The 57,671-nt window shown below is 37.9% G+C and carries 55 protein-coding genes and 2 pseudogenes (1 of these 57 running past the window's edge); 50 read left to right on the top strand and 7 right to left on the bottom strand.

Translation table 11 applies throughout. The features are described from left to right. The 32 genes and pseudogenes from AAFM34_RS01855 to rffA all read left to right on the top strand — a co-directional run. Positions 1-938, top strand: partial view of a DegT/DnrJ/EryC1/StrS family aminotransferase gene (locus AAFM34_RS01855; protein ID WP_341659387.1) — the 3' portion only. The gene continues 217 nt to the left of window position 1, outside the view; only the last 938 of its 1,155 coding nucleotides appear in the window; its start codon lies off the left edge, out of view; the stop codon is at positions 936-938. Further along, positions 931-1,101 carry a hypothetical protein gene (locus tag AAFM34_RS01850; RefSeq protein WP_341659385.1) on the top strand — a complete coding sequence of 57 codons (171 nt, stop codon included), beginning with the start codon at positions 931-933 and terminating at the stop codon, positions 1,099-1,101. Before AAFM34_RS01855 ends, AAFM34_RS01850 begins: the two co-directional genes overlap by 8 nt. Positions 1,102-1,199: 98 nt before the next feature. Then, entirely contained in the window at positions 1,200-2,105 is a 906-nt protein-coding gene (locus AAFM34_RS01845) for a DapH/DapD/GlmU-related protein (protein ID WP_341659383.1), read from the top strand. 21 nt (positions 2,106-2,126) lie between these two features. Further along, the gene (gene asnB / locus AAFM34_RS01840) at positions 2,127-4,004 is read left to right on the top strand and encodes an asparagine synthase (glutamine-hydrolyzing) (RefSeq protein ID WP_341659380.1); all 1,878 of its coding nucleotides are present in this window, start codon (positions 2,127-2,129) and stop codon (positions 4,002-4,004) included. A gap of 69 nt (positions 4,005-4,073) precedes the next feature. Further along, positions 4,074-4,865 carry a formyltransferase family protein gene (locus AAFM34_RS01835; protein ID WP_341659378.1) on the top strand — a complete coding sequence of 264 codons (792 nt, stop codon included), beginning with the start codon at positions 4,074-4,076 and terminating at the stop codon, positions 4,863-4,865. A gap of 53 nt (positions 4,866-4,918) precedes the next feature. Then, on the top strand, positions 4,919-5,155 hold the full coding sequence (locus AAFM34_RS01830) for a hypothetical protein (RefSeq protein WP_341659376.1): 237 nt from the start codon (positions 4,919-4,921) through the stop codon (positions 5,153-5,155). After that, positions 5,110-5,565 (top strand): annotated as a pseudogene (locus tag AAFM34_RS01825) (IS5 family transposase); the annotation flags it as partial. The gene AAFM34_RS01830 and the pseudogene AAFM34_RS01825, both read left to right, overlap by 46 nt. 198 nt (positions 5,566-5,763) lie before the next feature. Further along, complete coding sequence (locus AAFM34_RS01820) at positions 5,764-6,063, top strand: hypothetical protein (RefSeq protein ID WP_341659374.1); 300 nt, start codon at positions 5,764-5,766, stop codon at positions 6,061-6,063. Positions 6,064-6,073: 10 nt separating this feature from the next. Further along, on the top strand, positions 6,074-7,045 hold the full coding sequence (locus tag AAFM34_RS01815) for a hypothetical protein (protein ID WP_341659372.1): 972 nt from the start codon (positions 6,074-6,076) through the stop codon (positions 7,043-7,045). Positions 7,046-7,051: 6 nt separating this feature from the next. After that, the gene (locus tag AAFM34_RS01810) at positions 7,052-7,921 is read left to right on the top strand and encodes a DegT/DnrJ/EryC1/StrS family aminotransferase (protein WP_341659370.1); all 870 of its coding nucleotides are present in this window, start codon (positions 7,052-7,054) and stop codon (positions 7,919-7,921) included. Continuing rightward, complete coding sequence (locus AAFM34_RS01805; RefSeq protein ID WP_341659368.1) at positions 7,911-8,444, top strand: formyltransferase family protein; 534 nt, start codon at positions 7,911-7,913, stop codon at positions 8,442-8,444. The genes AAFM34_RS01810 and AAFM34_RS01805 overlap by 11 nt, the downstream gene beginning before the upstream one ends. Continuing rightward, a complete protein-coding gene (locus AAFM34_RS01800; protein ID WP_341659366.1) occupies positions 8,419-9,591 on the top strand; it encodes a glycosyltransferase in 1,173 nt (390 codons plus the stop codon). The genes AAFM34_RS01805 and AAFM34_RS01800 overlap by 26 nt, the downstream gene beginning before the upstream one ends. A gap of 1 nt (position 9,592) precedes the next feature. Then, positions 9,593-11,038 (top strand): oligosaccharide flippase family protein, encoded by a 1,446-nt coding sequence (locus tag AAFM34_RS01795; protein WP_341659364.1) that lies wholly within the window; start codon positions 9,593-9,595, stop codon positions 11,036-11,038. Further along, entirely contained in the window at positions 11,028-12,011 is a 984-nt protein-coding gene (locus tag AAFM34_RS01790; protein ID WP_341659362.1) for an EpsG family protein, read from the top strand. Before AAFM34_RS01795 ends, AAFM34_RS01790 begins: the two co-directional genes overlap by 11 nt. 13 nt (positions 12,012-12,024) lie before the next feature. Further along, complete coding sequence (locus tag AAFM34_RS01785) at positions 12,025-13,107, top strand: glycosyltransferase (RefSeq protein WP_341659360.1); 1,083 nt, start codon at positions 12,025-12,027, stop codon at positions 13,105-13,107. A 1-nt stretch (position 13,108) separates the two neighbouring features. Next, positions 13,109-13,630 (top strand): acyltransferase, encoded by a 522-nt coding sequence (locus tag AAFM34_RS01780; protein ID WP_341659358.1) that lies wholly within the window; start codon positions 13,109-13,111, stop codon positions 13,628-13,630. Then, the gene (locus AAFM34_RS01775) at positions 13,620-14,732 is read left to right on the top strand and encodes a glycosyltransferase (RefSeq protein WP_341659356.1); all 1,113 of its coding nucleotides are present in this window, start codon (positions 13,620-13,622) and stop codon (positions 14,730-14,732) included. The genes AAFM34_RS01780 and AAFM34_RS01775 overlap by 11 nt, the downstream gene beginning before the upstream one ends. Then, positions 14,720-16,648, top strand: a complete 1,929-nt coding sequence (gene asnB, locus AAFM34_RS01770) for an asparagine synthase (glutamine-hydrolyzing) (RefSeq protein ID WP_341659354.1) — start codon at positions 14,720-14,722, stop codon at positions 16,646-16,648. Before AAFM34_RS01775 ends, asnB (AAFM34_RS01770) begins: the two co-directional genes overlap by 13 nt. Continuing rightward, positions 16,645-17,796: a glycosyltransferase family 4 protein gene (locus AAFM34_RS01765; protein ID WP_341659352.1), complete on the top strand. Its 1,152-nt coding sequence runs from the start codon at positions 16,645-16,647 to the stop codon at positions 17,794-17,796. Before asnB (AAFM34_RS01770) ends, AAFM34_RS01765 begins: the two co-directional genes overlap by 4 nt. Then, the gene (locus AAFM34_RS01760) at positions 17,780-18,376 is read left to right on the top strand and encodes a sugar transferase (protein WP_341659350.1); all 597 of its coding nucleotides are present in this window, start codon (positions 17,780-17,782) and stop codon (positions 18,374-18,376) included. Before AAFM34_RS01765 ends, AAFM34_RS01760 begins: the two co-directional genes overlap by 17 nt. Next, a complete protein-coding gene (locus AAFM34_RS01755) occupies positions 18,369-18,998 on the top strand; it encodes an acetyltransferase (protein WP_341659347.1) in 630 nt (209 codons plus the stop codon). Before AAFM34_RS01760 ends, AAFM34_RS01755 begins: the two co-directional genes overlap by 8 nt. Before the next feature lie 4 nt (positions 18,999-19,002). After that, a complete protein-coding gene (locus tag AAFM34_RS01750; protein WP_341659345.1) occupies positions 19,003-20,178 on the top strand; it encodes a DegT/DnrJ/EryC1/StrS aminotransferase family protein in 1,176 nt (391 codons plus the stop codon). Between the two features lie 63 nt (positions 20,179-20,241). Continuing rightward, positions 20,242-22,158, top strand: a complete 1,917-nt coding sequence (locus AAFM34_RS01745; RefSeq protein WP_341659343.1) for a nucleoside-diphosphate sugar epimerase/dehydratase — start codon at positions 20,242-20,244, stop codon at positions 22,156-22,158. A gap of 130 nt (positions 22,159-22,288) precedes the next feature. Next, a complete protein-coding gene (locus AAFM34_RS01740; protein ID WP_341659340.1) occupies positions 22,289-23,668 on the top strand; it encodes a hypothetical protein in 1,380 nt (459 codons plus the stop codon). Between the two features lie 436 nt (positions 23,669-24,104). Next, entirely contained in the window at positions 24,105-25,136 is a 1,032-nt protein-coding gene (gene rfbB, locus AAFM34_RS01735) for a dTDP-glucose 4,6-dehydratase (RefSeq protein WP_341659338.1), read from the top strand. Continuing rightward, complete coding sequence (gene rfbA / locus AAFM34_RS01730; protein ID WP_341659336.1) at positions 25,133-26,008, top strand: glucose-1-phosphate thymidylyltransferase RfbA; 876 nt, start codon at positions 25,133-25,135, stop codon at positions 26,006-26,008. The genes rfbB and rfbA overlap by 4 nt, the downstream gene beginning before the upstream one ends. After that, the gene (locus AAFM34_RS01725) at positions 26,005-26,709 is read left to right on the top strand and encodes a WbqC family protein (protein ID WP_341659334.1); all 705 of its coding nucleotides are present in this window, start codon (positions 26,005-26,007) and stop codon (positions 26,707-26,709) included. Before rfbA ends, AAFM34_RS01725 begins: the two co-directional genes overlap by 4 nt. A 2-nt stretch (positions 26,710-26,711) precedes the next feature. After that, positions 26,712-27,695, top strand: a complete 984-nt coding sequence (locus AAFM34_RS01720) for a radical SAM/SPASM domain-containing protein (RefSeq protein WP_341659332.1) — start codon at positions 26,712-26,714, stop codon at positions 27,693-27,695. A gap of 1 nt (position 27,696) precedes the next feature. Next, positions 27,697-28,659, top strand: coding sequence for a glycosyltransferase family 2 protein (locus tag AAFM34_RS01715; RefSeq protein ID WP_341659330.1), 963 nt, complete (start codon positions 27,697-27,699; stop codon positions 28,657-28,659). Further along, positions 28,649-29,041: a hypothetical protein gene (locus AAFM34_RS01710; protein WP_341659328.1), complete on the top strand. Its 393-nt coding sequence runs from the start codon at positions 28,649-28,651 to the stop codon at positions 29,039-29,041. Before AAFM34_RS01715 ends, AAFM34_RS01710 begins: the two co-directional genes overlap by 11 nt. Further along, positions 29,038-29,775 carry a class I SAM-dependent methyltransferase gene (locus tag AAFM34_RS01705; RefSeq protein WP_341659326.1) on the top strand — a complete coding sequence of 246 codons (738 nt, stop codon included), beginning with the start codon at positions 29,038-29,040 and terminating at the stop codon, positions 29,773-29,775. The genes AAFM34_RS01710 and AAFM34_RS01705 overlap by 4 nt, the downstream gene beginning before the upstream one ends. A gap of 59 nt (positions 29,776-29,834) precedes the next feature. Next, positions 29,835-30,967: pseudogene (gene rffA / locus AAFM34_RS01700) on the top strand (dTDP-4-amino-4,6-dideoxygalactose transaminase). 90 nt (positions 30,968-31,057) lie between these two features. Here the strand turns inward: rffA and pssA are convergent. The 3 genes from pssA to murB form a co-directional block, all read right to left on the bottom strand. Further along, positions 31,058-32,398: a CDP-diacylglycerol--serine O-phosphatidyltransferase gene (gene pssA / locus AAFM34_RS01695; protein ID WP_341659324.1), complete on the bottom strand. Its 1,341-nt coding sequence runs from the start codon at positions 32,396-32,398 to the stop codon at positions 31,058-31,060. 107 nt (positions 32,399-32,505) lie between these two features. Next, entirely contained in the window at positions 32,506-33,468 is a 963-nt protein-coding gene (birA, locus tag AAFM34_RS01690) for a bifunctional biotin--[acetyl-CoA-carboxylase] ligase/biotin operon repressor BirA (protein ID WP_341659322.1), read from the bottom strand. After that, positions 33,468-34,511 (bottom strand): UDP-N-acetylmuramate dehydrogenase, encoded by a 1,044-nt coding sequence (gene murB / locus AAFM34_RS01685; RefSeq protein ID WP_341659320.1) that lies wholly within the window; start codon positions 34,509-34,511, stop codon positions 33,468-33,470. Before murB ends, birA begins: the two co-directional genes overlap by 1 nt. Positions 34,512-34,570: 59 nt before the next feature. Between murB and AAFM34_RS01680 the strand changes: the two genes are divergently transcribed. Together AAFM34_RS01680 and AAFM34_RS01675 are read left to right on the top strand one after the other, a co-directional pair. Further along, the gene (locus AAFM34_RS01680; protein WP_341659318.1) at positions 34,571-35,005 is read left to right on the top strand and encodes a GNAT family N-acetyltransferase; all 435 of its coding nucleotides are present in this window, start codon (positions 34,571-34,573) and stop codon (positions 35,003-35,005) included. 268 nt (positions 35,006-35,273) lie between these two features. Continuing rightward, entirely contained in the window at positions 35,274-36,041 is a 768-nt protein-coding gene (locus AAFM34_RS01675; protein ID WP_341659316.1) for a Wzz/FepE/Etk N-terminal domain-containing protein, read from the top strand. A 54-nt stretch (positions 36,042-36,095) separates the two neighbouring features. Here the strand turns inward: AAFM34_RS01675 and AAFM34_RS01670 are convergent, their stop codons facing one another. From AAFM34_RS01670 to AAFM34_RS01655, 4 genes are all read right to left on the bottom strand, one after another. Continuing rightward, positions 36,096-38,303 carry a YjbH domain-containing protein gene (locus AAFM34_RS01670; protein ID WP_341659314.1) on the bottom strand — a complete coding sequence of 736 codons (2,208 nt, stop codon included), beginning with the start codon at positions 38,301-38,303 and terminating at the stop codon, positions 36,096-36,098. After that, positions 38,303-39,031, bottom strand: a complete 729-nt coding sequence (locus AAFM34_RS01665) for a capsule biosynthesis GfcC D2 domain-containing protein (protein WP_341659313.1) — start codon at positions 39,029-39,031, stop codon at positions 38,303-38,305. The genes AAFM34_RS01670 and AAFM34_RS01665 overlap by 1 nt, the downstream gene beginning before the upstream one ends. A gap of 6 nt (positions 39,032-39,037) precedes the next feature. After that, positions 39,038-39,694: a YjbF family lipoprotein gene (locus AAFM34_RS01660; protein WP_341659311.1), complete on the bottom strand. Its 657-nt coding sequence runs from the start codon at positions 39,692-39,694 to the stop codon at positions 39,038-39,040. 97 nt (positions 39,695-39,791) lie between these two features. Next, positions 39,792-40,049, bottom strand: coding sequence for a hypothetical protein (locus tag AAFM34_RS01655; RefSeq protein WP_341659309.1), 258 nt, complete (start codon positions 40,047-40,049; stop codon positions 39,792-39,794). Between the two features lie 653 nt (positions 40,050-40,702). Between AAFM34_RS01655 and AAFM34_RS01650 the strand changes: the two genes are divergently transcribed. The 16 genes from AAFM34_RS01650 (at position 40,703) to groL (ending at position 57,578) form a co-directional block, all read left to right on the top strand. Next, complete coding sequence (locus AAFM34_RS01650) at positions 40,703-41,839, top strand: polysaccharide export protein (RefSeq protein ID WP_341659307.1); 1,137 nt, start codon at positions 40,703-40,705, stop codon at positions 41,837-41,839. A 62-nt stretch (positions 41,840-41,901) separates the two neighbouring features. Beyond that, entirely contained in the window at positions 41,902-42,342 is a 441-nt protein-coding gene (locus AAFM34_RS01645) for a low molecular weight protein-tyrosine-phosphatase (RefSeq protein ID WP_341659305.1), read from the top strand. Between the two features lie 38 nt (positions 42,343-42,380). Further along, on the top strand, positions 42,381-44,543 hold the full coding sequence (locus AAFM34_RS01640; protein ID WP_341659303.1) for a polysaccharide biosynthesis tyrosine autokinase: 2,163 nt from the start codon (positions 42,381-42,383) through the stop codon (positions 44,541-44,543). 211 nt (positions 44,544-44,754) lie between these two features. Continuing rightward, complete coding sequence (gene rfaH, locus AAFM34_RS01635; RefSeq protein WP_341659301.1) at positions 44,755-45,273, top strand: transcription/translation regulatory transformer protein RfaH; 519 nt, start codon at positions 44,755-44,757, stop codon at positions 45,271-45,273. Positions 45,274-45,432: 159 nt separating this feature from the next. Continuing rightward, positions 45,433-46,128 (top strand): acylneuraminate cytidylyltransferase family protein, encoded by a 696-nt coding sequence (locus AAFM34_RS01630; protein WP_341659299.1) that lies wholly within the window; start codon positions 45,433-45,435, stop codon positions 46,126-46,128. Next, positions 46,125-47,168: an N-acetylneuraminate synthase family protein gene (locus tag AAFM34_RS01625; protein WP_341659297.1), complete on the top strand. Its 1,044-nt coding sequence runs from the start codon at positions 46,125-46,127 to the stop codon at positions 47,166-47,168. Before AAFM34_RS01630 ends, AAFM34_RS01625 begins: the two co-directional genes overlap by 4 nt. 2 nt (positions 47,169-47,170) lie before the next feature. Beyond that, positions 47,171-48,292: a UDP-N-acetylglucosamine 2-epimerase gene (gene neuC, locus AAFM34_RS01620; protein WP_341659295.1), complete on the top strand. Its 1,122-nt coding sequence runs from the start codon at positions 47,171-47,173 to the stop codon at positions 48,290-48,292. Beyond that, positions 48,289-49,365 carry a glycosyltransferase family 4 protein gene (locus AAFM34_RS01615; RefSeq protein ID WP_341659293.1) on the top strand — a complete coding sequence of 359 codons (1,077 nt, stop codon included), beginning with the start codon at positions 48,289-48,291 and terminating at the stop codon, positions 49,363-49,365. The genes neuC and AAFM34_RS01615 overlap by 4 nt, the downstream gene beginning before the upstream one ends. A gap of 4 nt (positions 49,366-49,369) precedes the next feature. Further along, positions 49,370-50,365, top strand: coding sequence for a glycosyltransferase family 52 (locus AAFM34_RS01610; protein WP_341659291.1), 996 nt, complete (start codon positions 49,370-49,372; stop codon positions 50,363-50,365). 53 nt (positions 50,366-50,418) lie between these two features. Beyond that, positions 50,419-51,426, top strand: a complete 1,008-nt coding sequence (locus AAFM34_RS01605; protein ID WP_341659289.1) for an EpsG family protein — start codon at positions 50,419-50,421, stop codon at positions 51,424-51,426. Continuing rightward, positions 51,413-52,600: an oligosaccharide flippase family protein gene (locus AAFM34_RS01600; protein WP_341659287.1), complete on the top strand. Its 1,188-nt coding sequence runs from the start codon at positions 51,413-51,415 to the stop codon at positions 52,598-52,600. Before AAFM34_RS01605 ends, AAFM34_RS01600 begins: the two co-directional genes overlap by 14 nt. A 189-nt stretch (positions 52,601-52,789) precedes the next feature. Then, positions 52,790-53,539, top strand: a complete 750-nt coding sequence (locus AAFM34_RS01595; protein WP_341659285.1) for a glycosyltransferase family 2 protein — start codon at positions 52,790-52,792, stop codon at positions 53,537-53,539. 210 nt (positions 53,540-53,749) lie between these two features. Beyond that, positions 53,750-54,751 (top strand): sugar transferase, encoded by a 1,002-nt coding sequence (locus AAFM34_RS01590; protein ID WP_341659283.1) that lies wholly within the window; start codon positions 53,750-53,752, stop codon positions 54,749-54,751. Between the two features lie 273 nt (positions 54,752-55,024). Next, positions 55,025-55,360: a DUF3135 domain-containing protein gene (locus AAFM34_RS01585; RefSeq protein ID WP_341659281.1), complete on the top strand. Its 336-nt coding sequence runs from the start codon at positions 55,025-55,027 to the stop codon at positions 55,358-55,360. 194 nt (positions 55,361-55,554) lie between these two features. Further along, positions 55,555-55,848, top strand: coding sequence for a co-chaperone GroES (locus AAFM34_RS01580; RefSeq protein ID WP_114785960.1), 294 nt, complete (start codon positions 55,555-55,557; stop codon positions 55,846-55,848). An 83-nt stretch (positions 55,849-55,931) separates the two neighbouring features. After that, entirely contained in the window at positions 55,932-57,578 is a 1,647-nt protein-coding gene (gene groL / locus AAFM34_RS01575; RefSeq protein ID WP_160931567.1) for a chaperonin GroEL, read from the top strand. Positions 57,579-57,671: the final 93 nt, after the last annotated feature.

Raw genomic sequence — 57,671 nt, 5'->3', positions numbered from 1 at the left:
CTGGTGATGAGGTGATTGTTCCTGCTTTTACTTGGGTTGCAACAGCCAATGTGGTTCTTTATTGTGGCGCAATACCGGTCTTTGTGGATGTCTCTCCGGTTACTTTTAACATGGATCCAACCCAAGTGGCCGAAAAGGTTACAGACAAAACCAAGGCCATTATCCCAGTTCACCTATTTGGTCTATGTGCGAATATTACGGCGATTAAAGCTGCAATACCAAGTCATGTGAGAGTTTTGGAAGATGCTGCTTGTGCTGCTGGGGCACAATTTGAGGGTAAATATGCGGGTGGACTAGGTGATGCTGCAGCATTTTCTTTCCATCCCAGAAAGTCAATTACGACAGGGGAAGGAGGGATGGTGACGACGAATGACGATAAGTTGTTTGAAGTTATGTCTCAAATGCGTAACCATGGTGCGACTATTTCAGAAGAACAGCGTCATCATGGCCCTAAACCTTATATTCTTCCTGATTTCAATTTATTAGGCTTTAATTACCGCATGACTGACCTTCAGGGATCTGTTGGACTTGCTCAACTTCCAAAACTAGAGGGCTTTATTGAGGAAAGAGCCAAATGGGCTAATTACTACCGTCAGGAGCTTTCTTCTGTCGAGTGGTTAACTCTTCCGGAAGAACCTGGTGATGGCAAACATGGTTGGCAAAGTTTTGTTACTTTTGTCGACACTAAAAGTTCTCCAATGTCGAGAAACGAACTAATGGAAAAGTTGCAGGCTGACGGCATATCAACTCGTCCGGGCACACATGCCATACATATGCTTGACTTGTATCGAGAAAAGTTTGGTTTTGAAGCTGATGATTTTCCGGGCGCTAAGGCCTGCAATAATCATACTATGGCGATACCACTGCATAATAGAATGACAGTGGAAGACTATCAGTATGTAGTAGAAAGATTAAAAGAGGTGGCAAGAAATGGTTAGTATAGATAGTGTTCTTTCTAGTCAGTTTACTAAAGTGGATCATGTGTTTTTAATTGAAGATGATTCTGATAAACAAAACCAACAGCAAACGAATTATGTATTTAGTCATAAATGGACAAAGTACAGTGAAGAAGCTGCACATAGTGGTCGCTTTAAAAAATGAAGATAAGATAGGAAATGTATTTTTTGGTACTATTATAGATGCCTTAAAATAATACCTTGGCTTAGGATGATTCTACGAAGATAACGAAAGTATATAACATGATCTCTTTCTCTAGTAGTGTTTATATTAATAGCATAGATTACTATGAAAGCATTCCAGGGGTTTATAGATATGACCCTAAAATTGAGGCTGGTAATCACGACTTGGTGACAGAGATTAAAGTTTCAGGTGTTTCGCCATTTAAGCTTCTAGAACGAGGTGCTATTAATAAATGTGAACGCAAGGGATTGTATCTGACTTTTTTTTCGAGTGAAAGTATATCTTTAGAAAATATTGATAATATTGTTTTGATAACTACTAAAAAAGTAATCTCTCAAATTAAACCAATAGATTGCATGAATAATAATATAAAACTTATTATTTCTAATAACCCCAGGTTAGATTTTATTAGAATATTAACTGATATTGAAAGAAAATTGACAAATAATACATACGAAACCGTACCATTTCAAAATGGAACAATTATTAGAGGAAGTGTTGAAATTGCACCTGGATGTGTAATGAAACACGGCTCCATTGTTGGTCAGGGTGGTTTTGGTTTTGAGCGAGATGAGAAAGAAAGGCCCGTTCGCTTCCCACATTTGGGAAAAGTTATTCTTGGTGAAAATGTAGAAATAGGCTCAAATACTGTCGTATCACGTGGTGGTATAGAAAATACAATCATAGGTCATAATACTAAAATTGATGATCTTGTGTATATTGCTCACAATTGTAGAATAGGTTCAAACGTAATGATAGCGGGCAATGCCACCTTATGTGGTAGTGTAGTTGTTGGTGATAATGCTTGGATCGGGGCAGGAGCGCTGGTAAAACAACATATATCTATCGGGAAAAATGCCGTAGTTGGCTTAGGGGCTGTAGTGGTTAAAGATGTTCCACCTGGAGTGACAGTATTTGGCAACCCTGCTATTGAGTATTCCGATTCGGAATTAAATGATAAATAAGAACGTCTTAGAGAGAATAGTATGTGTGGTTTGGCTGGTGTAATAAACCTTAATGGTGAGTCTGTATCTCCTGTATTGATAAAAAAGATGACAGATGCCATCGAGCATCGTGGTCCTGACGATGAAGGGCATTGGGTTGAAGGCAATATTGGACTTGGGCATCGAAGGTTGTCAATAATAGACTTATCACCAGCAGGACACCAGCCTATGGCTTCCGCTAATCACAGGTATGTATTTGTATATAATGGCGAAGTATATAATTTCAAAGAATTACGTACAGAGCTAGAATCTATCGGCTATTGGTTTCGATCAAAGACAGACTCTGAAGTGGTCCTCAATGCACTCGATGCATGGGGCGTCAAAGCGTTGGAGCGATTTAATGGAATGTTTGCCTTTGCGCTTTGGGACCGTAGGGCTAAAAAGTTAACACTTGCCAGAGATCGATACGGCATTAAGCCACTCTACTATGTCAATCAAAATGGTATTTTTTCATTTGGTTCTGAACAAAAAGCGATCCTAGCGGACTTGCGTATACAGCGTAACGTAGATAAAAGTGCACTCCTAGAATATTTTACATTTCAAAATATTTTCACTGACAAAACATTACTTGAAGATGTCAAACTGTTGCCAGCAGGGTGTTATGCAGAGCTGGATCTTCAGTCAAGCTCCCCGACATTAAAGAAAACAAGATATTGGGACTACGATTTTCAGGAGCCAAAAGATAAAGCGGATAGGCAAGAATACGTTGAAGAGCTACAACGTTTGTTTAGGCAGGCTGTAAATCGTCAGTTGGTTACAGATGTAGAACTAGGTAGCTATTTAAGTGGAGGCATAGATTCTGGCTCAATTACGGCAATAGCAGCGCAAAGCTATCCATATATGAAAACCTTTACGTGCGGCTTTGACCTACATTCTGCATCAGGTCTAGAACTGGGTTTTGATGAACGTGCCAAGTCAGAATTTATGTCTTACCACTTTAAGACAGAACACTATGAGATGGTTTTAAAAGCAGGGGATATGGAGCGCTGCTTACCCAAATTAGCATGGCATCTAGAGGAGCCTAGAGTCGGACAAAGTTACCCTAATTATTATGCTGCACAGCTAGCTAGCAAGTTTGTCAAGGTAGTGTTGAGTGGTGCTGGTGGAGACGAGCTATTTGGAGGTTATCCTTGGCGCTATTACAGGGCGGTAAATAATGGTAATTTTAATGATTATATTAAAAAGTACTATCAGTTCTGGCAACGTTTGATACCGAATAAAGAAATTCAGAAGGTATTTAGCCCAATATGGGATGAAGTACGAGACATATGGACTAGAGATATATTTGAAAGTGTTTTCAAGCATCATGCCGAAAATCTATACACTCCCGAAGACTATATTAACCATTCTTTGTACTTTGAAGCTAAAACCTTCATGCACGGCTTATTAGTCGTAGAAGACAAGCTAAGTATGGCTCATAGCATAGAGACACGTCTTCCATTCCTTGATAATGACCTAGTAGACTTTGCAATGAGGTGTCCAGTCTCACTTAAGCTAAACAACTTATCTGAGGTTATGAAAATTAATGAAAACGACCCTGAAGCGGCAGGATCTAGGCATTTTCAAAAAACGAAAGATGGAAAACAAATTCTTCGAGACGCGATGGCAACAACGCTTCCGAAAGATATTTCAAAGGCAGAAAAGCAAGGTTTTTCGTCTCCTGATGCTTCATGGTTTAAAGGTGACTCCATTGATTTTTTGAAACGTAGACTTCTTGGCTCTGGCCATCGATACGAAAGGTATTTAGATTCTAAAAGTATACAGTCGTTGGTTAATGAACATGTCTCAGGTGAACAAAATAGACGTCTTCTAGTGTGGTCATTGCTTAACTTGGAAGAGTGGTTAGAGCAATATGTTTGACGTTGTGATAGCAAATGAATGCTCTTGTATGATTGCCTGCAATATTCGTAATGATGATTTGAGGAACTGATGTCTACATTTAAATACGCTTTTCTTGGTTGCACAAATTATAGCGCTCAATTACTAGAGTTCTTAATTTTTAAGGGCTATAGACCTAGTGCAATCTTTAGTATTCCTCGAAAATTTGGCATATCTTACAGTGAGGAGCTTGTAACAAATACTAATTTTAGTGATTTGTCTACCTATGCAGAAGAGCTAGAAATACCTTACTTTGAGGTTGAGTCCGGTCGTGGAAAAACGTTACCCGAATATTCGAAAGAAATATCAACAATGGACTTGGATCTACTACTAGTTCTTGGCTGGTATTACATGATACTAAGAAAAATACGTCAGTTGACTCGATATGGGGCTTGGGGGATTCATGCGTCAAAGCTGCCTAAGTATGCTGGTGGAGCTCCGTTGAATTGGGCGATGATTAATGGTGAATCAGAAACAGGTGTAACTCTTTTTAGAATGGAGGATGGGGTAGACAATGGAGATATTATTAGCCAAAAAGTCTTCCCTATTGATTATGAAGATACTATTGCGGATGTCTACCAAAAGGCTACCGAAAAATCTAAAGAAATTTTGCTAGAGTGTTTTTCTAATCCGTTAAATGTGTCATTTACAGCACAAGATGAAAAGAAGATAGAAGTGTATCCTCAAAGATCAGCAAAGGACGGAGAGCTAGACCTTAGCATGTCTTCTCTAGATATGTATAATTTCATTCGTGCCCAAGCACCCCCATACCCAGGAGCTTATATAAGAACCACCGATGGAAAAAAACTAATCATAGAAAAGTGTAGGGTAGAGGATTTGTGAAGCTAGGAAAAATTTCAGAAATAACAACGGAGTTAGAATCCTATGAAGGTCGAATGTTTATTTCATTTGATATTGATTGGTGTCATGACGATGTCCTCCAAGATAGTATAGCGCTCATTAAGAGCTATGGAGCGCCATCTACGTGGTTTGTTACACATGATACTCCTATGTTAGATGCTATCCGTGATATACAAAATTCAGAGCTAGGTATTCATCCAAATTTTAATAAACTGTTAGCAGGCTCAAAAAAACAGGCAAGAACCCAACAGACCGTGCGAAACAAGGCGTAAAACGTAGTTTGCTGACGGATGCGAATGGATTGCCACTGGCTGTTGTTAGCGATGGCGCGAACGTCCACGACATTAAACTGGTACTTCAAACATTAGATGCACTAGAGTGTTATCGACCGCCGCTGAAAGTGCCTTTGTACCTAGACAAAGGTTATACAGGTCAATGGTTACATGATGAACTGGTTGATTTGAACTACATTCCCCATGTTCAGTCACGAGCAGAAGAGGCAGCGAACTTAAAACAATCGGATGATTTTAAGGCTCATCGTTGGGTTGTGGAGCGAACCCATAGCTGGTTAAACCGTTATCGTAGATTGCTTGTTCGTTGGGAGAAGAAAATAGAAAACTACGAGGCCATGTTGCATTTTGCTTGCGGCCTCATTGTTTGGAATAAGTCCCTTTTGGGATAGATTCTAAACAAAGGTGTTCTCCTAGGTATTCATACATAGCAGCCTTGCTAAGCTTTTTGTGATTCTTATAGGGAGCATAAAGCTTAAAGATTGTTTACGGTTAATCACAATTATGAGGTATGTACGTCTGCAGGCGTAGAAGGCCAGTTAACAGTGCAACTGAATTTTGGTAATTTTTCATAACTTTGACAAAGCCTGTTGTTTTGGACTGTATGGAAAACGACGATTAGGTATAATGTAGAGTCTGATGATGACGGAATATTAAGTGTACCTGATATTACCATGTTAAGCCTAGGAATTGGTGTGGTTCATTCAAGCTATGGCATAAGCTCAGGTGTCGATATTTACCCTAGGAGAAATGGTTTTTCAGAAACGATGACAGAAACCCTTTCTTATCTTGGCCATGAACCAGTTATTTCTCTTACGATATCAGGATTTAAAGTGGCAGAACATACAATAAAACAGAATAAAGATGATCTGTGTCAGCCAATAGTTTAGGAGGCACCACTTGTTAACAATAACCAATGCAACTCAGACGCAGCTAGTATTGTGGGATTCGTTAGTAACAAAATCAGATGAAGGAACTATTTTCCATTCCCGTAAGTTTCTTTCTTACCATCAAGAACGATTTGTTAAATCAGAAAAACAACTAGTTTGGTTGAAAGGGGAGCAGTTGTTTGGGGTCATGCCTACTGTTGTCTGTGAGTTGAACGGTAAGAATACGTTGCTTTCTCCCTATGGTGCAAGCTTTGGTGGGCCTATTTTTAGAAAAACACTCAAACTGAAAGAGGGTGATGAGGCGATAAGGGCTTTAATTAACTATTTGGATTCCAATGAAATAGCAAACTGCAGCCTAACTCTATCACCAGCGATATACAATGAAAAAAACTCAGAGGTTATTGGCTATTGTTTGGAAAAATACGGATTTAAATTAGTATCACGGGATATTTTTAGTGTGATCGGTCTTAAAGGCAAGAGCTATGAAGATGTTTGGCAAGGCTATGAAGGCAGGGCGAGAACGTCAATTAGAAAAAGCAAAGAACAGTTTGAAATAAAGACTGATGCTATAATTGATGAGTTTTACAATATCCTTGTTGAAGACAAAAATCGGTTAAACTCCACACCAACCCATAGCTTAGAGCAGCTTAAGCAGCTCAAGTCTCTATTTCCTAAACAGGTTTGGGTTGATATAGCAACTCATAAAGAAAGTGGGACTAAGGCAGGTATTTGTTACTTTATGCCTTCGACCAATACTGTGTTGACTTTCTATATGGCTCAAGAAACTCGAGCCTTAAAACTCAATGGTGTTAGTGTTTTAGTAGACTTTGGGATTCACAATGCAGTAAAAAATGGCTGCACTTATTTTGATTTTGGTGGTTCATCGATAGGTTATGATATAGAGAATATTGGAGTTGCGAATTTTAAAGAAAGCTTTGGGGCCTACTCTGTTTCTCGGCCTAGTTATGTGCGACAAAGGTAAAGGTTCATGAACAGCCGTCTCAAACCATTAAAAATTTTACCCTTTGAGCAATATAAAAAGAAAGCTGTTGACCATACAGAGAGTAAAACCATAGAAACAAATTTGGCACATCAAGAACTCAATTTCACTGAAACTGCTAAAGACGCGATTTCACAAATTATGAAATTCCATAAGTTAAGAAGAGAAGATGAGACATACATTGTTACTACTTCAGATTCTCCATTTGTTTCTTCATGCGTTACCAGCACTTTGTTTAACTTTTGCAAAGTCTCTAGAGTATTGACAGAAAAAACCAAACTTATATTTGTTATACATGAGTTTGGAATTCCGTGTGAAAAGGTAGAATCATTATATGAAATCGCACAAGAAAGAAATATACCATTAGTAGAAGATTCTGCTCATTCATTAACTTCAAAGTATAAGGGAGAGCATCTAGGAAAGCATGGGGATTATCTCATTCACTCTCTTCCTAAGACCTTGCCGATTAAAACTGGCGGACTTGTAATTAAAACATCCGATAGGTTTAAATGTGAGTTTGTTCAGTCTGAAAAAGTAAAAAAAGATTTTTACAATAATTTAAATTATTTGAGTTTTTCTCATCAAGAACGAATCAGACAATATAAAATGTATGAGAGTTTAATTAATAAAGATTTAATTTATGATAAGTCTGATGAAGTCTGTCCATTTTGTTTTGGTTATATTGACACTATTGATAATGTAAATAAGGTTTATAGGATTGCGCAAAAAAAGCATATTGAAATCTTAAAGACTTATAATAAAAACTGGGTAACGATACCGCTTAACCCTTGGTATTCTGAAAATGATATAAATCGTATCTTAAAACTAATTGGGGATATTGAAATAAATGAGAGTTAATAAGGGAATTGTAATTCTAGGCGAAGGTGATGAAATTGATTACCTTGTTAAAAATATAGAAAAAAAAGGTATCCCATTAATCGCTTATGGTCCCAGTACGAACTCAAGCTCAGAGGCATACCGATATTGTAAGGAAAATACGATACGGATTATAGATGGTTATGAAGAGGCTGTAGACCTAGAGCCAGAATTTATTTTTATGATGTCTTATGCACCACTAATTCCGCAAAAAATGATAGAGAAAGTGAAGTTCATTAATGTCCATGGAGCATTGCTACCTAGATATAGAGGTATGCATGGCGGTACTTGGGCATTAATTAATGGAGAAGAAAAGGCTGGTTATACTATTCACTTAGTCGACCAAGGTATAGATTCTGGGCCAATTTATTTTCAATCCTCAGTAGATGTTGGTATTTCTGAGACGATTATCTCGGTGAGAGAAAAAATAAAAACAGCCTTTGAAAAAAATATATTATCTCAATTGGAGGAGATCTACAATGAAAATATTAGTTATAGATTGTAATGTATTATACTTTAACCCAACTAGGCTATTTACACCTTACGTTATGAGCCGATTGGGAGATGTTACTTTTTACGGGCCTGGTTATTCAAGTGAAGATACGCTTCGACATGGTATAGAAAAGTTTATCGAAAAAACGGGTCCTTATGATGCTATAATTCGAACGGAGCATGGTATGAGTGAACAGATCGTTAACGAGAACTCCGTTCGCTTATGCAAAGATAAGTTTGAATTTTATCAAAAAAACTATGTACTAACCTGTCCAGTAAGCCACTTGGATATATTTTGGAAAGATAGAGGTGTTGAGAAGCAATATGGTTGTACTAATATTGTTTCTATGTTGCAGTTTGACTACCAAGCGTTAGGTGAAAATTATTATCAGTATCTTGTTGATGAAGCAGACCTTATTATTGGTGTGAATAAAGATTTTTGGGAAAAAAGGGATTATGGAAAATTATCCGTTTCCAAGAGTTACGAACATAGTAATCGATGGCATGAGTTGGTGACTGAGCATGATGAGCGAATAATAGGTGTTCCTCATTTTGTTGTGCCTAATGAGTTTAACTACATGAGTTTATGTGGCAGGAAAACAGATTGGTCTATTCTAGGTGCTTCTTATCCCAGAAGGCGAGAAGCAAAAGCAATTCTAAAATCCAACAATATTAGTTTTGATCAAGGTAGAAACTTTTCTGTCTATTCAATGATATTTCAGCAAAAGTTAGGACTTAAACCTTATTCAAAGGAAAGTAATGTTAGAAAATTAAATAAACTCTTCTTCGATAAACTTGCTAGGTCAAAGTTCAGTTATACTTGCGGTTCAGATATGAGGATGCCGATTAGAAAGTTCTTGGAAATCCCGGCATCTGGATCTTTATTAGTGTGTGACCCTTGTATCGGATTTGACAAGTTAGGCTATGAAGCTGATGTTAGTGCGATTGTTGCAACTCCAGATGACCTACCAAGATTGAATAAAGAGCTTCTTGGAGATATTGAGGTCGCGCAATCAATTGCACTCAGAGGACAACAAGTGGTACTGGATAATCATACTGCTGACATAAGAGCTGAGCAGTTAAGAGCTACTATCGAAAGAGTAATTAAGAAAACGTATTCCGGCTCTTATTGGTCTAAAGGAAAGTTAAAGTTTCGTTAAGATGAAATTTGATGTTATATCAAACTATATAAACCAATTAGTGAATATAAGCATTCGCTTTGTGATGATACCGATTTATGTTAATAGCTTTGGTGTGTCATCATATGGGCTAATTGGTTTTTACTTAAGCCTAACCTCTATTATGGTCTTATTTGACTTCGGTATGGGGTATGCTGCAAACAAAACAATAGCGGAATGTGAATCGGATAATCAGCTAATGTTGGTTACTCCTAATCTTCTATTTGTTGAGAGAATATATCTTTCTATTTCAGTTTTACTAGGGCTATTAGTTTTCCTTACTTCTGGGGTTATTTCTGAGAAGTGGTTAACAATTGATGATTTGTCAGTTGATGGCTCATATATTATAACTTTGATGGGGCTGCTAATAATAGTTTCATGGCCGCAAAGCTTATATCAGTCCATATTGAGTGGCCAAAAAAAATTTTTGCAGATGAACATTGTACTTTGTGTTATGAATATCATAACAAATCTAGTTATGTTCGTTATTTTAATGAGCATTGAAGCAAAGATACAGAGCTATTTCTACGTGATGATAGTGGCAATGTTTGTGCAAACTATACTTTTAAGATGGACTTCATGGAAAACCTTGCCTAGAGTGAGGTGCCAGTTTAGCAAGCCAGAACTTAAGCGTTTCTTTTCTTTTGCTGCCAATATAACGGTATTTACTGTAGCTTCTCTCTTTTACTTTCAAGGGCCTATACTGCTTCTTACTATTTTTTCGACCACCGGAGACCTTGGGATTTATAATTTATCTTTAACTTTTCCTATGGCGATTTTAACACTTATATACCCTATAACTTCTACAGCCTTTCCAAGACTTGTTGGTGCACTGCCAGATGGAAATGATAACGCTTATAAAACGTTTTATTCCACCATGTCTATCGTCACAATAATGGCTGGTGTGATATTAGTCGTTGTAGGGTTAAATATGGAGTTTATCTATGACCTTTGGCTGAGTGGTAACGAGAATGTCGTTACTATGATAGATATCTCAAGGTACCTGTTATTATCGGTATTTATCCATGCATTGTACATTATTATAGCTAATGTACTTTTAGCAAATGGTCATGCAAGGATACTGTCTTTTGGTTATGCCCTTAGTACTATAGTTCTCTGTATCAGTGTGTCGGTTATGGATACGGTTGACGCTCTCCTCATTTCTAAGCTGTGGGCCATATGCGCAGCCATAGTGTTGGCTTGGTCTTTAATATTGCTACTGAAAATCAATACTAATTATTTGCTGTTATGGCTTAGGTCACTCACTGTAAATATAATCCCATGTATAGTTCTAGCCTGTGTTACCTTGTACTTAAATAGTCATATAGAAGATTTAGGAAGTGTGCTTTTGTCTTCGGTTTTTCTTGCTGTGATTTTGAATATTTTCTTATTAAAAAAAGTCTATATAGGGCTTTCAAATGTCAAGTAGAAAAGTAGAGCAGCACGCTATCATTAATTTTTTTATTTATTTTGGCGTTTCTTGTTTTATTGTATTGATACCTTGGCAGGTGATTAGAGACTATCCTTTCGTAGATATTATAAATTATGTTGCTAGATATAATTTAATGATAGAAAACGATTCTGCCTTTGGCTTTGCTCAGGTAGGATCTATTAAAGGTTATATATTTTCCGAAGCTTTATGGGCATATTTCCTTTACATTGCTGGAAAGTTTAATTTATCTCCATATTTATTCTTATATTCAGTGTCTTTTCTTTGTTGTTTTCTTATTTCATGGTTTACTATATCTCGAATAAAGAGTTTGGTATATGCGATTCTTCTGATAAATCCATTACTGATAGACTTGGTTATGTCTCAACAAAGAAGTGCTTTGATGTTTGTTATGGTACTAGCAGCTATTGCTTGTTATGAGAGACACAAAATTATTTTTTTCCTTCTTTTTTGTGTTTCTTTTTCAGTACATATGTCATCTATAATATTGTTTTCTTTCCTTACTTTATCTATGCTATTTGGCAAGTTCACCTTCCACAAAAATGAAAATGTCAACACCTTGATTATATTCCAAATAATCATGTTTGGCTCTCTCGTCGTTATTGTTGGACAAGATGCTGTACTCGCTATTATTGGTGACCGTAGGGCATATAGTAACTCTGGCTCTCAGTCTTTAATTTATGCTTCAGCTTGGGGAGCGCTGCTTGTATTATTCATTGTGTTTTCTAAGCATGAAAGAAATGGATTATTTTTCTTTACTGTATCCTTGATGTCTTTATTTGTAATTTCCACTCTTTTTAATGCCTATAGTTCTAGATATTTAGCCTTTGCCTTCCCTTTTATTTTGATTTATCTAAGTCACCTAAGGGATGAAATACGCTTACCGTTTTTATCTATAATTCTTTCTTATATTTTGTTTCAATGGGCCTTATGGCTTCAGTTGTTTAGCTGATGAGGATAGATTAGTGAGTAGAAAAGTGCTGTTTGTTTTACCAACCGATACTTTAGCGGGATCTGAGCTGAACTTGTATCGTATGGCCAAGGAGCTTTCTGAGCGGGGGCTGCATGTGATTGTCATCTTCATGTGTGGGGGGAACAATAACACATGGTCAGATGTTAATGCAGAAAAAATATACCTTGCAGCAAACAAAGAACGATTGGGCGTGATTCTGTTGTTTTTTGAATTTTATAAATTTTTTCTGCGCAAAGAAAAGTTTGATTATTCTTTTAGCTCTCATGTTCATTGTAACGCATTTATCAGTCTCGCTAGAGCCATAAGAATATTGATAGTTAATAAGCAAATTCTAAGGGAATCCACAAATATTTTCTCTTGGTTTTCTGGAGTAAGACTTTTGGCATTCAAAATGTTTTATCGTATGTACTCTAAAGACTCTTTGCTCATATGTCAGACTCAAAGCATGTATAATGAGTTGATTCAACATGTGCCATGTTTGGAGCAAAACCGAAGCTTAGTACTGGGTAACCCAATCGACTATAAGAATGTGGAAATGCGTTCTTTGGTGCCGGTTAACGAGGACCTAGAACAATCAATCGTATTTGTGGGTCGCTTGGTGGGTGAAAAGGGAGTCGATATTCTTATTGAAGCATTTAAACTCTTAGGCTTAGATTTAAAACTTGTGATTTTAGGTGATGGTCCCCTCTTAAATGACTTAAAGTCGATGTCACGGTCATTAGGCCTGTCTAATAGAATTCGTTTTATTGGTCATTGTAATAATCCGCTTCCCTATATGAAACGCGCGAAGCTTACTGTTACTTCTTCGATTCACGAAGGGTTTCCTAATGTATTATTGGAACAAATGGCTGTCTCTAGTAAGGTTGTTTGTACAGAATGTGCTGAAGGTATTTCAAACCTCCCAGGCATAACTGTATGCAGGCCGAACTCTGCAACATCTTTAATGTTGGCAATGCAGAAAGCGCTAGGAGAATCTCAAGAAAATCAAGCTGAAAACATAAGTCTTATGAGAGAACATGTTAAACAACGTTCAGTTAAGAATTATGTTAATAAAATCATCGAAGCGTTGAGTTAATATGAAAGTAATCTGGTTGTTAATCTATTATCTATTCGGAATTCATCTTCCCTCTTCATCATATAGTCGTATTGGCGTTAGAATAAGAGCATACTTAGTAAGCAAGATATTTTCTGACGTCGGTGTTAATGTGAATGTGGCTCAAGGAGTCTACTTTGGTCGTGGAAGTCTCATTTCAATCGGAAACAACTCAGGGATAGGAGAAAAATCTCGATTCGTTGCAATGGGTAAGATAACTGTAGGGAACGATGTTATGATTGCCCCAGAAGTGCTCATTTTAACAGGAGGGCATGACTATAGCGATCCAAAGCTTTTGCTTAGAGAGCAAGTTAGTACCACCGCCCCTGTTCATATTGGAAATGATTGCTGGATCGGAGCAAGAGCGATTATATTGCCGGGTGTTAGTATTACGGATCGAGTCATTGTTGGTGCGGGCAGTGTGGTTACTAAGAGTATTAGTGAGAGTGGTATCTACGCAGGCAATCCGGCTAAAAAAATCAAGGAACTAGATAGTGGTTCGTAACTATGTTCATGTTATTACTAACTTTACAGAGTTGGGTGGTGCTGAAAACACATTGATAAAACTGATTAACGCCTCTGATAATGATAGTAAGCATACAATCATCTCCTTGATGGATGTCTCTCCTGCGTTGATTTCTAAGATAAATCGTTTTATTGAGGTTGTTGCTTTAAGGGCATCCAACCCCCTTAAAATGGCATGGTCGGTACTTAAGGTTAAAAAGTATTTATCAAAATGTGAGTATGTTACATATGTATATTCATGGATGTATCACGCAAATTTAGTTGTAGCACTGTCTTATGTTATATCATCGGTGAAATTCCCACTTGTTTGGGGAGTACGGCACTCCTTGGATGATTATGATGGTGAAAAATTCACTACAAAGCTTGTGATTCGCTTGAGTTTGATGGTCAGCCGTATTCCTCATTACACTGCACATTGTTCAAAAAATTCTATGCAACAACACTTGGCGATTGGGTATGGTCAAGCTAGCACATCTATCTATATTCCAAACGGTTATGAGTTTAAAAAATTTAAACGTCGGAGCTTTAACCCAGATGCATTTGTTTTTGGTGCTGCTGGAAGGTTTCACGATTCAAAAGACTATCGTACTTTGTTTGAAGCAACCGCTCCTATCCTTATAAGCAATAAGGAGTACAAATTGAGGTTGGCTGGCAGGGGAATGACACCTTGCAATACAGTGGTTAATCAATATATGAAAGAATTTTTAGTCCCGAGTGAACAGGTGGAATTGCTTGGGGAAGTGTTTGATATGCCGTCATTTTATCAGTCTATTGACTTCTTTATATTATCCTCCAAAACAGAGGGGTTCCCCAATGTTCTTGCGGAAGCGTCAGGGTACGGGTGCATCTCATTTTCAACGGATGTAGGGGATGCTAAATTGATTATTGGTAGTGAACGTATTGTCGAAATTAAAAATAGTCGAGGGTTAACTTTGCTTTTAGAAGAATATATTTCAAAAGAACCGAGAGAGCTGATGCAAATTTCACAAAAGACATCAAAGACTATACAGAATACGTACGATATTAATATTATTTCCAGCAAGTTCTTTTCTTTAGGTGAGGAAAATAAATGTGTGGTATAGCTGGTATTTATAATTCATCTTTGAGTTATTCATATTCTGATGAGCAACTGATGAAAATGCTTACTTGTATTACACATAGAGGCCCAGATAGTTTCGGTGTCAAGCAAGTTGATGGTGTTAATCTTGGACATCGAAGGTTGGCTATACACGACTTAACTAGTGCTGGTCATCAACCAATGAGCAGCCACACTGGACGATTTGAGGTTGTATTTAATGGCGAAATCTATAACTTTAACGAGATTAGAGAGTTGTTACCAAACGTCATTTGGAGTGGAAGTTCTGACACAGAAGTCATGTTGGCAGCGTTTGAGTATTTTGGTGTAGAGAAGTCGTTGTGTTTGTTTAATGGTATGTTTGCTTTTGCAGTGTGGGATAGAAAGGATTCTTCTCTAATCCTAGCTCGAGACAAATTTGGTGAAAAGCCACTTTATTATTACCACGAGAATAATGTGTTTGCATTTGCTTCGGAGCTTACTTCAATTGAAGCATTAGATGATGTGAAATTGACCATTGACAGAAATGCTGTTTGTAGGCAACTGCAGTGCTCATACATACCCGCACCATTGACTATCTATAAAGAGGTAAGAAAGCTTCCCCCGGGCCATATTATGATAGTTAAGCTCGGTAAAAAAATGACAATTAGACCTTATTGGACTTTATCCTCAGAAATTAAAAAGTCAAAAGGGAATATTATCAGTAGTGAAGATGAAGCTGTCGAGTTACTTGAGCAAGAACTATTACATTCTGTGAAGCTGAGAATGGCAGCAGATGTACCGTTAGGAGCTTTCTTATCCGGTGGTATAGACTCTTCTCTTGTAGTCTCTTTAATGCAAGCGCAGTCTAGTGAACCAATAAATACTTTTTCTATTGGATTTAATGTAGACGGATATAACGAGGCTGAATTCGCCAAACAAGTTGCTGATTACCTCGGCACGAGTCACACAGAACATTACTTTGATTCGAGTGATGTTATAAATCTTGTTCCTCAAATGCCAAAAGTATTTGATGAGCCGTTTTCTGACTCCTCACAACTGCCTACATTGCTAGTGAGCAAAATGGCGAAGGAAAAGGTTACCGTTTGTTTGAGTGGTGATGGCGGAGACGAGTTATTCTCTGGTTATAAACGATATCAAGCTATCCCTGATATTTGGAGTAAAATTAGTAAGTTTCCGTGTAGAAAGGCTTTTGCTAACATTATAAAAAGTACTCCGACCCCCTTGTTGAGTAAGTTATTCTTTTTCTTATCCCCATTCGCAAACAAGTATGGAAGGAAAGGTGATGTCGGTCAGAAACTAAAAATACTAGTGAATTGGTTGCAAGCTCAAGACGTGAACGATTTGTATAACTTAAGTTTACAACATTGGAAGCATGTGAATCAGCTCGTTTTACTATCTGGCTATTCTGATGTTTGGGAGCCTGATTGCACAGACCTTGAGCATGAGATAGAAAAAATGATGTATCAAGATTCGATAGCATATTTGCCGGGAGACATTCTTACTAAGGTAGATAGAACAGCTATGTCTGTTAGCCTCGAGGGAAGAATACCGTTATTAGATCCTAACGTAGCAAGTATCGCATGGCGGCTACCGATGCACATGAAGCAGCGTGGTGACACAGGAAAGTGGGCTTTAAAACAGGTTCTTTATAAGTATGTTCCTCAGAAGATTATGGACAGGCCTAAAATGGGTTTTGGTGTTCCTATGAACGCATGGTTGAGAAATGAATTACAGCCATGGATGCGTGATGTATTAGCTTTTGACAAGCTCCAAAATCAAGAGTTGTTGAATGTAGATATTTTGGAAACATCGATTAAAAATCATGTAAGTGGTAGTGAGAATAATGCTGCACAATTATGGGATGTTTTGATGCTACAAAGTTGGTTGGATGAGAATTCGAAAAGGTCTAAAAGGCTATGACATTCAGCAACAAAGATCAATTTAAAAGGCCAGTCATTGTTTTGGGGGCATTGCCTGCATCTCTTTATAATTTTAGGGGAGAGCTTGTTAGAACCATCTCAAAAGATAACAAAGTTGTATGTATGGCATCTTTTGCAGAAAAATCTGAGCGAGCAATAATTGAATCTTTGGGGGCATCATTTATTGACTATCCCATAAAGCGGAATAGCCTAAGTGTTGGTTCAGATCTTCATACACTCTACAGTTTGATTAAAGCATTTAGATTAAACTCACCTAAATTAGTATTGGCTTATACAATTAAGCCCGTGATTTGGGGGGGGATTGCGGCTCGATTTACCAATGTTTCCAGCTTTTACGCCATGATTACTGGGCTGGGCTATGCATTTCAAGAGAAAGGGATTGTCAAAAGGGCTTTGACAGCACTTGTGAAGCAGCTTTACAGGTTTGCTCTTGGAAATGTAAAAGCGGTCATGTTTCAAAACAAAGATGACATGTCAATGTTTATAGCGCAAGGAATTGTAAATAAAAACAAGTGTTTTTTGGTTAATGGATCGGGCGTAGATCTCAAGTATTATGCTAAAAAGCCGATCCCTCAAGGAACAAGCTTTCTTCTGGTTGCTAGGTTATTAGGTGATAAGGGGATTCGGGAATACACGAAAGCGGCAGCCGTTGTTAAAAAACGTTACCCTGATTCTCAGTTTCATTTAGTTGGGCCAGAAGATTCATCGCCAGACGCTATAAATATAGAAGAAGTTCAAAGTTGGCAGCGTGCTGGCTGGATCCAATACCATGGTTCAACATCTGATGTTCGTCCTTTCCTAGAGCGATGTAGTGTTTTTGTATTACCTTCTTATCATGAAGGCATGCCTAGGACCGTTCTTGAAGCGATGGCGATTGGTCGACCCATTTTAACAACAGATGTTCCAGGATGCCGTGAAACTGTCTGTAATGGCGTAAATGGATGGCTTGTTAAAAAAGGTAGTATAGAAGAATTAGCTGAAAGAATGATTTGGTTTATTGAAAATCCAGAGCATTGGGAATCAATGGCAGAAAAAAGTCATGATTTAGCAAAGGATAAGTTTGATGTACACAAAGTGAATGCGGATATAATGAAGGTCTTGGAGTTAAATCGTGAAGAGATTGTTTGATTCTATTATTGCACTTATGGGCTTAATTATTCTCGCTCCGTTGCTGATAGCGATTGCTTTCAAAATTCGAAGCAATCTAGGTTCTCCAATACTATACAAACAGGTCAGGCCAGGGTTGAATGGAAAACCTTTTCGGATGTACAAGTTTCGAACAATGAGAGATGCCATTGATCGAAATGGAAAAATGTTACCGGACTCGGAGAGGATAACACCACTAGGTAGTAAATTGCGTAACTCTAGCTTAGATGAACTACCAGAGTTATGGAATATTTTGAAAGGAGAAATGAGCCTAGTGGGGCCACGTCCTTTATTAATGCAATATTTACCTTTGTATAACTCTGAACAAAGAAGACGACATGAAGCTATGCCTGGGATCACAGGTTGGGCTCAAATTAACGGACGGAATGCTATAAGTTGGGAGGAAAAATTCAAGTTGGACGTTTGGTATGTGGAGAATCGTACATTCTGGCTCGATATTAAAATTATTTTCTTAACCATCAAAAAGGTGTTTGTGAAAGAAGGTATTTCAGCAGATGACCATGTGACCATTGAACCATTTCGGGGTAATTCAAGTGAGTAAATGTGCAATCTTGGGTGCTAGTGGACATGGTAAAGTTATAGCAGAAATTGCTGAGCTTAATGGCTTTAACGATATTCGTTTCTTTGATGACCGTTGGCCTAAATTGTCTCATATTGAGCATTGGCATGTTATAGGAACGACAGAGCGATTATTAGAAAGTTGTTCAAGCTTTGATGCTGTGATTGTTGCTATTGGTCACAATCAGACTCGAATTGAAAAGCAGACCCTACTTTACCAAAAAGGAGCTATTTTCCCCGTTCTTATTCACCCCGCTGCGACAGTAAGTAAATATGCTCTAGTTGGCGATGGAACTGTGGTAATGGCAGGTGCCGTTGTGAACCCATTTTCGAATATAGGGTCTAGCTGTATATTAAATACTTCAGCGACAGTCGATCATGATTGTATACTGGGTGATGGAGTTCATATTAGCCCCGGCGCTAATCTTGCCGGAGGGGTTCAGATTGGCGTTGGAAGTTGGGTTGGCATAGGTGCTAGCGTGAAGGAATTAATAAACATAGGATGTAATGTGACCATAGCAGCAGGTGCTGTTGTAATACGTGATGTTCTTAATGAGCAAGTGGTTGCTGGGACTCCCGCCCAGCCACTCGATAACAAGGATTAGAAAAGTGTTAAACACCCCCTTTTCACCGTGGCCTTCGTTCTCTCAAGAAGAGGCGGATATGGTTAGCAAAGTGCTACTTTCAAATAAAGTTAATTACTGGACAGGCCAACAAGGGCGAAAGTTTGAAAAAGAATTCGCTGCCTGGGTTGGTTGTGACTATGCAATAGCTCTGGCTAACGGAACTCTGGCATTAGACGCCGCCTTAAAAGCTCTAGGGATCGGGAAAGGTGATGATGTAATTACGACGCCAAGAACTTTTTTAGCTACAGTATCCTCTATTGTTACTGTTGGAGCCAAACCTATTTTCGCAGATGTAGATATAAATAGCCAAAATATCACCGCTGAAACAATTGAAGCCGCATTAACTGAGACCACTAAAGCCGTAATAGTTGTGCACCTCGCAGGTATGCCTGCTGAGATGGATGAAATTATGGAGCTATCTGATAAGTATGGCTTCAAGGTGATAGAGGATTGCGCACAAGCTCATGGGGCTAAATATAAAGGACGAAGCGTTGGAACTATTGGTCACATAGGCGCTTGGTCTTTTTGCCAAGACAAAATCATGACGACTGGTGGTGAGGGTGGCATGGTAACGACGAACGATAAAAGCTTATGGTCTTCAATGTGGTCATATAAAGATCATGGTAAAAGTTTTGATGCTATTTATAATCGAGAGCATCCTCCGGGCTTTCGATGGGTCCACGAAAGTTTTGGTACTAATTGGCGCATGACAGAAATGCAAGCCGCGATAGGCTGTATTCAATTGCAGCGAATGCCGGAATGGACAGCGATGCGCCAGAAAAATGCTTCAACCATAGATGCAGCAATCGCAGAGTTACCAATCGCTCGTAGTGTAAGAGTCCCCGACTACATCGAGCATGCAGAGTACAAACATTATATATTTATCCGGCCAGAGTACCTCAAATCTGGGTGGACACGAGATAAGGTCATAGAGGCAATTGTTGAGAAAGGTGTCCCTGCATACCAAGGTAGCTGCTCGGAAGTTTATAAAGAGAAGGCTTTTGACGGAACGGACTTTCGACCTCGAGAACCTTTAAAAAATGCATTGCTCTTAGGTGAAACGAGCATTATGTTCCTTGTTCATCCTACACTGACTCAGGACGAAGTATACGTAATGGCTGAGGTAATTAGGAAGGTTCTTATCGAGGTGCAAGCTTAGTAGCTGTAATCAACATCTTAATACACGTATGATTCTAAGGATTGCATTTTATTAGAGAGTGGTATGGATAGACTTAACTATATATGGAACTTGCCAAGGCTTTATAAGCGACTGATTAGTGTGTTAGTAGATTCAGTATTTATTGTGGGGTCGTTCTACATAGCCTATTGGACACGCATAGGATCAGTTACCGCTATTGATAGTATTTCTGTAAAGTATATTATTTTTGGCACTCTAATTATTACCGTTATTGCATTTACACAACTTGGTTTATACCGAGCGGTTCTGCGATACCTTACATTTCATGCCTTAGCAGTGATTAGTGTCGGCACCATAATATCCGCCTTGTCTGTTGCTGTATTAGCTTTCTATTTTGACGCCCCTGTTCCACGTTCAGTTCCGATAATTTATGGTGCATTTCTATGTCTCATGTGTGGAGGCTCTCGGCTAGTCGTGAGAGTTTTAGTTACTCAGGCCAACAGTAAAGGAAGCAAACGTGTACTAATTTATGGCGCTGGATCTGCTGGACGTCAATTGGCGTTGGCTATGAAAAACTCTGAGACTCATAAAGTTGTCGGTTTCATTGACCAAGATAAAACTCTTGAAAATACAATGATTCTAGGTCTTAATGTTTGTGATATTGATAAAGTTACTTATTTTATCCGTAAACATAACGTTAGCCAGATTCTTCTTGCTATGCCCAGTGCTTCTAGGGCTCGCAGGCGAGAGATTCTCGACTCCTTAGTGCCTTTGTCAGCAGAAGTACTGACTGTTCCCAATATGCAAGATATCGTAGAAGGTAAGGCTAAAATTGATGAACTAAAAGATGTAGACATCGAAGATTTGTTAGGTCGAGATTCTGTGGCCCCACAGCAAGCTTTAATTGAAGCGAATATAAAGGGCAAGGTCGTAATGGTTACTGGAGCTGGCGGCTCAATCGGTTCAGAGCTTTGTAGACAGATAATTTTTCAGCAGCCCAAGGCTCTCGTTTTATTTGAACTATCTGAGTTTGCTCTATACCAGATAGACAGAGAGCTTAAAGGATTACTAGTTAACCATGATATAGATATACAAATAATCCCTCTACTCGGTTCTGTTCAGGCTGTTAATCGACTGAGTACAGTGATGAAAAGCTTCTGTGTTAACACTGTATATCACGCTGCAGCATACAAGCACGTTCCCTTGGTGGAATATAATGTGGTCGAAGGGGTACGCAATAATGTTTTTGGGACGCACTATACTGCTAAGGCCGCGATTGAGTCCGGTGTTGAATCATTTGTCTTAATTTCAACGGATAAGGCGGTCAGACCTACCAATATCATGGGAGCGACCAAGAGAATGGCGGAACTGGGTTTGCAAGCTTTAGCTGAGCAAGAGGGTAATAAAGAAAATGGCACTCGCTTCTGTATGGTTCGTTTTGGTAATGTTTTGGGCTCATCTGGCTCAGTGATCCCTTTATTTAAAAAGCAAATTGTATGCGGTGGGCCTGTGACAGTCACTCACCCGGAAATTATTCGCTACTTTATGACCATTCCTGAAGCTGCGCAGTTAGTTATTCAAGCTGGTGCCATGGGTAAAGGGGGAGATGTTTTTGTGCTTGATATGGGAGAGCCAGTAAAAATAGCAGATTTAGCGGTAAACTTAATTCAGCTGTCGGGGCTAGAGCTTAAAGATGAATCCAATCCATACGGAGACATAGAAATTCAATTTTCTGGCCTTCGTCCAGGAGAGAAACTTTTTGAGGAACTTCTGATTGGGGATAATGTATCCCAGACCGATCACCCAAGCATTATGACAGCAAATGAAAGCTATTTATCGATAGATAAGTACGATGAGTTGCTCGAATCACTGGATAATGCGTGCCATAATTTTGAGCATGAGAAAATTAGGGATTTGTTAGTTGAAGCTCCAACGGATTTTAACCCGAATGATGGAATTGAGGATTTAGTATGGAAAAAAATATTCGGCAAGAAAATATGATATTAGGGAAACCAACCAAGATGCTGGAGCGTGTATTGCGTTTAGGTATGTTTGTCGTGTGTTCTTCCATTATTGTTTATTATAGTAGCGGTGTTTTTTTGGTGAGTTTAGAACAGATGAAGTCTACTTTATGAATTCATCATGGAACATAATGCTCGGTTTAAACTCTCCCATTGGTATTTATATTCCAGGCTTTTACCCTTACCTTCTATCTGAAGGTCTTATTGCGTTTAACTCAAATATTGACTTCTTTTTATATGTAAGGCTGGTGAACTTATGTATAGCACTATTTTTACTATTGTACTTTTCTAACGTATTACTAGGTATATTTAGTCAAGGCTTGGGGAAAGTAGCATCTATAATACCTTCATTTCTCATATCTTTATTCTTATTAACTTATATGATTGCAATGAGGGCGTTTGAAGTGCGGCCTGAAGCGTTAGGTAGTCTCTCAATAGCTTTGAGCTTTTGTTATCTTTTATACTCGCACAGAGGCACAAATCGGCATACTTTATATTTCTTAATATCTTCGCTTTTCTCTATTCTTGCTGTACAGCTTTCGACTCGCTATGTTATTCCTATTGCATTTGTTTGGCTGGCTTCTCTCGTTTTTTTTATGAAAGAAAGAAACCTCAATTTAAAGGGTGGCATTGTAATTATATCATTAATGATATTGTTGTCAATTTCTTTATTTATGCAGGCTCATAACCTTCAAGATTTAGTTGTTGGTTTAAACAGGGCAGGCGAGATAAATTCTCTTCGAACTGGTTATACGATTTACGAAAAATTTCTAGTGCTTGGCTTTGGAAAGTTTCCAGTGCTTCGACAATCGGTCTTTTACCCAGATCTTCTTCGTATCGTTTTATTCGCTTCATTTTTTATCTTAGCAATATTTTCTGTATGGTTTTTAAAAGATAGATCAAAGAAATTAATAATAATATTGTTAACTTTTTCTAATTTATCTGTCGTTCTATTTCTGGTTTTTTTTGACTTTATGCCTTACAATTATGCGGTAATTCATGAGGTTTTATTTATTTTCTTAAGCTCTGTCTATATTATCTCTGCACTTATCAATCAGTCGAAAGGTCTGGGTAATATATGTAGGATTGGTATGTTTTCCTTAGCGGCCTATCTTTTTATTCCGTCCCTGTTGGTAATTGATATCAACCAGCCTAGATTAGACAATTTTATTCATTCTAGCTCAGATCTAAACATTATTGACATAAATAACAAAAATAAAGGTGAAATCGCGGAACTGAGATCTAAAGTTGGTGTTAACTCTAGTGCAATATATCAGCTGAATGTAATGAAGAAATTTTGTAGCCTATATGAAAATGCATTTGTTTTTTCAAGTGGGTATTTTATCCACCCTGTGTGTATTGCTGATGAAAAATCCTATCCTGTCTCAATAGGAAAGGAAAATTATAACGATGCAGTATCAAAAATAATCTCTTTAAATAATGTTGTTTTTCAAAGTGAAAAATATATTGTTTATGAAAAATCTGACTAAACTGTATTTTTATAATTGGATAGGGTTAGGCTAATACATTTGGTTTTAGAAAGCTGTAATAGAAAGCTTTTTATTACCTATGATCACGGGTTTACTGATCCACTTAGCTCTATCTATACCTTTGCTTTATAATGTATTTATAGATAAAGCTATAAGAAAAACCAATAAAGCCGATTAGCTAACTTTTGAAAGATAGGGTTATGGAATAAGCTGAAATGCTATTTATGATGCTCCTATCTTTCAGCCGTGTGCAAAAATCAACTAAGGGGTCTAATTAATGCAAATAGTATATGGTTAGTTTATCGTGGGGAGACCAGAAAATGTAAGTTAACGCAGGTGGCTATGAGGTTGGAGAAAACTGCTCTACATCGATGTTATTACTCGACTTCTCTCATATTAGTACGTAATTTTCAGTATAATCAATAGCGATTTTTTTATGAAACTATTAGTAACAGGTGGGGCTGGTTTTATTGGGTCTTCATTAATTAAATACATAATTAAAAATACGAATGATACTGTTCTGAACATAGACAAATTAACCTATGCTGCAAATCTTAAAGCTCTTGATGAAATAGATTGCTGTTCCAGATATAGTTTTTTACAGATAGATATTTGTGACCAAGCTAGCTTGCAGACTATATTCGAAGGCTTTAAGCCGGACATCGTCATGCATCTTGCAGCAGAGTCTCATGTGGATAATTCTATTAGTGATTCAAGCTGTTTTATTGATACAAATACAATTGGCACGTATAACCTATTGGAAGCGGCGCGATCTTACTGGGTGAATTTAGATAAAGAAAGTCAAAACCACTTTCGTTTTTTACATGTATCTACCGATGAAGTGTATGGTGATTTAGACAAAGGTAGTGCTCCTTTCACTGAAACTACTCCATATTCCCCAAGTAGTCCATATTCTGCCTCAAAGGCCGCAAGTGACCATTTAGTTAGAGCATGGCATCGAACCTATGGTTTGCCAACGTTAGTTACCAATTGTTCAAATAACTATAGCCCATTCCAACATTGCGAAAAATTAATTCCTAGAATGATTTTCAATGCATTGAAAGGAGATTCACTACCTGTTTATGGAGATGGCAAACAAATTCGGGATTGGTTGCACGTGCATGATCATGTCAGGGCTTTGTATCTTGTTGGAAGAAAAGGTAAAGTGGGGGAAACGTACAACATTGGTGGCTTAAATGAATGGGCTAACATTGATGTGGTACGTGTGATATGTGACACATTAGATGTGATGCTACCCAATGATAAACCCCAAAATATCAATAGTTTTTCTGAACTTATTACATTTGTAAATGACCGTCCTGGACATGATTCTCGATACGCTATTGATGCAAATAAGATTTGTAGAGATTTGGGATGGAAACCGAATGAAACTTTTGAATCAGGTATAAGAAAAACAATAAGGTGGTACGTGGATTATTTTCATACTAAGGAAGGTAAAAGTTCATGAAAGGCATAGTCTTAGCTGGGGGATCAGGTACTCGACTCTACCCGATTACTTTGGGCACTTCAAAGCAGCTATTACCAGTCTATGATAAGCCGATGATATATTACCCTATTTCGGTGTTAATGCTCGCTGGTATACAAGATATTCTTATGATCACTACGCCAGAAGATCAAGGTAGTTTTCGCCGGCTCTTAGGTAATGGTTCTCAGTTTGGCATCAAGATAACGTACGCAGTACAACCAAAACCTGAGGGTTTAGCTCAAGCCTTGATTATTGGCGAAGAATTTATTGGGGATGATAGTGTTTGCCTCGTTTTGGGAGATAACATTTTTTGGGGACAAGGTTTTTCCCCCTTGCTGATTGATGCTGTAAATCAAGAGCAAGGTGCTACTGTGTTTGGCTATAAGGTTCATGATCCGGAACGTTTTGGCGTTATAGAGTTTGATCAAGACCTAAATGTTGTTTCGATAGAAGAAAAGCCTCTGAAGGCAAAGTCTGATTTTGCTGTAACTGGTCTATACATATATGATAACCGAGTGGTTGATATAGCAAAAACAGTGTGCCCCTCTCCTCGCGGAGAGATGGAGATAACATCCATTAATCAAGAGTACTTACGTCGTGGACAACTCAATGTTAAGTTACTAGGCTGGGGTTTTGCCTGGTTAGATACAGGAACGTATCATAGCCTGCTAGAGGCTAGTCAGTTTGTTGCTACTATAGAAAAAAGACAAGGCTTTAAGATTGCTTGTTTGGAAGAGATCGCTCTCAGTAAGGGTTGGCTTAATCCTAGTGATATAAAATTAAACACTTCAATTACAGATAAAACTTCTTATGGTCGATATATACTCGACTTACTTGAGGAATATACTTCATGAGTAAGAAGGTAGCGATATCACAATCTAATTATATTCCCTGGAAAGGATACTTTGACTTAATTGCTTCGGTGGATGAGTTTGTTTTGTACGATGATATGCAATATACAAGACGTGATTGGAGAAACAGAAATAAAATCCAGACACCTTCTGGTCTGTCATGGTTAACTATTCCTGTTGATGTTAAAGGTAAGTACTTACAAACAATTTATGAAACTAGAGTGTCTAATAACCTATGGAAGCGTAAGCACTGGAAATCAATATGCCAAAGCTACTCCAAGAGTAAGTATTTTTCAAAGTATAATCACATTTTCGAAGAATTATATCATAGAGATGACTTTGAAATGTTATCTCAAATAAATGAGTCTTTTATCCGTGCCATTTGTTCCATACTCAATATTAATACAAAGATTGTTCAGTCGAAGGAATTTTCACTTCGAGATGGAAAGTCGCAAAGATTACTTGGCATATGTGCAGATTTAAATGCATCTGAGTATGTGAGTGGTCCTGCAGCAAAAGGCTATTTAGATGAGTCTATATTTATCGACAATAATATAAAAGTAAGCTGGATGGACTACAGTGATTATCCTGAATATTCGCAAAAGTACTCTCCATTCGAACACGGTGTTTCAATTCTAGATTTGATCTTTAATGAAGGAGAAAATGCCGGTAAATATATGAAATATATTAATAAGAGTAGGTAATTATGAGTGATGTGAACTATGGATTCCAAAAGCATTTAAGTGAGGATTTTCCCTCGCAAATTATTATAGATGCTACTCAATTTTGCAACTTAGCATGCATACATTGCCCGCATTCTAATTTTATTAAGACAGACGCATATAGCGGGGCGCATTTAGATGCTAATCTTCATAAAAAACTTATTCATGAAGTAGCAACTGATGGGCTTGGTATATGTCAGTACTTGCGTTATACCGCCAATGGTGAAACATTGATGCATCCAAAATTCATCGAAATGATAGAGTATGCTGGTAAGTACTGTAAAACAAAGATTAATGTTACGACTAATGGTGTGCTGCTGAAAGGGAAGAAAGTAAAACAATTATTAGATGCAGGGGTGGATGTTTTTGATATTAGTCTTGATGCTTACAAAGATGAAACCTACGCCAAAATAAGGGTAAAAGGAAATTTAGTTAAAGTCCGAGAAAATGTATTGAACCTTATAAGGCTCATAAAAGAGGGAAAATATAAGACTAAGTTAGTGGTTAGCTTTGTTGAACAACCCTTAAATACTGATGAGACAGACCTTTTTGAAGACTTTTGGAATAAAGCTGGGGCAGATTATGTGGTAGTCAGAAGGCTACACTCTGCAGCTGGCGCGAAAGATAATATAAAATCAAAAATTGACGATGCAATTAGGGAGGTGGAGCGTAAGCCATGTTTATACCCATGGGAGCGACTGACCCTAACTCCTGAAGGGCATTTGTCCTATTGCCCTACCGATTGGAAAAATAAATCTCATTTTGTGTCATTTTTAAACACTTCGATAAAAGAAGCATGGCAGTCAGAGTTTATGACTAACTTGCGGAATGCCCACTTAAACAATAATTTTAGCAGTCATGAATTTTGTGGAAATTGTCCGGATTGGTCTCATACAAGATGGCCCGAAGAAGGTAGGGGATATTCAAATTTAATGCAAGAAATAGTGCCTACGGATTTAATAGATTAGTATGAAAACTTTTACAATTGTGGTACCTGTATACCAGAATGCTCAAAATTTGGAAGTTACAATTCCACGACTACTTAAGCTGACAGATAGTATTCTTACTAAGCTTAATATAAAAACCAAACTAATGTTTGTTGATGATGGCTCAACTGATAGTTCGTATGAGATATTGCGTAGATTTTGCACTCAGTATAAAGAACAAATTGAAGTTCTTAAGCTGTCAAGAAACTTTGGCCAAACTCCCGCGATTCAAGCTGGTCTTGCACATTCAAAAAGTGATTGTACAGGTATCATATCAGCTGATTTGCAAGACCCACCAGAAATTTTTATTGAAATGCTAACCAACTGGTTGGAGGGTGAAAAATATATTATTGCAGAAAGAGTGGATAGGGTGGAAAATTTCACTCACAGATTCATTTCTAGCCTTTACTGGCGAATGGTTGCCAAGTATAGCATGCGTGGCTTTCCAAGAGGTGGGTACGACTTTTGTTTGGTCGATAAACAGTTAGCTAGTTTAGTTAGCCATACTCAAGAAAAAAATACTTCTATTTTCCCACTTCTTTTTTGGTTTGGGTTTGAACCAAAAGTGCTCTCTTATCAAAGACAGCTTAGAGATAGAGGAACTTCAACGTGGACATTTGTAAAAAAAGTTAGAATAACGATAGATACACTTATCGGCTTTACATATCTTCCAACTAGAATGATATCTTTTAGTGCAATTAGCACCTCTTTTTTAGCTCTTTTGTATACGTTTTATGTGTTAGGTTTTTGGTTACTAGGGGATGGTAGTGCGCCAGATGGTTGGACGTCAATTGCATTGCTTATACTAATCATTGGTGGTGTTGTTTTATTTGGCCTGGGAGTTATTTGTGAGTATTTGCTAAGAATTTTAGATGAGGTTAGAAGTAGGCCAAATTTTATTGTTGAGTCTCACTTAAACCATAAGGGAAATATAAATGAGGCTTGATTTTTCTGATGGAGATATATATATAGTAGGAACTGTATTATTTACTGTAATAAGTCAATTGATAATAAAGTGGAGAATGTCATCTGTTTTTAATAATATTCCTAACTTGATATCAGATAGGGTTTTATTTTTCCTTAAGGTTTTTTCAGATCCTTTCATAATTATCTCTTTGGCTTCTATATTTTGCAGCGGTATTTTTTGGATGATCGCAATGACAAAGTTTGAGTTAAGTAGTGCTTACCCTATTGTTGTGGCTGGACTCATGCTTACTACAAGCTTTATCTCCATCATACTTTTTGGAGAAGATGTTAATTTGTGCAAGATTTTAGGCATACTCGTATCATTGTTGGGTATATTGATTCTTTATATGGGGCAAAAATGAAAACAGATAGCGACGGGATTCATATCTATCATGAAGATATATGCAAATCACACCAAGATTTTGATTCTAAGCACTTAGATAATCTTTATAGCGCTGAAAATCGTCTTTTCTGGTCAATTGCACGCAAAGAGTACATCTTGGGAAGATTCAATACATATGTTCCTAGGAGTAGTGACGTTATTGAAATAGGAGCAGGTACAGGGAATGTCTCAAGAATGTTACTATCTGAGGGGTTCTCTAATATATCTGTTGGCGAAATGCATCTAAATGGCCTTAAGTATGCAAAAACATATGGGATAGAAAACTGCTATCAATTTGATTTACTTAGATCTCCATTTTCTTCTAGATTCGATACAGTTTGTATGTTTGATGTGCTTGAACATATCGAAAATGATAATTTAGCTTTGCGGAATTGTCACAAAATGCTTAGAGCTGGGGGGTGTGTCATTATCACGGTACCATCTCATATGCTGTTATGGAACCGTTCAGATCGTGTGGTAGGACATAAACGAAGATATTCTAAAAGTGAGCTTAAGGATAAAATGTTAGCTGCTGGGTTTGAAATAGTTGAAATTAATTACTTCTTTATATTGTTGACTCCCTTTTTGCTATTACGGAAGCTACTTGATTTGGATGACGGAAGTGAAGTTCGCAACGATGAGAAATTTAAACACATGCATCTAAACAAGTTTTTGAATAAAGTCCTTCTCGGTATTTCTAGGTTAGAACATTGACTAGAACGAGTGCTTCCTAATCTTTTTGGAGGAAGTTTGTTTGTTATAGGCCGTAAAAAATGATTCCTTTTTCAAAACCCACTATTACAGGTAAAGAGCATCAATATATAGAAGATGCCATTAAGTCAGGCCTATTATATGGAGATGGGCCTTTTACAAAAAATGTACAGATTGGTTTGAAGAAAGACTCAGCAGCCCAAAGGTTTTACTTACTCCCAGCTGCACATCTGCACTAGAAATGGCGGCCATTTTAATTGATATCCAGCCGGGTGATGAAGTCATCATGCCAAGTTATACCTTTGTTTCGACTGCAAACGCATTTGTTTTACGTGGTGCAAAAATTGTGTTTGTCGATATTCGTCCAGATACAATGAACATTGACGAATCTCTTATTGAGGATGCGATAACGTCGAAAACTAGAGCAATTGTCCCTGTTCACTATGCTGGTGTTGCCTGTGAAATGGACGTAATTATGGACATAGCTCAGCAACACGGATTGTACGTGATTGAGGACGCTGCACAAGGGATGATGGCATTATATAAAGGTAAGTCGTTAGGTACTATTGGACATATAGGTACCTATAGCTTTCATGCAACAAAGAACTATACATCGGGTGGTGAGGGAGGTTTATTATTAATTAATGATAAGAGGTTTATAGAGCGCGCAGAAATGATTAGAGAAAAAGGCACTAATCGTACTCAGTTTCTCAATGGTACAATAGACAAATATACTTGGGTTGATATTGGTGGTAGTCACTTGCCCTCCGAACTTCAAGCTGCATATTTGTTCGCTCAGTTAGAGGCAGCAGTAGAGGTTAACCATACGCGCCTAGAGCTTTGGGAACTGTATTATAATCAATTGAAGTCATTGGAGTATTTAAACTTTATTGGTCTTCCTAAGATTCCTGATGAAGTTTCTCATAACGCTCATATCTTTTTTGTGAAAGTGAAAGAGCCCAGTATGCGAGATCGCTTAATTGCATACTTGAGAGAAAACCTAATACAAGCCACGACGCATTATGTCCCCCTGCACTCATCACCATTTGGGAAAATCAGCTCTATTGTTCATAATGATTGCAAATCAACCGACTATGAAAGCCGGGTTATTGTGAGATTACCTATTTACCATGGGCTATCTCAGGAGGATGTACTCAGGGTTTGTTCAGTACTTAAGAAATTCTTTGCTTTCTAAAGCATATATAATTTGCTCTTTAATGCTGTGATATCCCCAAATTCATAAGTCTTTCCATAGGGGTAGTCTAGAAGCTTATATCAAGCTTGTTCACAAAATCTGCTTCAATACTCTATCCGCCTTAACTCGAGTAATTTGGCGGATCAGCTTTTGCGCGGCTTCTGGGTAATCCTCAGCTTTCTCTAACTGTCTGTAGGTACAAATGAGTTGAGTATGCTGCAGGATGTTTTCTACTTCTTTTTCAAATTGTGTTTCTAGATGTTGGTGCTTATCTTGGATGAGAATGGCATTTTCTAAATCCAAACTCCAAGCTCTTGGATTTAAGTTACTGCCAGTGATCAGCATATAGCGTTTATCAACCCAAACTCCTTTGAGGTGAAAGCTGTTATTGTCGTGTTTCCACAAATGGATAGAGAGTTTACGACTTGCAATGTGCGCTTCGTTGGCTTTGGCAAATAGGCGCAAATTTCGCTCATACAGGTAAGGTAGCCCGCCAATTGTTTTGAATTCTTCCTCGGGGGAGATGTAAAAGTCATTCGCCGTCTTATCACCCACCACTATGGTTACTTTTACTCCGCGTCTAATCGCTTTTTTTACTTCTCTGGCAACGCTGCGAGGAAAATTAAAATAGGGAGTACAGATGAAGATCTCTTCTTTTGCTTGCGCGAGTAGTTGATTAACCGTTTGGTTAAGTTTGTTGCGCTTTTTACCCACGCCCACAAGAGGTGTGAGTGCAACTTGGTCTTGAGAAATAGTTTGTGGTTCGTATTGATAGCTGGCTTTTGCCAGTGAAGCTCTTAACTGCCGGATCTGAGTTCTGATTTGCTTGGTGTTAGGTTGGCTTGGAGAAGAAAGGTCATGAACCGCTGGATGTTCGATCATTTCTGTTTCAATAAAGCGGACCATGCTATCGGCAAGAGATTTATTATTCAGTACCTGATAGCGGTCAAAGCGGTAGCGTTCATTATAATTAAGGTAGATGTTATTGAGACTTGCGCCGCTGTAGATTACTTGATCATCAATAACAAAACCTTTTAGATGCAATACACCAAATACTTCTCGGCCTCTGACTGGAACGCCAAAGATAGGGATTTGATGAGTGTATTGCATGGCGAAATTCTTATACATAGTAGCATTGGTTTCACCAGGCTCTGCACCAATCAAGCCTCTTTGTGCTCTGTGCCAGTCAACACACACTTTGATGTCGAGCCCAGGGTTGTTTTGTTTTGCTTGGTATAGCTCGGTTAAGATCTCTCTTCCTGCTTCATCATCTTCTAGGTAAAGAGCGACGAGGTATATTCTTTTACTTGCCTGACGAATCGCTTCAATTAAGCGAATTCGAAAGTCTTTGGCTGTAAACAGTGTTTCTAACTGTGTTGGGTCTTGGGCCAAAGTAGGAAGTTGGTCGAATAAGTTCCTGCGAGTCATCATGTTGGACTAAATGCCTTTACTGAAAATGGACAAGGATAGTAGCAAAATGTGTTAGTGGTTCCTAGCGGTCAGCTCTTAGTTCTCGCTGCACAATTGTAAAACTTGTTCTACCGGTGAGGACGTAAGCTAATTTCACCACCAATGAAGGTTTCAATCCCACATTCGGTTTCAAGAAGCACTGCGCCTTGTTCATTTATACCGCGTGATATACCAGTGATTTCTCTTTGTCCCATGATGAGCTTGACCGGGCGGTGAATAAAATTGTCTAAGCGATTCCATCTATCAACGAAGCCTTGCATGCCTTGTTGCTCGTAGTCTAATAACGCCCGATTTAACGTTTGAATCATGGTTATTGCAAGTTGATTGCGGTCAATATCTTTATGACCTGCGACCTCAGATAAACTTGCCCAAGGTTGGGTGATTCCCTCTGTTTGCTCTGTCATCATAAGATTAAGACCCATGCCTATAATAAGATTGGCCGCGCCTCCTGCCTGCCCAGACATTTCGACCAAAATACCTGCCAATTTGCGATCCTGGTAGTACAGATCGTTTGGCCACTTTAGCTTCACCTCTTTGAGATTAAGCTGTTCTAAAGCTTCAACTATCGCAACACCAACAACCAAGCTTAATCCCATTGCCGCCGCCATACCGGCATCGAGTCGCCAGTACATAGATAGATATAAGTTAGTCCCAAAAGGAGAAATCCATTCTCTGCCTCTTCGGCCGCGGCCTTTTAGTTGATACTCAGATAAACACACAGAACCTGAGTCCAATCTATTGATATTATCAAGTAAGTACTGGTTGGTAGAGTCAATAATGGGTATAAGCTCTACATGGTTGTTTGTTTGGGCTTGTATGATATCTTGATTAAGCAGTTGCATGGTATTGGCTAATTGATAGCCCTTACCTTGGACTCGAAAAATATCGACCCCCCATGCCTGTATGCCCTTGATATGTTTGCTGATAGCGGCTCTTGATATGCCAAATTTCTCGCCAAGGTCTTCACCGGAATGAAATCCTCCTTGAGATAATGACTTTAATATCGAAAGTTTAATAGAATGCTCTTTCATTATAATGTCTCTATCAAGTTAGCTAAATTTGTTTCTGTGTGAGAGCCAATAAAGCGCACTTCATGCTCTAGTTGAATTTGGAATTTTTTAAACACTTCGCAATAAACCTTAGCGGCAAGTTTTACCACATCATCACTGCTAGCTTTGCCTTTATTAACCAGAACAAGCGCTTGTTTTTTATGGACCTCAGCACCTCCAACAGTAACACCTTTGAGTTGGCATTGATCGATTAACCACCCAGCTGCAATTTTTACCCCTTGTGGAGTGGAGTAGGCGACTATGTTTGGGTATTTTTGTTGAAGCTTTATAAAGTGTTGCTGAGAAATAATGGGATTTTTAAAAAAGCTTCCAGCGTTGCCAAGCTTTGCAGGGTCGGGAAGCTTTTCACTGCGAACTTGGCACACTCGTTCAAAGACTTGCTTCGCGGTGAGCTCATTGTTATCTAAGGTTTGAAGAGGACCGTATCCAGTATTGGGCTGCCAATTTTTAGCGAGCTTAATGCCTATCGCTACTATTACGACTTGCTGGTGGAGATCATGTTTAAACACTGAATCTCTATAACCAAACTGGCACTGCTTTGCGCTAAGCCTTTTAACCTCGAAATTTTTCAAGCACAAAACATCGACGTATTCACATAAATCTTTAAATTCAACACCATAAGCGCCGATATTTTGAATGGGCGCAGTGCCAGCACAGCCAGGAATGAGCGCAAGATTTTCTAATCCCAAGTAGCCTTGTTCGATAGTCCATTTGACCAAGTCTGGCCAGTTTTCACCACCTGCTATGTGTAAATGCCACGAGTCAGTAGTTTCGGTAACCGTTTTCCCAAGTAATTGGTTGATTAGCACAACGCCTTGGTATGGCCGAGTAAAAAGCACATTACTGCCTTTGCCAAGCATTAATTTGGGTAAGTTTAACCATTTTGGGTTCTGGTAGACGTCTTTAATATGGTCAACGGTTTTCACTTCCACTAAGTATTGACAGGTTTGTTCTATCGAGAATGTATGAAAACCGCTAAGGTCAGCATTGGCTAAAATTTGCATTGGATTTATCGAGTAATCTAAACTGCCTTCATTCTACCCCAATTTGCAGTTTGGTGATAATGAGTCCTATCCAGATAGAAGTGTTAGATCCTATAAAGCTCCCACTAGTATCTCGTTTATATAAGACTTACTACCCTTCAGGGAAAGCAAAAAAAGATGAACTGATACTAGTTGGTTACTTTGAAAACCAACTTACCTCGGTAGTGAGGTTGAGAAGCGTCGATCAGTACCGCTTGCTAACAGGGATGATGGTGATCCCTGAATATAGAGACAAGGGGTTTGGGCACCAGATGATGAGCTACTGTGAGGAGCGGGTGTTAACTAATCAAGATTTCTGCTTTGCGTACCAGCACCTAGAGTCGTTTTACAGTCAACATGGTTTCAGAATACTTGAGATACAACAACTGCCTAATTCTTTGAAGAATCTTTTTGAGCGATATAGCAGGACTAAAAAACTTGTCCCAATGCAGTATACGTCTCATTCGTCAAACTAGAAGAGCGAATCGTTTGATATAGTAGAGATTTCAAGCATAATGTTTATGCTTGAAGTTTAGTAACGGCCAAGTAGCTCATGTCTGTCATAATGGAGGCTTCCCCCCCCTATTTAAGTAGCGGTGAGCCTTTGTTGGGTGCCCTATTTCTGTAGTTGGAGGTTGGATATTTAAGAGAGTTTTGGGTGCACTATGCACCTATAGAACACTATTTAATATTACAATTGGAATGCAATTAATGTTTTAGTTAATTAAATGTAGAGGGTTACTGGTGAGAAATCAAAAATATGCTTCAGTTGCTCAGCAGCAATATATAGATCAATTTCCTGCTTCGTTTCGAAGTAATGATGACGTAGACTTGAGAGAGCTATTGAAAGCACTTTGGAGTGGCAAATGGATAATCATTGTCGTGACCTTGGCGTTTTTGATAGGCGCTACCATGTTCATACTCAAACAGCCAAAGATATACCAGTCTCAATCTTTATTTATTGTTGAGGATAGTTTCTACGGCTCCAACAACTTGAATGAAAGAATTTTTCGACCTCAGTTCTTTAGTGGTAGCGAACTTAAAAATCTTCTTCTATCAGACATTGGTGAGAGTGCATTGAAACTTCAAGACGTAACCTTATCGTATAAATCAGCAAATGAAATCATTTTAATATCTAACACTTCTGAGGATCCCCAAGCTGCGTTTGATAGTGTGACTTTGTTTTCGAATACTTTGAATCGGGTGCTGAAAATAAATGAACTGGATAAGGTAAAGATATCGATTAAAGCGCTTGCTAGCCAAAGTAAAAATGTGCCGGAGAAGACTAAAGATTATCTAGACGAATTGTTAGCACAGCTGCTTTTCAAAAAAGCATTATTAGAAGTTCCGGATTCAAAACTAGTGAGGCAAATAAGTGAGCCATCTATACCAACCTCACATATCAAGCCTAAACGTACGTTAATTGTCGTCTTAGCTACGCTATTTGGTGTTATGTTGGGTGTTGCTATTGCTTTGGTTCGCTTCTTCTATTTTCGTTGTGAAGACGATTAATTTGAATATGCTGTGATGAAAAGATGGCGACAACAATAGCCGCCATCTTTTGGGTTAGTTACTCATTGGTCTTTGGAACCAAGGTGAGCGGGCGTCTGTTTCGTCAAATAGGCTATGCTTCTTGCGTAGCATCTGACCGCCATCTCTGGTGAGAGGCTCCCAGCTTATTACCGCGCGATTGGTACTTGGCTTAACCGTGAGTATGTCGAATGGAATAGAGAGATAAAAACCTTTGTTGTAACTACCTTCACCATACTCGTCGGCGGTTAGATCTGTTTTTGTTGCATAAACACCAACTATGATCCCAGTATCGAATTGCTTTGACACATCAACTCTCGCACCTACGTCACCTCCCAAGAATTTACCTGCGCTGACTTTAATCAAAGTACTATCAAGGAATGACCAGGTCGGCATATAGTAGCCAGTCACATGCCCTGTAGTTCCACGGCTCAAGACATAGGCTTGGCAAGAAGGAATTCGAGCGTCACATTTTGCTTCATCATAAAAGAAATAGTCATCTTGATATACGCCGAACCAAGAATCAGGGTCCCTTTGACTAACGACATTAAAGTCTACTCCAAGTGCCCAGTTGGTGTTGAGAGGGCGGTAGAGAACTTCACTACCCACACCAGCAAACATCATTTCTAGATAGCCGCCATACATTTGGGTGTAAACTTCTTCCATTGGCTGTTCAAACCAAGTTAGCTGGAGGTTTTGTAGTCTTACTGGATTATCATCGACATAGGCACGGAACATGGTTCTAACCCTAGGTGTCGAGTAGTTTCTAACGTGAGGAGAGTTTTCGACGTAGTTAAACTTATCGTAGTTATCAACAAGATTGAAATACAAGGAGCCGCCTAATTCCAAATTGTCAGTGAGCCAGTAGTTGGACTTAGCGCTTAATCCTATGCTGTATAGATAAAACGACTCAGGTCCACCAATGCTTTGCTGCAATACTGGGTCGATACCATAATCCCAATTGTTTTTACTGGTAGCCACTCTTACTTTTGAAGACTGCTCAGGTTCTGAATATGACAGACTGTCTGCTATCTTGGCATCTGGGGATTGGTAGTTAGATGCATCAACAAAGACTTTCCTATCAACGCTTGTTTGAGTTAGATCCATGCCGTTCTTTTGCTCAACAATTTGGATGACTTGAATCGATTCATTAGCATGGTGAGTCAGTATGGTGGCCGCTCTATCAACCGCTTGCTCTCTATCTCTGTATTTGACTTGCTCACCTTTAAGTGTAATCACGTCTTTATCTACAGAAATGGAGTTGTTGTTATAGCCAGCATTTTTCTCGATCTGCTCCGCTACTTGCTGCCAATCTGTGTCGTCCACTGTTGGTCTCAATTGGCCTTGAGGGTAGATCTTATCTTCATCTCGCCAGTTTGGCTTAATGTCATTAAAGTTAGCGTATAAATTTAGACCAAACACTACCGTGTTTCCACGCTGATAGCTTAGCTTGGCATCTCCCCAGTCTCCCAGTCGATAGTTCATGCCGAAGTTCCATGGCGTGCTTTGCACCATGGGTTTAGACGCATTTCGTGTGTTGGGAAAATCTTCAGAGTAGTCGTTACCTTCATATTCGACTTTAAGACGCAGTGGCTCATAAGGTGTTTGATATTCTACGCCGCCAAATAGAGCAGATGGCCCTTTAAACCAACGCTGAGTATCGAATTCACCGCCACTGCCGTTAAAATCGCTTGGCCTTGTGCAATAGCTATCGCTCAGTTTACAGGCTGGGTTGGAAATATTTCCGCTTTGTCCTAGGTAACCCCAGCCTAAACCCAATGTGAAATCTAAACTGCCAAATCGCTTAGTCGCAGCAATATACTCGCCATCAAACAAGCCTGTGCCGGCAAAATCTCTCACACCAATGGAGGTTTCGGGGAGATAATAGCCTTCTTCTAACAGCCTAATTTTAAAATCAACGCCTCTGTCTGTGTAGAGGTTATCACCACTATAGCTAGCGTCGCTACTGAAAGGAACGTCTGGTACGCGGGTATAGCGAAGCGTAGTTTCTAACCATTCCATCAGTTGTAGAGATACCATATAGTGCTGGTAATCATTACTCATGGTGAGGCCGACATTAAATTCCCCTTCTTTTGCCATTCGCCCTGTCGGTGTTTGCATTAAGCCTGTACCGCCAAAGTCGGATTGGGATACTTTCCAATCTGCAGAGGTGTCAGACCATGTTGCACCAGATAAAAATAGGCATAGAGGGGTAACAAAACTCAGAGTACTACGTGTGTTCATTAGATACTTCTTCTCATGCTGATGAGTTTGATAATGTCTTTTTCAAGGGAACGGATGAATTGAGACCCAGAGTCAAAACCGACAAAGATAACTGTGCTTGGTGATAAATGTGTCTGACTATTATTCCAGTAAGCGTAACCACTTTTTGTCGTGTGTCCGTCAGGATAGATTAGCCATACAAAGCTTTTGTCTGCGCCAGCTAATGGCTGAGCAATATTGATTGCATCAGAAAGTGATGGAGAGTTAGAAATATCGATCTCTGAAGGTTTCTCAACCAAGCCTTCTATATAGGAGAAGTGGTTGCGCTCTGGAAATGCTAACTCATATTCTCCTGATAATTTCGGGTCTAAATTATTTTTTATACGGATTTCATCGTAATCCAAGGGAATGAATAATCGATAGCCAACTTGCCAGCTTTCAATCTGTTTGATTAACGCATTCGCGAGCACGGCATTTTCGCCCTCTAACTGGTTAAGCCGTTTTATGACACTTTCTTTTAACTCAATAGCTTTGTCTAATTGAGCTTTATCAAAGATTTGGTTGGCGATAAAGTAGGAATCACTGTAGCTATTGGTATTCTCTTTGACATCTTGAATAACTTGGCTGAGCCGTGCGGGATTCTTGTATTCAAACAGCACACTCTGCTGTGGGACTTGAACTATCAGCTTGTTTGCGAAAGCATTGATAGATAGAAATAAAGCTAGCAAGGCTAGGATACGTGAGAGCATAGAATTTTAGCCTATGTAGGATTTTAGAATTTCGAGTTCAATCATGAGATGTTCAGGGATGGCCCACTGAATGCTCTTTACGACCTTGCCTTGTTCATCTACCCAGAATGTATTTTGATAACTCTGGTTGTTTTGATCTGGAGTTATAATTTCGGTAACTTTCTTAGTATTTTTTTGCCAGATGAGGGAAGTGAGAAACTCTTTACCTACCACAGACGACTGAACACTTGCTTCTTGCTGTAAGTGATACCCTGGTTGCCAGTCGTAAGAGATTTTCCAATAGTCCGACTCTGCTTTGGGTTGATAATAAGACTCTGAGGTGGTGACATTAAGTAGGTTATAGTTTGGCAAATGGAGCGTTTTCACTACACGGCCATTTTCTGTAACTATCATCGCGCCATCAGATGAGAGCCATTTTAATCTTGTGTTACCAGTATCTGTATTAGTTTCAGCAAAGGCTAAGACCATGAAAACTCGCGGTCCATTGTTTACTCGTGCATAAATGCTGGCATAAGGTAGCGCTTCGACCTCATCTTTAGTCATATGAGTATCGGGTAAGCCTGAATATGCTTCTTTAATGGTTGCGCCAGTATCTTTTATATACTGACTACAGCCTGTTGTGGCAGCAAAAAACAGAACGATCAGAATTCGGAAATGATTCATGGTAACTACATTTATTTTATTCGGGTGTTCCGAGGGGTTTTAGTGGGGGTATGAAAACACCCTGAAAGATTTCTTCAGGGTGTGTAAGGTTGCAAAACTATCTTGAAGTTCCGTCTGTACCGTTTGTTCCGCTTGTACCATCATTGTCGCTAGCTGCGGCAATAGCTACTGCTGTGATAGCAACGGCACCGACAGTTACTGCAGTTGCGGTTACAGTGCCAGTAGCAGCGGTTGTGGCTGTTGAAGCACCAGCTGCACCACCTGATGTAGCTGCTGGAGTGGTTTCTTCTCCTGCGGCTAGAGCGTTTGCAGACATACCAAGAGCACAAAGAATTGCAAGAGCGGTATTTCTCATTGTGAATTTCCTCCAAAAGTAAATATAAAAGCGCTTGTGGAGCGTATAAAGAAACACGCTCCATATAATTCTATGAGATACTTACAAAGATGTAAAAAGAATTACGCTTATAAAACAACTATTCTTAAATAAAGATCACTAATAATTATTCTGATACAGATAAATTGTCAAACCTTATTTTTAATTTTCACCCCGGGCGAGATGTAAAAGACATATAATCTTTTTCTAAATGAAGACCTAACAAAACATGTTAATATTTGCTTTATTTTTGCGCTCTTTTTCTGTCGTTGAACTGCTCATGAACTTTTTCCTTATGGAGCAAAGATGGGGTAAAGTACAATCATTTCATATTCTTAGTTGGGAAAGGGATGCCACCTAAAGGCAATCGCTAGCCTATGTTATCTATTTGTTTCTTTTTTTTGAGAAACTCCTTTTATTTTAAATTTTTTTGTTGACATTTAAACAAAAAAAGGATACTATTAGCGGTTAAAAATCACACTAAGGTCAATAGTATTTTACTATTCATATGAATGTAATTGATATCATTTGCCTTGGTTTGTGTTTTTTTTGTTAATTAGATGTTGCGTGGTGGTTTGTGGGCTTTGCCCCTATTCCAGTAAGATTTGATATTTGCTTATACGATTTGGCTCACAATGAAGATTAAGATAAACCGTTGTTTAATTGCTTTGCTACCTATAATTCTGGGTGGCTGTGCTGTACCTGGTTCTCATTTATCAACCAGCGACAAAAATTTAGTTTCTCACACTGCTGATAGTCAAATCGACAATCTTTCTGATGTTGTAAACCTATACCCGCTCACAGCCCAATCTGTGTCCCGCTATCAGGTAAAAGAGCATTTGACTCCTCAATCTAACCCAGAACTTGATACAGAAATCGCCAAATATCAGTACAAAGTGGGAATTGGCGATATATTAAACATTACTATTTGGGATCACCCAGAGCTAACAATACCGGCGGGTTCTTATCGCAGTGCTTCGGAGGCAGGTAATTGGGTTCACGCTGACGGAACGATTTTCTACCCGTACATAGGTGTTGTTGAAGTGGCTGGTAAAACGGTTGGCGAGATACGCCTAGATGTTGCGAAACGTTTAGCGAAATATATTGAGAGCCCGCAAGTTGATGTCAATGTCGCTGCATTTCGCTCGAAAAAAACTTATGTAACGGGCGAGGTTTCAAAACCTGGCCAGCAAGCTATTACTAATATCCCACTGACTTTACTTGATGCCATTAACCGCTCTGGCGGCCTTGCTGAGAATGCCGACTGGCGAAATGTCACCCTTACCAGAAACGGTGTTGAAGAGCATGTTTCTCTTTACGGACTCATGCAAAGAGGGGACTTGACGCAAAACAAGTTGCTACAAGCTGGTGATATTATTCATGTTCCTCGTAATGATGGCCAGAAGGTTTTTGTTATGGGAGAAGTCAATGAGCCAAAACTTCTTAAGATAGATCGTGCTGGTATGACGCTCACGGAAGCATTAAGTAGTGCAGGTGGTATCAATGAGCTGTCTGCGGATGCAACTGGCGTTTTTGTTATTAGGGCATCTGATAATAAATCAGAGAGGATGGCAGATGTATATCAACTTAATGTGAAAGATGCATCTGCATTAGTCGTTGGTACTGAGTTTGACCTTAGCCCATACGATATTGTGTATGTTACTGCTGCACCAGTGAGTCGTTGGAACCGCGTATTAAAGCAGTTCTTACCGACCATTAGTGGCTTTAATGAATTGACCGAAGGTGTACTGCGTATCCGCAATTGGCCATAAACTTTATTGGTAATGTTTAAGAGGCTAATAATAGCCTCTTAAAGCTTAGATGAGATCTGGTTATGTTTAATAACATTCTTGTTGTGTGTGTGGGGAATATATGTCGCTCACCACTGGGTGAGGCAATGTTGCAAAGTCTATTGCCCCATAAGACAATTTCATCGGCAGGGTTGGCAGCCGAAAAAAGTCGTTTAGTGGGTAAGCCAGCTGATGAAAAAGCCATTTTTGTTGCAAATGAGCATGACATTGATTTATCAAATCATCGCTCACAACAAGTTAGTTCAGCATTATGTGCTGAATTTGATTTGATACTAGTAATGGAAAAAGGACACATTGAGGCGATAACAGCAATTGCACCAGAAGTTCGTGGTAAGACTATGCTATTTGGTCAGTGGATAGGTCAGAAAGATGTCCCAGATCCATACAAACAAAGTAAAGAAGCATTTGATTATGCTTACCAGCTTATTGAACAAGCTGCGCAAGCTTGGGCAAAAAAATTATAGTAACTCTCTTTAATTAGGTATTTAGGACTTTATAGATAATGACCACACAGCAGGCTAAGCAGCGTTTGAATGTTGCTTCTGATGAGATTGATTTAGGAAAGCTATTTGCCCTTCTTATTGATGGCAAGTGGATAATTCTTTTTACTACGGTAATTTTTGCGATTGCTGGCATCGCTTTTTCACTATTGTCTACACCTATTTATAAAGCAGATTCGCTGATTCAAATTGAAGAGAAAAGCTCGGGTGGCATGTCGGCTATTGTCGGTGATATGGGAAGTTTCTTGGCACAAGATTCCTCATCGTCGACTGAAATAGAGATCATTAAATCTCGAATGATACTGAGTGATACGGTAGATAAATTTAACTTAACCACTATTGTAGAACCTGATTATTTTCCAATTGTGGGCAAAGGGATATCCCGCCTTTTTGGCTCTCAGCCGAGAATTGATGTAAGTCACTTTAGTGTGCCAAGTAAAAACCAAGAACTTGCTTATCAAATCACAATCACCGACGCTGATAAGCAGGCATATCAACTGGTTGATCAAGATGAAAACGTGATTCTCTCCGGTAATGTTGGCAAGTTGGCAAAATCAGATGGATATAAGCTGTTCGTGTCTCAATTTGATGCCGACACTGGCACTCGTTTTCATATCAGCAAGCGTAGTTCGTTAGAAGCTATTCAATGGTTGAAGGACAACTTATCGATAAGTGAGCGAGGTAAGCAAACAGGTATTGTTGAACTGTCTTTTGTTGGTGAAGACAGAGTGAAGATCCAAGCAATATTGAACGATATTAGCCAAAACTACTTTTTACAAAATGTAAAACGTAATTCGGCAGAAGCTGAGAAAAGTTTAGCCTTTTTAAAAGGGCATCTACCATCTGTAAAAACAGAGCTAAATAGCGCGGAAAATCAGCTAAATACCTATCGCCAAGATAATGATTCTATAGATTTAAGCCTAGAGGCGAAATCTACGTTGGAAGTGATGGTAAAGCTTGAAGCCCAACTTAATGAGCTGACCTTTAAAGAAAGTGAAATTAGCCAGCGCTTTACAACGGATCACCCTGCGTACAAATCTCTGCTGGACAAGCGACAAGTCTTACTAGAAGAAAAAGAGCGCTTAAATAACCAAGTACAAAAGCTGCCAAAAACTCAACGTGAAATTCTTCGTATGACTCGCGACGTTGAGGTTAACCAGCAGATTTATATTCAGCTTTTGAATAAGGTTCAAGAGCTTAGCATTATTAAAGCAAGTACTGTGGGTAACGTTCGAATATTAGATACAGCGCAAACCTTTGACCGAGCTGTTAAGCCTAAAAAAGCGTTAATCGTAGTTATTATGACGCTGCTTGGTGGAATGTTAAGTGTGGCTTATGTATTACTAAAAGCGGCCTTTCATAAAGGTGTTGAGAGCCCGCAAGAGATTGAAGAGCTTGGGTTACCAGTCTATGCCAGTGTGCCAAAATCTATTTTGCAGTCTGAATTTATTTCCAAGCAAAAACGCAAGCTTAAAAATACTCAAACAAAAATGCTTTTGGCTGAGAGTAATCCTCTTGATTTATCAATAGAAGCATTAAGAGGCCTTCGTACTAGCTTACATTTTGCGATGCTTGAAGCGAAAAATAATGTTCTGATGATTTCTGGGCCTGCCCCAAATATTGGTAAAACTTTTGTGTCGATTAACTTTTCAGCGGTAGTCGCTAAATCTGGACAAAAAGTTTTACTTATTGATGCGGATATGCGTAAGGGGTACTTACATCAGCCATTTGGTCTGGAAAACCAAAAGGGATTATCAGATTACCTAATTGGTTCAGCCGACATTGATGTGGCAGTAAAAAGTACTGATGTTGAAAATATGCATATTATTACTCGAGGCAAAACGCCGCCTAATCCTTCGGAACTTCTTATGCATCAAAGGTTTACGGAATTAGTTGGCTGGGCATCTCAAAACTACGATTTAGTAATTATTGATACGCCACCTGTTCTTGCGGTTACCGATCCAAGCATTGTCGGTAGGCATGCAGGGACGACCCTGATGGTGACACGCTTTGGCGTGAATTCAGCTAAAGAGATTGATGCAGCGAGAAGTCGCTTCGAGCATTCGGGGATAGATGTGAAAGGCGTTATTTTCAATGCTGTTGAGAAGAAGGCATCTTCTGATTATGGCTATTACAGCTATGAGTATAAGAGTGAAGAAGCGTAGTATCTTTTATTTTAATTAAGATAATAGATTGATATTAAGTTAGACATAACACAGAGCAACAAGATTTTATCAAATATGCAATGAGTAAAAGTTAGCAAGGATATAAGCCTTTGGGGGCTGTAACCCAAGGGCGGTAGCGTGCCTTTTTATTGTGCAATATCTTTTTCACGGATAGTTATAAATATATTAAATATTATAGATGGTCCTTATTATGATAAAGAATATTCAGAACGATAATCAAAACAATCAATGGTTTCTGGTTAGGTGTAAAACCAAACAAGAGCAACGCGCTAGTCTCAATCTTGCTAATCAATCAATCGACTCATATTATCCACTTATTGATGTGGTTAAAGTGCGTAGGGGTAAGAAGCAAGTTGTTCGCGAAGCGCTTTTTCCAGGCTATATCTTTGTCTATTTAGATCCTTCATCTATTTTAGCTTCCAAAGTAAGAAATACATTAGGGGTCTACGACTATGTTAGATTTGCCGGAAAACCACAAGTTGTGCCGGATGTTTTAATAGCTGATTTAAAGGTAAGGGATAGTTTGGTGGTCGATAAATCAGTGCGGCTTGGTGAGAAAGTGATAGTTTTTGAAGGCAACTACATAAATATCAATGGGATTTTCATAGAACCTGACGGTGAAAGACGAAGTGTTTTGTTAATAGAGATGCTAAATCAACCTACTAAACTTATAGTCGATAATATAAACATGGTGCGTTTACAAGATTGATGTCTTACCTCTTTTTCGACTAGTTAAATTAATATCGGCATATTTTTTGATTAGTTATAATTAACTTAATTAAAGGGTTATATAAATATTAATCGTAGTACTTATGGAAGTTTTTAGAATGATATCCTTTTGAGTCGAAATTACTGATGATAAATTAATATGAAAAAGAAATTTGTAGCTTTAATTACCGCTAGAGGTGGCTCGAAAGGTCTGCCTAGAAAAAATGTTTTACCGGTATGTGGGACTCCCCTTATTGGATTGACAATTAACGCGGCAAAAGAGTGTGACCACATCGTCGGAGTTTATGTATCAACTGATAATGAAGAAATTGCAAAAGTAAGCATGGACTTCGGTGCGAAAATTATTAACAGGCCAAGCGAGTTGGCTAGCGATACTGCTAGTAGTATCGACGTTGTATGTCATGCAATCGAATGGTTAGAAGCACATTCTATGTTAACAGATGATCTTGTTTTGCTACAGCCTACTTCACCACTTAGAAATAGTAATCATTTAAACGAGGCTCTCACTCAATATAATAAGAGCGAAGCTTTTCTTGTCACAAGCGTTTTTGAGCCATCTCATACTCCCATAAAGTCATATATACAAAAGAGTAATGGTTCAATAGTTGGGCTATATAGTGAAGATGCCCCTTACATGCGAAGACAAGACCTACCCAAAGCGTTTTTACCTAACGGAGCTATATATGCATTTTCCGTTGAGGAATTCAAAAAAACAAACCATTTTCCAAACATTAATGTCTTTCCGTACGTTATGTCAGAAGCAGATTCTACTGATATAGATACTATTGAAGACCTTAAAATTGTTGAAAAAAGATTAAAGGAACTAGACAAATGACCAACCCTGTATTTGAAATCTCTGGCCGAAAAGTTGGCTTAGATTACGATCCTCTTGTCATTGCCGAAATTGGTATCAATCACGAAGGGTCTTTACAAGTCGCGTATGAAATGGTTGATGCTGCGATCGAAGGTGGAGCTGAGGTTATCAAACATCAGACACACGTTGTTGAAGATGAAATGAGTAGTGAAGCCAAAGAAGTAATTCCAGGTAACGCCGATGTTTCTATTTACGAAATTATGGAGCGTTGTGCATTAAGTGAAGCTGATGAAATTAAGCTAAAAAAGTACGTAGAGTCGAAAGGAGCAATATTTATAAGTACTCCATTTTCTCGAGCAGCGGCACTTCGTCTTGAACGGATGAATGTACCCGCTTATAAAATTGGTTCTGGTGAATGTAATAACTATCCTTTGCTAAGTTTAATTGCTGGTTTTGGGAAACCAGTAATCCTGAGTACAGGAATGAATGACATTCCATCAATTGAAAAAGCAGTAAATATTTTTCGTAAACATGGTACACCATTCTGTCTACTTCACACTACCAACTTATACCCAACACCAGATCACCTGATTCGCTTAGGTGCTATGGAGCAATTGCAACAAGCTTTTACAGATGCTGTTGTCGGTTTGTCTGACCATAGTATTGATAATACTGCATGCATGGGAGCCGTGGCCTTGGGCGCTTCTGTTCTTGAGCGTCATTTTACAGACAGTAAAGAACGCCCTGGTCCTGATATTGTATGTTCAATGGATTCAAAAGAGTGCGCTGAGCTCATCAAACAATCAAAGCGCTTAGCCCAAATGCGGGGTGGGGAAAAAGAAGCAGCAAAAGAGGAGCAAGTGACAATTGATTTTGCATATGCAAGCGTTGTTACAATTAAGGCAATCAATGCTGGAGAAAAATTAACACCGAACAACCTTTGGGTTAAGCGTCCGGGTACAGGCGATTTCTTGGCAGAAGATTATGAGAACTTACTAGGAAAAGTAGCAAAAACGGATATCCCAGCGGATATGCAACTTAAGAACGAGCATATTAAATAGCCATGAAAAAGATACTATTTGTAACGGGTACCCGTGCAGACTTTGGCAAACTTAAAAGTTTGATTTCCAAAGTTGACGTGCATAGTGATTTTGAAGCAGATATTTTTATTACTGGAATGCATATGATAGCAAGATATGGTATGACTGCTATTGAAGTTGAGAAGGCTGGATTCAAATCATTATATAAATACATTAACCAAAATGAACATGATTCTATGGATGTCATATTATCTAAGACAATTCAGGGTCTTTCTGATTACGTTAAAGAGACTAAACCTGATTTGTTGGTGATTCATGGTGATAGAGTTGAAGCTATGGCTGGTTCAATCGTAGGTGCTTTAAATAATATTCTCGTTGCCCACATAGAAGGAGGGGAAGTTTCGGGGACTATTGATGAACTAATTCGCCACTCCGTTTCTAAAATGTCACATATACATTTTGTTTCTAACGATTTGGCTAGGCAGCGTTTATTACAGCTAGGAGAAAATGATTCAAGTATATTTGTAATTGGCTCTCCAGATTTAGATATAATGACGTCCAATAGATTGCCTAATCTATGCGAAGTTAAGAAAAGATACCAAATTCCTTTTGAAGATTATGCTGTATTTATGTATCACCCTGTTACTACCGAACTGGATGAGTTATCGAGTAATATTTCAAATTCAGTTGATGCATTGATTGCTAGTGAAGAAAACTATATCGTTATATATCCTAATAATGATCATGGTTCTGAAGTGATTATTAAAGAACTTATGCGACTTAAGAATAATCATAGGTTTAAAGTGTTCCCAAGTGTTAGATTTGAATGTTTCCTCACCCTTCTAAAGAATGCGAAGTTTATGATAGGTAATTCTAGTGCCGGAGTACGAGAAATGCCTTTTTATGGTAAAGTGTCAATAAATTTGGGTAGTAGGCAAGCTGGAAGAGCAAAAGCGGCGTCAATTCTTAATGCAGAAGAGGATGAATTGTCTATCTTGGATAAGATATCTCGTGTTAAGTTACAAGAATTTGAAGCTGAAAAAGAATTCGGTGATGGCAATAGCGATAATTTGTTTTTAGAAATAATTAATACTTCAAGCTTTTGGGAAACTCCTAGACAGAAAGTATTTGTGGATATGCAATGACAAGTTTTAAGAAAAAAAATATATTATTTGTAGTCGCAGACATCACATATGTTGGAGGTATAGAGCGGGTAGTCACGACTTTAGCGAATGCATTTAATAAAGACTTATTTAGTATAACAATATTAAGCATTTATAATAGCAATAAATTTTGTAATTACAATGTTGATAGTGATGTAAGAATAGATTTCTTAACTCAAGGTAATTATAGCGGAACTCCCGGCTCTTTCACTAGGATGTGTGGACTTGTAAATAAGATTTTTTTGATAAATCGTTACTTTAAAAATAAAGAATTCGATAAAATAGTTAGTAACTCTTTTCCTATAACAACTTGCATTGCTCTTGCCACTGGAGAAAAAAAAATCATATCTTATGAACATGTTCATTATGATTACTATAGCCCAGTTATTAGATTTATAAGGAAGATAGTATACAAGAAGGTTGAATCAATAGTTTGTTTGACTGATTCTGACAGAGATAAGTATAGTAATTGGCATGAAAAAGTTAATAAAATTTACAATCCTTCTTGGCTAGTAACTAAAGAAGAATCAAAGAGAAGTTATAATAGAGCTATAGCTGTCGGTCGGTTGGAATACCAGAAAGGGTTTGATATATTAATTAAACTTTTTAAAGAGTTAGATAATAAAGAAATCACTCTTGATATATATGGTGTGGGTGGTCAGAAAGAATATCTCGAAGGAATAATTCTAGAAAACAATATAAAAAATGTGTTTTTGAGAGGTAAAACGCATGATATCAAATCAGAATACCTTAAATCAGATTTTTTAGTAATGTCGTCACGATATGAAGGGTTTGGTATGGTACTTGTAGAAGCTATGGAGTGCGGGCTGCCATGTATAGCATTTAACTGTCCTACAGGTCCTTCAGATATTATCGTTCATAACGTTAACGGTTTTTTAGTAGACCAAGGTGATGAAAAGTCATTTTTGGAAGGTATTAGTGTCCTATCTTTAGATTATCAACATCGAGCTAAACTAGGGAGCAATGCTAAAATATCTGTAGAGAAATTTAAAGTTGCTCATATTATAGAAAAATGGGAAAAGTTGCTGAGTTAAGAATATGAATGATGTATTTGTCTGTAAAACCACATGGGAGTTATTTGTAACTCTTGTAATGGCATTTAAAAAACACAAAGAAACAAATGAAAAAACAGTCATAATACTTGAGTGGGCTGAAGAGAATAAAGATTATATTCCAAAATTAAGAAAACTGAAATGTATACAAGAAGTAGAAGTAATAAAATTAAATCAAAGTAAAATTGCAAAAGGCTTGTTGTTTCACTATCGTTGTCATTTCTCTTTGAAAAGAAAATTATCTAAGTATATATCTCAAGAATACGACATTAATGTATTCGTAGATCAAAGTGTAATTAGTCAGACATTTATTAAGTCTGGGAAAACATTAAAACTCTTTGAGCATGGTAATGGTAATTATTTAGTGGGAGCATACCCTAATTATAAGTTTATTAAGCGGGTTCTCGGTGTTACAGAAGGTTATGGGAGAGATGAATCTATAACAAAAATCTTCCTACAGTATCCAGAAAAAGCTCCAGAAGACATATATTTTAAAGTTGTAAGTCTTAATATTAAAAATGACTTCGAGAGCATTGAGGAGCTACAAAAAAAGGAAATATTTGGTGTTTTTGATGTCGAGGGTCATAATCTAAAAGAGGGTGTATTGCTTCTTACTCAACCTCTATCTGAAGATGGTATAATCTCTGAATCAGAGAAGCTATCCCTATATCAGGAATTTATTGATAAATATAGTGATATAATAATTAAACCACACCCAAGAGATACAACAGATTATAATAAGTATCTTAGTGGTGATTTTTCTATTATTAGCAAGTCATTTCCGATTGAAATTTTGAACTTCACAGATGCTAGGTTTGATACCCTATGTACAGTGTGTTCCGGCTCTGTATATAATTTTTCCTATCCAGTTAATGTTGATATATATGGTACTATGCATTCAAAAAATATGATTCGAGTATTGGGAGAAATAGAAAAAAGATTTGTTAGCAAAAATAAATATAGTGAACTTGAGTATGTATAATGACTATATATTCTATATATTATTTCTTCCTTTTGCTGTGTGTTATTTTATCGATGAAAGATAAGATAATAGACTATTATCTGTATTTTTTTGTCTTATGTATTAGTGTATTATTTATCGGTTTGAGATATGAAGTTGGAGCTGACTATACCGAATATAGTTCTTTGTTTTATTCAGCAGACAGCACTAGATTTGAACCATTATCCAACATTATCTTCGAACTTTTTAGATACTTTGGTTTTACATATAACTCTTTGTCTCTATTTTTATTCGTTATTACAGTATTCTTATTCACCCTTTCTATAAAGGGATTACAATATAAGACTTTACTTCTAGTAAGTTTTATCTTTTTTCTTTTTGTTCCACTGACCTCGACGATAAGACAAGGATTATCTCTACCTTTTTTTATTCTTGCTATTATTAACCATGACTCAATTAAGAAGTATATCTTATTTTCTCTATTGGGTTCTTTATTTCATGCGTCTGCACTGATTTTATTACCCTTGTATTTTGTAAAAAAAATCAGAATGACCAAGGCTTTATTTTTAATTTTACTATGCTTTTCTTTGATATTAGGTTACTTAAACCCTATCGGTATTATTATTGATCTGGCCAAATCATTGGCTTCAGACTTTTTGTATTTTAATAAGTTACTAACATATAGCACTAAGTATGATGAGCCTATGTCAATATCAGCGCAAGTGTATCGACTAGGATTTATAGTGATTTTGTTGATAATATGGGATGAATTAGACAGTAGTGTTTCTGCTTGTTTTGCGAAAAATATATATTTAGTAATGTTTATGCTGACATTGATATTTAAAGACAATGGTGTGTTAATAAATAGATTAACATTTTCTACCAATATTACAGTGATATATATACTGTCGTGCTACCTTACAATAGAAGCAAGTATAAAGAAAAAGGCTTTAATTGCTACATCTCTAGTTTTATATTTTAGCTTTAATTATTATAAATTCGTTTACACAGACCTAAGACACTCAGTAGAAAAGGCATATATTCCCTATAAAAATGGATTATTTTTAGATGAAAATAAATAGTAAGCTTCTTTATTTATTATCTGATATATTTAATAAATCACTTCCATTTATATCCGTATTTTATATAACGAATCATATACCCCCTTCAGAATATGGTGTTCTAGAGTTGGTGGTATCCTTCTATATATTATATGGTTTTATGATCACATTAGGTTTTGATGGATGGATGCTATCAAAGTACTACAAGCTAGAAGAATCTGAATTTCTGACTAGCGTTTCAGTGATGCTATGGTCAATTTCAATTACTTCAGTAATATTAATAAGCATAAGCCTTTTTGTATCAATATATACTACAGTAATTTTTTTAATTGGTTTTTCTTGCGCTATATTAAATATATATACGACTTTATTAAGACTCAAAGGTGAATATGGATACGCGGGTGGATATTTACTACTTAATAGTTCAATTAGCTTTATTTTTTTAATTGTTTTTTTCGAGTTTTTTGATGCAAGTTTGTTTACTAGATTACTAGGGCTTTCGATAACAGCTTTTATTACCTTGTCCATTATACTCCGAAAATTCTACATTAAGTACTATATTTCTATCGGTATTAATGACATACGAATTATCAGGTCAATCGCTATTTTTGGTTTGCCTTTGAGCCTTTCAATCGTAAGCAGTTGGTTAAAAGGTAATATTGATAAGTTATATATAAACCAACTTATATCTACGACAGATTTGGGTATTTATTCTTTGGCTTTGCAAATCTCCTCTGTAATAAATGTTATTTGTATTAGTTTGAATAAAATATTACAGACCGCATTTATTAAAAAAATAAGCGATTGCTGTTCAATAGGTAAAGATATTTTTATTGTTTCTTTGGCATTGGCATTTATTTCAGTTTTATATTTTATCTTTACAAAATTTATAATTTTCAATTTTGTTGATATTGCCTATTCTGAAGCTATTCTTCTTCTTCCGTATTTATTGCTATCATTTTGGTTTGGTTCCATAGTAATGCTTATAAATAATATTTTTATTTATTATGAGAACACTAAGTTTATATTCTATCAAGTTGTTACCATCGCAACAGTGCATACAGGACTAAGCTTTTTTCTTATTCAAATTCATATGATGAAAGGAGCTGTTTATTCCAGCGTTATATCTAGTTTTATTGGTCTACTTTTGACATTGTATTTTTTATTTATAACCCGTCAATCCAATAATATCTAGATTGGTTGATATAGTAGTAAATTAATGATTTAAGATAATATTTATATATTTATATATTTATATATTTATATATTTATATATTTATAAAAGTTCAGAGTGTAACTTTTTAATATTAAAAACACTAATTTCATTTATTAATAAACTATTTTTTTGTAATAAATTCCCATTTCTTAATTACTTGGTATTAAAATGTTTTCCAACAATAAAGTTTCGATAATAATGCCCGCTCACAACTCAAGTAGGTATATTTCGAAAAGTATAGAGTCTGTATTATCTCAAACTTACATTAACTTTGAGTTGATTGTGATTAATGACAGATCAATAGATAACACAGAAGAAATAATCAAAAAATACGCAATGTTAGATGATAGAGTAATATTTATAAATAATGAATCTTCATCCGGTGGTGCATATTATGCGAGAAATATAGGTATAAAAAATGCTACTGGTCGGTATATATCATTTTTGGATAGTGATGATTTTTGGTCGCCAATTAAAATTGCTAGCCAGGTAGATGCTATGGAATCAAGTGGTTTTTACGCCTCTCATAGTGGATACGTTAGAGTTGACGAAGTCGGTGGTTATCTTAATACTGTTAATGCTATGGGTGTCGTTACATACAAAGATCAGTTGAGGTCAAATAGAATTGCTAACCTAACTGGAATCTATGATCGTAATTATGTTGATACCATAATGCAAAATAATATAGGTCATGAAGACTATGATATGTGGTTAAGAGTACTAAAGCATACACCTTCAGTAGGAGTTGATAGACCTCTAGCTTATTATAGGGTGGTGTCAAAATCATTATCTTCTAATAAATTGAGGTCCGCAATTTGGCATTATAAAATATTGAAGAAACAGCTAAGCTTAAATTGTTTTCAAAGGTATTACTGTTTTTATTCATATATATATAACGCCTTTTTAAAAAGGATTTAGTATGTTTATAATGCATTTCATGCTTTTTAAACGCGAAACCTTCATATGAAAATTACCAATTTATTTCCCCTGAATTACCTACTTAAAATTAATCTGTTATGAGTATTTATTATAAATTGTCCGGAAGTATATTCTATGTGAATATTATTAATGGTGATGTGATAATATATTGCATCTGAAATTCATTTTATTTTTTATTATATTCAAAGTATGAAAAACTCAGTATTAAAAAATCAAGTTACTGGCTCAGAAGTATTTGAAGCAGTATTTGACACCAATCCAAATGATCAGGTTTTACAACAAACACCGCAAAACAGCAAAGCTCTCATTCATATATATGCACCAGAGAAATATTTAGAAAAATTGAAATTTGTATTGTCAAAACACGACATTAAATACGATGTAAACAATTATTCTATTCAAGATTTTAAACGTAAGACTTTATGTCACTTTGAAAGTGCCAGCTTGTCAGAGGAGCATCGCAATTTTCTCATTGAAGCAACAGAACTTGGCGCGTGGGTCGAGCCTTTGGTGAGCTATTTTGATAGAACACTTGGGTATACAGAAACAGAGCTGCTTCACAGTGGATACTTTCTACATCAAAAAGCCTTTTCAATTCTTTCAAATAAAAGAAATGTAAGTGAAAAGCGACTGATAGATCTGATGTTCGTTTTTATGCTTGGAATAATAGCGATCCCCATAGGCCTTATAACTGCTGCCTTAATTAAGCTTGAGTCGCCAGGACCTATTTTCTTTAAACAAAGAAGAACTGGTCAGTATAACCAAGAGTTTGAGGTAATAAAATTCCGTTCAATGCGGAATGATGCAGAGAAAAATGGAGCTCAGTGGGCAACCAAAAACGATGCACGAGTGACCAAGGTTGGGAACTTTATCCGAAAAACACGAATCGATGAGCTACCTCAGTTAATTAACGTTTACAAGGGTGAAATGTCGATGGTAGGCCCTCGACCTGAGCGAGAAGTGTTTATCGAAGATTTGGAAAAAGAAATACCATACTATCGTTTCCGTCACGCTGTAAAACCAGGCGTCACTGGTTTAGCACAAGTAAAATATCCATACGGCGCATCAGTTGACGATGCAATTTGGAAGCATAAATTTGATATTTACTATATCAAACATCAGAATTGGCGCATGGAGTTGAAAATTTTATTTTTAACCGTAAAAACTGTAATTTTTGGGATGGGCCGTTAGTGAAACTGTGTTGTTCCGCTTTAATGTGCGTGAGTAAAGAACACAAGATGGGAGTTTTCGAACAGAGATTTCTGACAATACAACTCCTATGTCAATCCCTGGGCTCCCATTTCTTTTTGCGTATCCCTGGCAGTTTTATAGTTTAAGCAGCGGTAACATCGGTTCTCAAAGCTCTCTTACTCAAACTCAGAGTAAAACATGTGTAGTTCGCACAACCCCAGCAAACCGTCTATATTTTAATTGATAGATTTGTTACTTTGTTTTGGGGGCTTTATGAACTCACCGTTAATCAATCAAACTCTTCCTTCGTTTGATGAGCTAATCGACCTTGCAGAAAACAACCCTGAAGGTTTTGCTCAATTTAAGCATAACATGTGTAAAGAGATGATTATGTCCGCGTCTGAAGAGATGCAAGGTAGACTCTGGGCTCAGCAAAGTCATATAGATAGAGTGGTTGATAACTGCAAAAATCCTAATCATGCTAACGTCGTTCTCATGCGTGAGCTTGTTTCTCAAATGGTTAAATTTCAAGATGTACTCGAAGGTGATTCGGCCGAGACCGAAGAATGCGGTAGTGCACAAATCATCCCTCTTGCTGACTGGCGCTAACACATTGAGTTAGCGCTAGGCTTTCCGAAGCCGAATTTCCAAGTTCTTCTCTGAACTCGATCACAAAAATCTTTTATGTCCCCCTTGGGTTTCAGTAAATCGCCCCTCATATAGATAGCACAAGACTTTAACGCCTTGTGCTATTGCGCTAGGTACTTATCCAACAACATGGAAATTTTCAGGAGAGACGACCGATGAACATTCGTCCATTACACGACCGAGTTATCGTAGAACGCCAAGAAGTTGAGTCAAAATCAGCGGGTGGTATTGTTTTGACTGGTTCTGCTGCCGAGAAGTCAACTCGCGGTGTAGTTTTGGCTATTGGTAAAGGCCGCATTCTAGAGAATGGCACTGTGATGCCTCTAGATGTCAATGTTGGCGACACAGTGATTTTTGCTGAAGGCTACGGTACGAAAACTGAAAAAATCGACGGTAAAGAAGTTCTAGTGATGTCTGAAAGTGACATCATGGCTATCGTTGAGCAATAAGCTAGCAATCATTGAGTAATTTTTTGCTCAGATTCATTTGTTAATTAAGTAAAACTAAAGAATTTTAGAAAAGGAAACTAAAGATGGCTGCTAAAGACGTTAAATTTGGTAATGACGCACGTATTAAAATGCTAGAAGGTGTAAATGTTCTAGCAGATGCAGTAAAAGTAACGCTAGGTCCTAAAGGCCGTAACGTTGTTCTCGACAAATCTTTTGGTGCACCAACTATTACTAAAGATGGTGTATCTGTTGCGCGTGAAATTGAACTAGAAGATAAGTTCCAAAACATGGGCGCACAAATGGTTAAAGAAGTCGCCTCTCAAGCAAACGACGCTGCGGGTGACGGTACAACAACTGCGACAGTTCTTGCACAGTCTATCGTTAACGAAGGCCTTAAAGCGGTTGCTGCGGGTATGAACCCAATGGATCTTAAGCGCGGTATCGATAAAGCTGTTGCAGCAGCAGTGAAAGAGCTAGGTGAGCTTTCTGTTGATTGTAAAGGTAGCAAAGAAATCGAGCAAGTTGGTACTATCTCTGCAAACTCTGACTCTAGCGTAGGTAAGATTATTGCTGAAGCAATGGAGCGTGTAGGCCTAGACGGTGTTATTACTGTTGAAGAAGGTCAAGCACTTCAAGATGAGCTGGATGTGGTAGAAGGTATGCAGTTTGACCGTGGTTACCTATCTCCATACTTCATTAACAACCAAGAATCTGGTTCTGTTGAGCTTGATAATCCATTTATCCTACTGATTGACAAGAAAGTATCTAACATTCGTGAGTTGCTTCCAACTCTTGAAGCAGTAGCAAAAGCTTCTCGTCCTCTGCTTATCATTGCTGAAGATGTTGAAGGTGAAGCGCTAGCGACACTAGTGGTTAACAACATGCGTGGTATCGTTAAAGTCGCCGCTGTTAAAGCTCCTGGCTTTGGTGACCGTCGTAAAGCTATGCTTCAAGACATCGCTATCCTAACAGGTGGTACCGTAATTTCTGAAGAAGTAGGTCTTGAACTAGAGAAAGTAGTTCTAGAAGATCTTGGTCAAGCGAAGCGCGTTGCTATCACTAAAGAAAACACCACTATTATCGATGGTCTAGGCGAAGAGTCTATGATTCAAGGCCGTGTTGCTCAAATTCGCCAGCAGGTCGAAGAAGCAACTTCTGACTACGATAAAGAGAAGCTTCAAGAGCGTGTTGCCAAGCTAGCAGGCGGCGTTGCGGTTATTAAAGTTGGCGCAGCAACTGAAGTTGAGATGAAAGAGAAGAAAGACCGTGTTGAAGACGCGCTTCACGCAACTCGCGCCGCAGTTGAAGAAGGCGTTGTTGCAGGTGGTGGTGTGGCTCTTATCCGCGCGGCTTCTAAGATTGTTGATCTTCAAGGTGACAATGAAGAGCAAAATGTTGGTATTCGCGTAGCACTGCGTGCTATGGAAGCGCCAATTCGTCAGATCACACAAAACGCGGGTGACGAAGAGTCTGTAGTTGCTAACAACGTTAAAGGTGGTGAAGGTAGCTACGGTTACAACGCTGCAACTGGCGAATACGGTGACATGCTAGAAATGGGTATCCTAGATCCAACTAAAGTGACTCGTTCTGCACTTCAATTTGCTGCATCAGTTGCAGGTCTAATGATCACAACTGAAGCTATGGTTACTGACCAGCCACAAAAAGATGCGCCAGCAATGCCTGATATGGGCGGTATGGGTGGCATGGGTGGTATGGGCGGCATGATGTAATCCATACAGCTTAGCTGAACAAGAAACGGAGACCTAGGTCTCTAATGCCGATCAGTTAAACATTAATCGGCAGATCAATTGAATGATCCCATC

Source organism: Vibrio sp. (genome assembly GCF_038138445.1).
Lineage (GTDB): Bacteria > Pseudomonadota > Gammaproteobacteria > Enterobacterales > Vibrionaceae > Vibrio.
This window is presented reverse-complemented; position numbering and strand designations above follow the sequence as displayed.

Bases quoted from the DNA above. Each gene is read 5' to 3' on its own strand.
- AAFM34_RS01850 (WP_341659385.1), top strand. From the start codon at position 931: ATGGTTAGTATAGATAGTGTTCTTTCTAGTCAGTTTACTAAAGTGGAT.
- AAFM34_RS01845 (WP_341659383.1), top strand. From the start codon at position 1,200: ATGATCTCTTTCTCTAGTAGTGTTTATATTAATAGCATAGATTACTAT.
- asnB (WP_341659380.1), top strand. From the start codon at position 2,127: ATGTGTGGTTTGGCTGGTGTAATAAACCTTAATGGTGAGTCTGTATCT.
- AAFM34_RS01835 (WP_341659378.1), top strand. From the start codon at position 4,074: ATGTCTACATTTAAATACGCTTTTCTTGGTTGCACAAATTATAGCGCT.
- AAFM34_RS01830 (WP_341659376.1), top strand. From the start codon at position 4,919: ATGTTTATTTCATTTGATATTGATTGGTGTCATGACGATGTCCTCCAA.
- AAFM34_RS01810 (WP_341659370.1), top strand. From the start codon at position 7,052: ATGAACAGCCGTCTCAAACCATTAAAAATTTTACCCTTTGAGCAATAT.
- AAFM34_RS01805 (WP_341659368.1), top strand. From the start codon at position 7,911: ATGAGAGTTAATAAGGGAATTGTAATTCTAGGCGAAGGTGATGAAATT.
- AAFM34_RS01800 (WP_341659366.1), top strand. From the start codon at position 8,419: ATGAAAATATTAGTTATAGATTGTAATGTATTATACTTTAACCCAACT.
- AAFM34_RS01795 (WP_341659364.1), top strand. From the start codon at position 9,593: ATGAAATTTGATGTTATATCAAACTATATAAACCAATTAGTGAATATA.
- AAFM34_RS01790 (WP_341659362.1), top strand. From the start codon at position 11,028: ATGTCAAGTAGAAAAGTAGAGCAGCACGCTATCATTAATTTTTTTATT.
- AAFM34_RS01780 (WP_341659358.1), top strand. From the start codon at position 13,109: ATGAAAGTAATCTGGTTGTTAATCTATTATCTATTCGGAATTCATCTT.
- asnB (WP_341659354.1), top strand. From the start codon at position 14,720: ATGTGTGGTATAGCTGGTATTTATAATTCATCTTTGAGTTATTCATAT.
- AAFM34_RS01765 (WP_341659352.1), top strand. From the start codon at position 16,645: ATGACATTCAGCAACAAAGATCAATTTAAAAGGCCAGTCATTGTTTTG.
- AAFM34_RS01745 (WP_341659343.1), top strand. From the start codon at position 20,242: ATGGATAGACTTAACTATATATGGAACTTGCCAAGGCTTTATAAGCGA.
- AAFM34_RS01740 (WP_341659340.1), top strand. From the start codon at position 22,289: ATGAATTCATCATGGAACATAATGCTCGGTTTAAACTCTCCCATTGGT.
- rfbB (WP_341659338.1), top strand. From the start codon at position 24,105: ATGAAACTATTAGTAACAGGTGGGGCTGGTTTTATTGGGTCTTCATTA.
- rfbA (WP_341659336.1), top strand. From the start codon at position 25,133: ATGAAAGGCATAGTCTTAGCTGGGGGATCAGGTACTCGACTCTACCCG.
- AAFM34_RS01725 (WP_341659334.1), top strand. From the start codon at position 26,005: ATGAGTAAGAAGGTAGCGATATCACAATCTAATTATATTCCCTGGAAA.
- AAFM34_RS01720 (WP_341659332.1), top strand. From the start codon at position 26,712: ATGAGTGATGTGAACTATGGATTCCAAAAGCATTTAAGTGAGGATTTT.
- AAFM34_RS01715 (WP_341659330.1), top strand. From the start codon at position 27,697: ATGAAAACTTTTACAATTGTGGTACCTGTATACCAGAATGCTCAAAAT.
- AAFM34_RS01710 (WP_341659328.1), top strand. From the start codon at position 28,649: ATGAGGCTTGATTTTTCTGATGGAGATATATATATAGTAGGAACTGTA.
- AAFM34_RS01705 (WP_341659326.1), top strand. From the start codon at position 29,038: ATGAAAACAGATAGCGACGGGATTCATATCTATCATGAAGATATATGC.
- pssA (WP_341659324.1), bottom strand. From the start codon at position 32,398: ATGATGACTCGCAGGAACTTATTCGACCAACTTCCTACTTTGGCCCAA.
- birA (WP_341659322.1), bottom strand. From the start codon at position 33,468: ATGAAAGAGCATTCTATTAAACTTTCGATATTAAAGTCATTATCTCAA.
- murB (WP_341659320.1), bottom strand. From the start codon at position 34,511: ATGCAAATTTTAGCCAATGCTGACCTTAGCGGTTTTCATACATTCTCG.
- AAFM34_RS01680 (WP_341659318.1), top strand. From the start codon at position 34,571: ATGAGTCCTATCCAGATAGAAGTGTTAGATCCTATAAAGCTCCCACTA.
- AAFM34_RS01670 (WP_341659314.1), bottom strand. From the start codon at position 38,303: ATGAACACACGTAGTACTCTGAGTTTTGTTACCCCTCTATGCCTATTT.
- AAFM34_RS01665 (WP_341659313.1), bottom strand. From the start codon at position 39,031: ATGCTCTCACGTATCCTAGCCTTGCTAGCTTTATTTCTATCTATCAAT.
- AAFM34_RS01660 (WP_341659311.1), bottom strand. From the start codon at position 39,694: ATGAATCATTTCCGAATTCTGATCGTTCTGTTTTTTGCTGCCACAACA.
- AAFM34_RS01655 (WP_341659309.1), bottom strand. From the start codon at position 40,049: ATGAGAAATACCGCTCTTGCAATTCTTTGTGCTCTTGGTATGTCTGCA.
- AAFM34_RS01650 (WP_341659307.1), top strand. From the start codon at position 40,703: ATGAAGATTAAGATAAACCGTTGTTTAATTGCTTTGCTACCTATAATT.
- AAFM34_RS01645 (WP_341659305.1), top strand. From the start codon at position 41,902: ATGTTTAATAACATTCTTGTTGTGTGTGTGGGGAATATATGTCGCTCA.
- AAFM34_RS01640 (WP_341659303.1), top strand. From the start codon at position 42,381: ATGACCACACAGCAGGCTAAGCAGCGTTTGAATGTTGCTTCTGATGAG.
- rfaH (WP_341659301.1), top strand. From the start codon at position 44,755: ATGATAAAGAATATTCAGAACGATAATCAAAACAATCAATGGTTTCTG.
- AAFM34_RS01630 (WP_341659299.1), top strand. From the start codon at position 45,433: ATGAAAAAGAAATTTGTAGCTTTAATTACCGCTAGAGGTGGCTCGAAA.
- AAFM34_RS01625 (WP_341659297.1), top strand. From the start codon at position 46,125: ATGACCAACCCTGTATTTGAAATCTCTGGCCGAAAAGTTGGCTTAGAT.
- neuC (WP_341659295.1), top strand. From the start codon at position 47,171: ATGAAAAAGATACTATTTGTAACGGGTACCCGTGCAGACTTTGGCAAA.
- AAFM34_RS01615 (WP_341659293.1), top strand. From the start codon at position 48,289: ATGACAAGTTTTAAGAAAAAAAATATATTATTTGTAGTCGCAGACATC.
- AAFM34_RS01610 (WP_341659291.1), top strand. From the start codon at position 49,370: ATGAATGATGTATTTGTCTGTAAAACCACATGGGAGTTATTTGTAACT.
- AAFM34_RS01605 (WP_341659289.1), top strand. From the start codon at position 50,419: ATGAAAGATAAGATAATAGACTATTATCTGTATTTTTTTGTCTTATGT.
- AAFM34_RS01600 (WP_341659287.1), top strand. From the start codon at position 51,413: ATGAAAATAAATAGTAAGCTTCTTTATTTATTATCTGATATATTTAAT.
- AAFM34_RS01595 (WP_341659285.1), top strand. From the start codon at position 52,790: ATGTTTTCCAACAATAAAGTTTCGATAATAATGCCCGCTCACAACTCA.
- AAFM34_RS01590 (WP_341659283.1), top strand. From the start codon at position 53,750: ATGAAAAACTCAGTATTAAAAAATCAAGTTACTGGCTCAGAAGTATTT.
- AAFM34_RS01585 (WP_341659281.1), top strand. From the start codon at position 55,025: ATGAACTCACCGTTAATCAATCAAACTCTTCCTTCGTTTGATGAGCTA.
- AAFM34_RS01580 (WP_114785960.1), top strand. From the start codon at position 55,555: ATGAACATTCGTCCATTACACGACCGAGTTATCGTAGAACGCCAAGAA.
- groL (WP_160931567.1), top strand. From the start codon at position 55,932: ATGGCTGCTAAAGACGTTAAATTTGGTAATGACGCACGTATTAAAATG.